The organism is Rhodocaloribacter sp., assembly GCF_056451265.1.
Genome location: NZ_JBWOPL010000019.1, coordinates 1 through 57,671 on the forward strand (window position 1 = coordinate 1; position 57,671 = coordinate 57,671).

The 57,671-nt window shown below is 65.2% G+C and carries 47 protein-coding genes and 1 tRNA gene; 16 read left to right on the top strand and 32 right to left on the bottom strand.

Annotated elements, in window-relative coordinates:
• From AC1HIY_RS02065 to AC1HIY_RS02080, 4 genes are all read left to right on the top strand, one after another.
• The coding region (locus AC1HIY_RS02065; protein ID WP_479575039.1) for an integrase core domain-containing protein at positions 1–185 on the top strand (185 nt) is incomplete at its 5' end.
• Between the two features lie 440 nt (positions 186–625).
• Positions 626–784 carry a hypothetical protein gene (locus tag AC1HIY_RS02070; RefSeq protein ID WP_479575040.1) on the top strand — a complete coding sequence of 53 codons (159 nt, stop codon included), beginning with the start codon at positions 626–628 and terminating at the stop codon, positions 782–784.
• A 9-nt stretch (positions 785–793) separates the two neighbouring features.
• A complete protein-coding gene (locus tag AC1HIY_RS02075; RefSeq protein WP_479575041.1) occupies positions 794–2,143 on the top strand; it encodes a ThiF family adenylyltransferase in 1,350 nt (449 codons plus the stop codon).
• A gap of 232 nt (positions 2,144–2,375) precedes the next feature.
• Positions 2,376–3,143 (top strand): tyrosine-type recombinase/integrase, encoded by a 768-nt coding sequence (locus AC1HIY_RS02080; protein ID WP_479575042.1) that lies wholly within the window; start codon positions 2,376–2,378, stop codon positions 3,141–3,143.
• A gap of 70 nt (positions 3,144–3,213) precedes the next feature.
• Here AC1HIY_RS02080 and AC1HIY_RS02085 read toward each other — a convergent pair.
• Positions 3,214–3,290, bottom strand: a tRNA-Pro gene (locus AC1HIY_RS02085).
• A gap of 25 nt (positions 3,291–3,315) precedes the next feature.
• Entirely contained in the window at positions 3,316–3,657 is a 342-nt protein-coding gene (locus tag AC1HIY_RS02090; protein WP_479575043.1) for a MerR family transcriptional regulator, read from the bottom strand.
• 161 nt (positions 3,658–3,818) lie between these two features.
• Between AC1HIY_RS02090 and AC1HIY_RS02095 the strand changes: the two genes are divergently transcribed.
• Positions 3,819–4,742, top strand: a complete 924-nt coding sequence (locus AC1HIY_RS02095) for a DMT family transporter (protein WP_479575044.1) — start codon at positions 3,819–3,821, stop codon at positions 4,740–4,742.
• Positions 4,743–4,819: 77 nt separating this feature from the next.
• The gene (locus AC1HIY_RS02100) at positions 4,820–5,647 is read left to right on the top strand and encodes a hypothetical protein (RefSeq protein WP_479575045.1); all 828 of its coding nucleotides are present in this window, start codon (positions 4,820–4,822) and stop codon (positions 5,645–5,647) included.
• 13 nt (positions 5,648–5,660) lie between these two features.
• On the opposite strand, the gene AC1HIY_RS02105 is transcribed toward AC1HIY_RS02100, so the two are convergent.
• Positions 5,661–8,720 (bottom strand): AAA family ATPase, encoded by a 3,060-nt coding sequence (locus AC1HIY_RS02105; RefSeq protein WP_479575046.1) that lies wholly within the window; start codon positions 8,718–8,720, stop codon positions 5,661–5,663.
• Between the two features lie 161 nt (positions 8,721–8,881).
• Between AC1HIY_RS02105 and AC1HIY_RS02110 the strand changes: the two genes are divergently transcribed.
• From AC1HIY_RS02110 to AC1HIY_RS02120, 3 genes are all read left to right on the top strand, one after another.
• Entirely contained in the window at positions 8,882–10,036 is a 1,155-nt protein-coding gene (locus tag AC1HIY_RS02110; protein WP_479575047.1) for a PP2C family protein-serine/threonine phosphatase, read from the top strand.
• Positions 10,037–10,099: 63 nt separating this feature from the next.
• Positions 10,100–11,650, top strand: coding sequence for a serine hydrolase (locus tag AC1HIY_RS02115; RefSeq protein WP_479575048.1), 1,551 nt, complete (start codon positions 10,100–10,102; stop codon positions 11,648–11,650).
• An 86-nt stretch (positions 11,651–11,736) separates the two neighbouring features.
• Positions 11,737–12,132 (top strand): hypothetical protein, encoded by a 396-nt coding sequence (locus AC1HIY_RS02120; RefSeq protein WP_479575049.1) that lies wholly within the window; start codon positions 11,737–11,739, stop codon positions 12,130–12,132.
• Positions 12,133–12,136: 4 nt separating this feature from the next.
• Here AC1HIY_RS02120 and AC1HIY_RS02125 read toward each other — a convergent pair whose 3' ends face one another.
• The 5 genes from AC1HIY_RS02125 to AC1HIY_RS02145 all read right to left on the bottom strand — a co-directional run bounded on the left by AC1HIY_RS02125 (position 12,137) and on the right by AC1HIY_RS02145 (position 16,106).
• Positions 12,137–13,375: a bifunctional alpha/beta hydrolase/OsmC family protein gene (locus tag AC1HIY_RS02125; RefSeq protein ID WP_479575050.1), complete on the bottom strand. Its 1,239-nt coding sequence runs from the start codon at positions 13,373–13,375 to the stop codon at positions 12,137–12,139.
• Between the two features lie 167 nt (positions 13,376–13,542).
• Complete coding sequence (locus AC1HIY_RS02130; protein ID WP_479575192.1) at positions 13,543–14,310, bottom strand: NRDE family protein; 768 nt, start codon at positions 14,308–14,310, stop codon at positions 13,543–13,545.
• Between the two features lie 19 nt (positions 14,311–14,329).
• Positions 14,330–14,755 (bottom strand): hypothetical protein, encoded by a 426-nt coding sequence (locus AC1HIY_RS02135; RefSeq protein ID WP_479575051.1) that lies wholly within the window; start codon positions 14,753–14,755, stop codon positions 14,330–14,332.
• An 89-nt stretch (positions 14,756–14,844) separates the two neighbouring features.
• Positions 14,845–15,420, bottom strand: coding sequence for a tRNA 5-(aminomethyl)-2-thiouridylate-methyltransferase MnmM (mnmM, locus tag AC1HIY_RS02140; RefSeq protein WP_479575052.1), 576 nt, complete (start codon positions 15,418–15,420; stop codon positions 14,845–14,847).
• A gap of 14 nt (positions 15,421–15,434) precedes the next feature.
• Entirely contained in the window at positions 15,435–16,106 is a 672-nt protein-coding gene (locus AC1HIY_RS02145) for a class II aldolase/adducin family protein (RefSeq protein ID WP_479575053.1), read from the bottom strand.
• A 199-nt stretch (positions 16,107–16,305) separates the two neighbouring features.
• On the opposite strand from AC1HIY_RS02145, the gene AC1HIY_RS02150 reads away from it, so the two are divergent.
• Complete coding sequence (locus AC1HIY_RS02150; protein ID WP_479575054.1) at positions 16,306–17,628, top strand: cyclic 2,3-diphosphoglycerate synthase; 1,323 nt, start codon at positions 16,306–16,308, stop codon at positions 17,626–17,628.
• A gap of 25 nt (positions 17,629–17,653) precedes the next feature.
• On the opposite strand, the gene AC1HIY_RS02155 is transcribed toward AC1HIY_RS02150, so the two are convergent.
• The 16 genes from AC1HIY_RS02155 to AC1HIY_RS02230 all read right to left on the bottom strand — a co-directional run bounded on the left by AC1HIY_RS02155 (position 17,654) and on the right by AC1HIY_RS02230 (position 38,070).
• The gene (locus AC1HIY_RS02155; RefSeq protein WP_479575055.1) at positions 17,654–18,379 is read right to left on the bottom strand and encodes an esterase family protein; all 726 of its coding nucleotides are present in this window, start codon (positions 18,377–18,379) and stop codon (positions 17,654–17,656) included.
• Positions 18,380–18,541: 162 nt separating this feature from the next.
• The gene (locus AC1HIY_RS02160; protein ID WP_479575056.1) at positions 18,542–19,423 is read right to left on the bottom strand and encodes a hypothetical protein; all 882 of its coding nucleotides are present in this window, start codon (positions 19,421–19,423) and stop codon (positions 18,542–18,544) included.
• Positions 19,424–19,546: 123 nt separating this feature from the next.
• Entirely contained in the window at positions 19,547–20,473 is a 927-nt protein-coding gene (locus AC1HIY_RS02165; RefSeq protein ID WP_479575057.1) for a DUF6263 family protein, read from the bottom strand.
• Between the two features lie 224 nt (positions 20,474–20,697).
• Positions 20,698–24,174: a methylmalonyl-CoA mutase family protein gene (locus tag AC1HIY_RS02170; protein ID WP_479575058.1), complete on the bottom strand. Its 3,477-nt coding sequence runs from the start codon at positions 24,172–24,174 to the stop codon at positions 20,698–20,700.
• A gap of 44 nt (positions 24,175–24,218) precedes the next feature.
• Positions 24,219–24,824, bottom strand: a complete 606-nt coding sequence (locus AC1HIY_RS02175) for a hypothetical protein (RefSeq protein ID WP_479575059.1) — start codon at positions 24,822–24,824, stop codon at positions 24,219–24,221.
• A gap of 225 nt (positions 24,825–25,049) precedes the next feature.
• A complete protein-coding gene (locus AC1HIY_RS02180) occupies positions 25,050–25,679 on the bottom strand; it encodes a superoxide dismutase (protein WP_479575060.1) in 630 nt (209 codons plus the stop codon).
• A 175-nt stretch (positions 25,680–25,854) separates the two neighbouring features.
• Positions 25,855–26,454, bottom strand: coding sequence for a hypothetical protein (locus AC1HIY_RS02185; RefSeq protein ID WP_479575061.1), 600 nt, complete (start codon positions 26,452–26,454; stop codon positions 25,855–25,857).
• A gap of 78 nt (positions 26,455–26,532) precedes the next feature.
• Positions 26,533–28,026: an NADH-quinone oxidoreductase subunit N gene (locus AC1HIY_RS02190; protein ID WP_479575062.1), complete on the bottom strand. Its 1,494-nt coding sequence runs from the start codon at positions 28,024–28,026 to the stop codon at positions 26,533–26,535.
• Between the two features lie 19 nt (positions 28,027–28,045).
• A complete protein-coding gene (locus tag AC1HIY_RS02195) occupies positions 28,046–28,336 on the bottom strand; it encodes a 4a-hydroxytetrahydrobiopterin dehydratase (protein WP_479575063.1) in 291 nt (96 codons plus the stop codon).
• Between the two features lie 26 nt (positions 28,337–28,362).
• Positions 28,363–30,057: a sodium:proton antiporter gene (locus AC1HIY_RS02200; RefSeq protein ID WP_479575064.1), complete on the bottom strand. Its 1,695-nt coding sequence runs from the start codon at positions 30,055–30,057 to the stop codon at positions 28,363–28,365.
• Between the two features lie 51 nt (positions 30,058–30,108).
• Positions 30,109–31,731: a complex I subunit 4 family protein gene (locus AC1HIY_RS02205; RefSeq protein ID WP_479575065.1), complete on the bottom strand. Its 1,623-nt coding sequence runs from the start codon at positions 31,729–31,731 to the stop codon at positions 30,109–30,111.
• An 89-nt stretch (positions 31,732–31,820) separates the two neighbouring features.
• A complete protein-coding gene (gene nuoL / locus AC1HIY_RS02210; RefSeq protein ID WP_479575066.1) occupies positions 31,821–33,803 on the bottom strand; it encodes an NADH-quinone oxidoreductase subunit L in 1,983 nt (660 codons plus the stop codon).
• A 67-nt stretch (positions 33,804–33,870) separates the two neighbouring features.
• A complete protein-coding gene (gene nuoK / locus AC1HIY_RS02215; protein ID WP_479575067.1) occupies positions 33,871–34,170 on the bottom strand; it encodes an NADH-quinone oxidoreductase subunit NuoK in 300 nt (99 codons plus the stop codon).
• An 84-nt stretch (positions 34,171–34,254) separates the two neighbouring features.
• Positions 34,255–34,761, bottom strand: a complete 507-nt coding sequence (locus AC1HIY_RS02220) for an NADH-quinone oxidoreductase subunit J family protein (protein WP_479575068.1) — start codon at positions 34,759–34,761, stop codon at positions 34,255–34,257.
• Positions 34,762–34,952: 191 nt separating this feature from the next.
• Complete coding sequence (locus AC1HIY_RS02225) at positions 34,953–36,557, bottom strand: Ppx/GppA phosphatase family protein (RefSeq protein ID WP_479575069.1); 1,605 nt, start codon at positions 36,555–36,557, stop codon at positions 34,953–34,955.
• 181 nt (positions 36,558–36,738) lie between these two features.
• Positions 36,739–38,070 (bottom strand): DUF58 domain-containing protein, encoded by a 1,332-nt coding sequence (locus tag AC1HIY_RS02230; RefSeq protein WP_479575070.1) that lies wholly within the window; start codon positions 38,068–38,070, stop codon positions 36,739–36,741.
• A 566-nt stretch (positions 38,071–38,636) separates the two neighbouring features.
• On the opposite strand from AC1HIY_RS02230, the gene AC1HIY_RS02235 reads away from it, so the two are divergent.
• Positions 38,637–40,061, top strand: coding sequence for an MATE family efflux transporter (locus tag AC1HIY_RS02235; protein WP_479575071.1), 1,425 nt, complete (start codon positions 38,637–38,639; stop codon positions 40,059–40,061).
• Between the two features lie 34 nt (positions 40,062–40,095).
• On the opposite strand, the gene AC1HIY_RS02240 is transcribed toward AC1HIY_RS02235, so the two are convergent.
• From AC1HIY_RS02240 to AC1HIY_RS02255, 4 genes are read right to left on the bottom strand one after another with little or no spacing between them, the layout of a single operon-like run.
• Entirely contained in the window at positions 40,096–40,398 is a 303-nt protein-coding gene (locus AC1HIY_RS02240; RefSeq protein ID WP_479575072.1) for a ferredoxin family protein, read from the bottom strand.
• A gap of 42 nt (positions 40,399–40,440) precedes the next feature.
• On the bottom strand, positions 40,441–41,766 hold the full coding sequence (locus AC1HIY_RS02245; protein ID WP_479575073.1) for an FAD-dependent oxidoreductase: 1,326 nt from the start codon (positions 41,764–41,766) through the stop codon (positions 40,441–40,443).
• Between the two features lie 40 nt (positions 41,767–41,806).
• Entirely contained in the window at positions 41,807–42,787 is a 981-nt protein-coding gene (locus AC1HIY_RS02250; RefSeq protein ID WP_479575074.1) for an electron transfer flavoprotein subunit alpha/FixB family protein, read from the bottom strand.
• A 32-nt stretch (positions 42,788–42,819) separates the two neighbouring features.
• Complete coding sequence (locus AC1HIY_RS02255) at positions 42,820–43,557, bottom strand: electron transfer flavoprotein subunit beta/FixA family protein (protein WP_479575075.1); 738 nt, start codon at positions 43,555–43,557, stop codon at positions 42,820–42,822.
• Between the two features lie 238 nt (positions 43,558–43,795).
• On the opposite strand from AC1HIY_RS02255, the gene AC1HIY_RS02260 reads away from it, so the two are divergent.
• On the top strand, positions 43,796–44,317 hold the full coding sequence (locus tag AC1HIY_RS02260) for a hypothetical protein (protein ID WP_479575076.1): 522 nt from the start codon (positions 43,796–43,798) through the stop codon (positions 44,315–44,317).
• A 32-nt stretch (positions 44,318–44,349) separates the two neighbouring features.
• On the opposite strand, the gene AC1HIY_RS02265 is transcribed toward AC1HIY_RS02260, so the two are convergent.
• Positions 44,350–44,946 carry a hypothetical protein gene (locus tag AC1HIY_RS02265; protein WP_479575077.1) on the bottom strand — a complete coding sequence of 199 codons (597 nt, stop codon included), beginning with the start codon at positions 44,944–44,946 and terminating at the stop codon, positions 44,350–44,352.
• A gap of 272 nt (positions 44,947–45,218) precedes the next feature.
• On the opposite strand from AC1HIY_RS02265, the gene AC1HIY_RS02270 reads away from it, so the two are divergent.
• The gene (locus tag AC1HIY_RS02270) at positions 45,219–46,022 is read left to right on the top strand and encodes a VOC family protein (RefSeq protein ID WP_479575078.1); all 804 of its coding nucleotides are present in this window, start codon (positions 45,219–45,221) and stop codon (positions 46,020–46,022) included.
• Between the two features lie 150 nt (positions 46,023–46,172).
• On the opposite strand, the gene AC1HIY_RS02275 is transcribed toward AC1HIY_RS02270, so the two are convergent.
• The 3 genes from AC1HIY_RS02275 to AC1HIY_RS02285 form a co-directional block, all read right to left on the bottom strand.
• Positions 46,173–47,330, bottom strand: coding sequence for a DNA double-strand break repair nuclease NurA (locus tag AC1HIY_RS02275; RefSeq protein ID WP_479575079.1), 1,158 nt, complete (start codon positions 47,328–47,330; stop codon positions 46,173–46,175).
• Positions 47,331–47,419: 89 nt separating this feature from the next.
• Complete coding sequence (locus AC1HIY_RS02280) at positions 47,420–49,723, bottom strand: NADP-dependent malic enzyme (RefSeq protein ID WP_479575080.1); 2,304 nt, start codon at positions 49,721–49,723, stop codon at positions 47,420–47,422.
• 160 nt (positions 49,724–49,883) lie between these two features.
• Positions 49,884–52,100, bottom strand: coding sequence for an APC family permease (locus AC1HIY_RS02285; protein ID WP_479575081.1), 2,217 nt, complete (start codon positions 52,098–52,100; stop codon positions 49,884–49,886).
• Between the two features lie 211 nt (positions 52,101–52,311).
• Here AC1HIY_RS02285 and AC1HIY_RS02290 point away from each other — a divergent pair, with 211 nt between their 5' ends.
• Genes AC1HIY_RS02290 through AC1HIY_RS02300 form a run of 3 tightly spaced genes read left to right on the top strand, consistent with a single transcriptional unit; the run spans position 52,312 to position 57,469 of the window.
• Positions 52,312–53,769 carry a peptidase dimerization domain-containing protein gene (locus AC1HIY_RS02290; protein ID WP_479575082.1) on the top strand — a complete coding sequence of 486 codons (1,458 nt, stop codon included), beginning with the start codon at positions 52,312–52,314 and terminating at the stop codon, positions 53,767–53,769.
• 29 nt (positions 53,770–53,798) lie between these two features.
• Positions 53,799–55,922: a tetratricopeptide repeat protein gene (locus AC1HIY_RS02295; RefSeq protein ID WP_479575083.1), complete on the top strand. Its 2,124-nt coding sequence runs from the start codon at positions 53,799–53,801 to the stop codon at positions 55,920–55,922.
• A 29-nt stretch (positions 55,923–55,951) separates the two neighbouring features.
• Positions 55,952–57,469, top strand: a complete 1,518-nt coding sequence (locus AC1HIY_RS02300; protein WP_479575084.1) for a M24 family metallopeptidase — start codon at positions 55,952–55,954, stop codon at positions 57,467–57,469.
• Positions 57,470–57,671 lie beyond the last annotated feature (202 nt).

A 57,671-nucleotide genomic window follows, 5' to 3' on the forward strand; every position in this document is an offset into this window, starting at 1 on the left:
TGGATAACATCTTCATAGAGCGTCTGTGGCGGGCGGTCAAATACGAAGACATCTACCTCAAGGCATACGAGCATGTGCCGAGCTTGGATCGAGGGATGAAGACGTACTTTGGGTATTACAAAGAGGAACGCCCGCACCAGTTATTGGGCTACAAGACCCCGGCCGAGGTGCACTTTCGCCGATAGAGCTTCGGCGGGTTGGACTAGATTCTATCTTATTTTTGCCGGGGAATGGTCTTGACTTGGGAGGCCACCTTAACCTCCTTCAACAATGCGTTTCGTGGCTCAGAATAATAGCATGATCGTGGTGCTTACAGTTCGTCGTACTCGAGTCTGGATGCCTGATCTATAATAAAATTATCCACACGCTTGCCATTGTACCCGGATCCAATTTCTTTAAAGGTGTCTGTTCGAAGGAGGGGAGATGGATGGCCGATGGTCGAAATGCAAACACGCATTTGAACGGCCATCCTTTCAGAGAAGCTCTTTATTCACAAGTATAACCCGAAGGCAAGATGATCGAAACGAAGCCGACCGTAAAACCAGATCGTTTCCCTGCAGGGACGCCTGCGAGACGGAGGAAGCCTCAGAATTCCCGTCTGGAAGCACACCGACCCCTGGTACAAATGCTTGAAGAACTGGAGGCGGAAGCCGACCGACGCCAGAAAGTTGAAATGCGCCAGCACTTCGAACGGGAGAAGGCGCGTCAGGCATTCCTGGAGGAGAAGCGAAAAAAAGAAGAAACCGCCCGCAAAAGAAGAGCGCACCGTCGGTTGTTTGATTGATGAAAGCCTGTGGTAGAACTTGAGGTCCCGGTTTCCTGGTGGTGCGAACGCATAAGGGAAGGGTTACAACAACTCCGCCGCCAACTCGGGCAGCATCGGATCGTTCTGGAAGAGGCGCTTGCGTGGACACCAGTGCGTCATGGGCGGATTCGGGGAGTTGTCTACCGTCCGATTTTCGGAGGTTCACCGGAGAGGAAAGGGAGTCTGCACATCACACTTTGTTCCGATTCCCTGACCTTCTTCGAGGAGTTGGAGGCGCTGCGCGAAGGGCGACGAGATCTGCGAGTCGGGTCGGCATATCTGGTCATCGGCCTGCGTGCATTGAAGGGGCATCTAGAGGGCTACGCCTGTCCCTATGACGGTTTCAAAGCAGCAATAGACCGCGTCGTACTCACCGGGCCCGGAATGGAACGAATGGAGAAGGAGGCGCAGACGGAGCGCGTGAACCCCTGGCAGGTCGATGCTGAGGTGCTCTTCAGTCGGAGCCGGGGCGCGCTCGGTGACGATGCCTGGCAACGCTTGACGAGTGATACCTTCTGCATCGTTGGATGTGGGCGGCACGGCTCGCTGATGGCCGACAACCTGGCCAATATGGGCGTCAGGGCCCTCACCCTGGTCGATCCGGATGTGGTGGATGTGCACTCTATTGATGGAATGGGGCTGGTGGCTTTAGAACAGGTGGACCACCCGAAAGCCAGGGCGGTGGCCGATGCCCTGGAGCAGCGCTATCCATGGTGCCGTGTAACCCCCGTCGTTGCGGATGTGGCGACGTTGGAAGGGATTCAGGCCATCCGTGAAGCCGACGTGGTGATCTCTTGCGTGGATAACGCAGCGGCGCTCCTGACCCTGAATGGGCTGGTAGCCGTCTATGGTCGCCCGGTCCTGGTGATTCTGGGAAGCCGAATCGCAGAGGACGCAGCGGGACGGGACGTCGGGTGCGAGGTGCAGTTGTTGTATCCCCACCAGTATGCGTGCTGTGTGTGTTTCGGGGGAGTGCCCGATCTGCACCGGGTACGGCATCAGATACACGTGCCGGTGCCCGTGGGTCATCGCCCCGAGGCCCCTGAAGATTTTCGTCAACAGCGACTGGGTAGTTTACGCGCCGTAGCCAGCCTCACCGTAGGGCTGGCAGGGGCAATGATCGGAAACGTGTACCGGGGGGACGGCCCCGGAGTGTCCCACTGGACCCGCATGACGTTCGAGGAGGGAATACCGCGTATCGAGACCACCCTTGCAACGTCAAACGCCTCTTTCTCCCTGGGCGATTGTCTCTGTCCCCTTCATGGTTGTAATGACCTGGCTCCATTTCAGCGCTGGCTCCGACGGTCTCGGATTTCGTTCTCGCGACGGTTTCAGTAATGAAAAAGGCCTGGCAGTCCTTATCGGAAAAGACGGTCCATCCGGTAAGTGCTCTGAGCCGGCTTCTCGCTCAGGTGCCACCCGAGATTCCGGGGGAGGTGCCGGCAAAGGTTGACTTGTGTCTGTCCCCCGGTGAAGGAGAGTAGATAGCGTCCAGGTGTCAGCGAGGGTCTCTCTGGTCCGGATGGGTGACAGCTTGGCTTATCAGTGATGGTCAGGGGAGTGGCAGGGCATGATCGAGCAGTCCCCGCTTGATGACGCAAAGAAACCCCGAGCCAGAAAGGGCGTGCCCGCGTTTTTCACCCCTCAGCAGCTTGACAGATTGCTTCAATATGTCGAGCATCACCTGAATGAGAAGCGCCCCTTCCTCGTTGGTCGATCATCGCAGGTACTCTGCCTGCCCGACATGATCCGCGTGGCAGTATCCACCGGACTGCGCCGTGGAGAACTGCTTCACATGCGATGGGCCGATGTGGATTTGCACACGGGTTCCATCCAAGTCCGAAGCTACCACGACGCCGAAACCGGGATACGCTTCGAGGTCAAGGACAGGGAGTCTCGGGTTGTGCCCATCAACGAGGGTGTCAAGGGGATTCTTCTCGCCCGGCAGCCGGAGGAATCCGAGAGCATTCTCGTCTTCCCCGGACATGGCGGCAGGCCTCGTGACGGTCGAAGGCTCAGCCGCACCTTCCGACAATACGTGTTGCAATCAGGGCTCCCAGGCAGCCTGCACTGGCACAGCCTTCGCCACACATTCGCCTCGTGGCTGGCATCGGCGGGCGTCCCCGTCGTTACGATACAGCGCTGGATGGGTCACGCCTCGGTCGAACAGACGATGGTCTACGCTGACCTGCTCCCGAGCGCCCTACGCTGGCAGACCAGCACTCACCATGAAGACCTCTTCAGGCCGTCCGGGGACAATATGGGGACACGCACATACGATTGCACACACCCTTGGGGACAATATGGGGACACAAAAATGGATGATAATGGGCGCTAATGGATGATCCGGGTACAAAGAGAAAGCCCCGAAAACGAGCTTGAATTGCCGTTTTCGGGGCTTTTTGCGTTGGTCGGGACGGCGGGATTCGAACCCACGACCCCTTGCACCCCATGCAAGTGCGCTACCGGACTGCGCCACGTCCCGTCATCTCCGGAAAGCAACGAAAAACTCAGAGGCTTTCCAAGAGCTTCTCTAAAAATACGCGCAGTTCCAAAAGTTCCCGGCGGAGGTCCGGACCGGCGGGTTTCGCTCCGCTTTTTTTACCGCGTTCGGCTTCGAGAACCCGGCGCGCGCCGGCGATGGTGTACTGCTCGTCTCGCAGGAGCGATTGGATGCGCCGAACGACGGCGAGGTCCTCTTCCGTATAGACGCGTTTGCCCGCCCGGCTTTTGCGGGGACTGAGCGCCTCGAACTCGGTCTCCCAGTACCGAAGCACGTGCGGCTTCTCGCCGATGAGGTCGGCCACCTCGCGGATGGAATAGTACAGCCGGGGAATGCTCTCGTCCGCCATCGTCGCGTCAGCCGGTCGGGTCGTGAGGGAAAAGGGCCGGGCGCGGCACGATGCCGCGCGCCTCGCGGGAATCCGCGTGAAATCGATGGGAAGGTACAAAACACGGGCGGCGAAAGTACAGACCTTGCCTCTATATTGCGGGCACTTTTCCTCCACCGCCGATGACCCAGCCGCACGCCCGAGATTGGAAAGCCGACGCCGCACTCGTCTTCGTGGTGCTGGTGTGGGGCTTCAATTTTCCCATCATCAAGGCGGTCCTCGAAGTGATGCCGCCGCATGCGATGAACTTTTTCCGGCTGCTTTGCTCGGCGCTTCTGCTCGGCGGCTTCTACGCGGCGCGCCAGCGGAAACGGGGACGCCCCTTCTTCGCGCCGCTCCGGGCCTACACCGGCCCCGTGGTCGCGCTCGGGCTGCTCGGGTATCTGGTGTATCAGGTCACATTCATCATCGGGATCAACCATACGGCGGCGGGCAGCGCGGCGCTCATCATGGCGAGCGTGCCGCTGTGGTCGGCGCTCCTCGGGCATTTCTTCCGCTTCGAACGGCTGCGGGGGCTCGCGTGGTTCGGGCTCTTCGTCACGCTCTCGGGCACTTTTGCCATCGTGCTCCTCGGAGCAAAGAAGGTGGACTTCGGCGGGGCCGTGCTCTTCGGCAATCTGGTGATGCTGGCGGCGGCGGTTCTGTGGGGCGCGTACACCGCGTTCAACCGTCCGGTGCTCCGCCACGTGTCGCCCCTCGAACTGTCGTTCCTCGGCCTGCTCGTCGCGATGCCCTTCCTGTTCGTCGTGGCCCTGCCCGAGTTCGGGGCGGTGGCATGGCATCGGGTGAACGGGTGGATCTGGCTGGCCCTGCTCTATTCCGGCGGCCTCTCGACGGGTCTCGCGCCGGTGCTCTGGAGCGCTTCCGTGCAGAGCGTCGGAGCGGCCCACACGGCGGCGTTCGGGAACCTCGTGCCCTTCATCGCCCTCTTCAGCAGCCACTTCCTCCTCGGCGAGCCTATCCTTCCGGCGCAGATCTTCGGCGGACTGCTCATCATCGGCGGCATCGTGCTGATGCGACGGGCGCGGCAGCCCGCCCTCTCCTGAAGCCTTGCTTTTGCCCGCGAGCCTGCGTATGCTCGCATGCCCCGCATCTCCCGGATCATCCCACCAACCGACCCGACGTGCGCCCTCTCCCGCTCTCCGCACCCCTGATCCTGCGAACGCTCGGACTCGCCTTCGCCGCTTCCCTTCTCGGGACAACCGGCGCGGCGCACGCACAGAGCATGACCGGCACGGCTCCGCAGATGATCGGCCTCCGCGTCGACCTCTTCCCGGACGCCGACGCGAACCAGGTCCTCCTTCTCGCCTCGCGACGCGTGCCCGTCTCGATGCTCCTGCCGCAAGTCTCGACCGACAGCTATTTCGACATCCTCTTCGGCGCGGCGGGCGTGCGCTTCGGCAAAGGCCAAGACACCGACTTCCGGTGGCGCGCCGGGCTCATCCGCTTCAACCTCTTCCGCCCGCCTTTCGGCATCGGCGCTACGCTGATCGACTTCGATCGGTCGGGCGTCCCCGACATGCATGGTCGGTGGCTCGCCCTCCGCCTCGGCCCCTCCCTCCGGCTCGGCGGCGGCGCCCTCTTCCTCGAACCGCGTCTCCTCGGCAAGGGCGCCCTGAGCAGCCTCAACCTCGGAAGCGTCAACTATGCCGCCTTCGGCACGAAAGCCATGAAGACCTGGACCGCTTTCGAGGCCGGATATACGGCGAAGGTGCTCGTGCAACTCGGCGCGAGCCTCTCTGCCTCAGGCTTCTTCGAACAAGAAGTGCGTTCCGGCGGCCCCGACTTCCGCTTTACCCGGCGCGGCTTCGAAGCGGAGTACAGCCCCCGCCCGGCGCTCCAGGTCTTCGCGCGCTTCGTTTCCGAAGACGCCTCCCTCGACGCAATCGAGATCAAGCTCGAAACCTACTTCTTCGGGCTTCGCGTGACCCCTTCGGCGGGTGGATTGTGACGCGGCGCGAGGCTCAGACGCCGATGATCTCGAAACGTGAACCCACCACGGGATCCTTCTCCACCTCGATCCGGACGGGAAAGACCTCCTTGAGTTCGTCGAGGTGGGTGATGACGAGGATCTTGTCGAAGTCGTCCTGGATGGTCTGGATGGCCTGAACGAGGTTTTCGATGCCCTGAGCGTCCTGCGTCCCGAAGCCTTCGTCGATGACGAGGGTGCGCACGCGGACGCCGCTCCGTTCGGCGAGCAACTGCGCCAGCGCGATGCGGAGCGCGAAGTTGACGCGGAACGCCTCGCCGCCGGAGAAGGTCTCGTACGGTCGGGGCGCCCCCTGTTCGTCGGTGATGATGATGTCGAGCGTCTCTTTCGTGCCGCCGGTCTTCTTGTCCTTCAACGTGTTGAGGCGGACGTGCATCTTGCCTTCGGTGAGGCGGTCGAGCAGTTCGTTGGCGCGATCCTCGATCTCGGGCAGCGTCTGTTCGATGATGAGCGAGGGGATGCCGTGCTTGCCGAAAGCGGTGCGGAGGTGCTTGTACACGGCGTGTTCGGCCCGCGCCTCGGCCTCCTCCTTCCGTCGCGCCTTGAGGGCTTTGCGGTCGCGGCGGGCCTGTTCGAGCCGCGTGTTCAGCGTGCCGATCTGCACCTGGAGACGGTTGAGTGCTTCTTCCGTCTCGGCGCTCTCGCGGGCGACGGCGCGTTGTTTTTCGGCCAGCGCCTCGCGCCCTTCGAGCTCGGCCTCGATCTCCGCGATCCGCCGCACGAGGCCTTCGCGCTCCTCCGCCGTCATCCGAAGGCGTTCCGTCACCTGATCGAGGCTCTCGATCCACGCCTCGCGGTTGTCCCGGGCATGCATCAGCCCCTTCATCCGCTCGCCCGCCTCGCCGAGCGCGCGAAGCGCCTGCCGCACGGCTTCGAGACGCTCCCCGTCGAAGCCGACCTCCCGATGCTGTCTCTCGAGCGCCTGAAGCTGTTTCCGGATCTCGGCAAACGCGGAGCCGTCGTCGAGGATCTTCCGGAGGCGTTCCAGCTCGGACGCTTTGCGCGCGATGCTTTTCTCGAGTTGCCGTTTTCGCCCGGCCACCTCTTCGAGGCGCTTCATCGAATCCTCGTACCGGTCTACCTGCGCCGCCTGCTTCTTCAGCGCCTCATACGCCGCCTCGTCGAAGGGAAGCGCGTCGAGGGCTTTGCGCAGCCCGGCGATCCGCGCGCGCGTCTCCTCAGCGAAGCGTTCCTCCGCAAGCGAGGCCCGAAGCCGTTCGAGCGCTTTGCGCTTGGTCTCGAGCGCGTCCCGCTGTTCCTCCGCATCCCGGATCTTCTCCCGCACCACGCTCAGCCGCTGCGGGACCGAGGCGAGCGCCTTGACCTGCTCGTTCGTCTCGGCGTACACCGCGCGGAGCTCCCTCCGCCGGCGCTCCTCCTCTGCCACACGCGCGCGCGCCTCGGCAATGGCCCGGCGCTTCGCGGCGATGTCCTCCCGGAAGCGCGTCTCCACCCGCGCGCGGTGCTCGGGCGTCAGCGCCGTGCCGCACGTGGGGCAGGACTCCTCTTCGAGCGAAGTGATCCGCGCGAGCTTCTCTTCCAATTCCTCGATGGCCCTCTCATGCGCCTTGATCTGACCCTCGCGTTCCTTGATCCGCTCGGCAATCTCCTGACCTTTCTCGCGCACCTGGTCGAGCTTTTCTTTAAGAGAAAGGAGCTTTTCTTCTGCCTCCCTGAGCTCCGCCTCTTCCTTGCGAAGGGCATCGAGCGTCGCCGCCCGTTCCGCCGTCGCCGCCGCGTCGGCCTCCAGCGCACGGATCCTCCCGACGAGCGCCTCTTTCTCGCGGATCAACTCCCGCTCGGCTTTCTCGAGTTCCGTCTGTAGTTCCCTCCGCCGTTCCCGGACGGCAGTCCTCTCCACCAGCTTCTCCGCCGCCGCCCTCGCCCGTTCGAGAAGCTTTCGCGTCGGCCCCTCTTTCACGAGCTCCGCCTCGCACTGTCTGAGGCTTTCCTGGTCGGCCTTCAATTGCACCTCCAGTTTCTGAATCTGCTTTTCAAGCTCGTTCTTCCGCTCCTGGAGTTCATGCTTTTTCTGCAGGATCTGCCGTTCGATGCCCATGGCCAGGTTCTGCTTATCCGTGAGCGCCTCCCGTTCCTTATTGAGCGCCACGTACCGTTCGTAATCTCGCTTGATCTCTTCCCGCATGGCCAGCAGCCGTTCCGCCTCGGCGATCCTCTTGCGCAGCTTGTGCACCTCCTCCTCGTCGGCCCGGTGTCGGGCATCGAGGCGCTCGAGAGACTCCCGGGCGGTTTCTGCGGCGCGCGCCTGCGCCTCCATCGCCGCGAGGCGTTCGGTGAGCGTTTTCTCCCGGGCGCGCAGGCCTTCGAGCGTCTTCCGGGCCTGCGCGACGGCTTCCGAGACACGCGCGTGCTCCGCCTTCCATTCCGGCTCCCCTTCGAGCGCCCCCGTCAGCCGCTCGATCTCCACGCGCGCCAGCCGCATGGCCTCCTCCGCTTTGCGCACACGCTCCCGCGCCAGGTCCGCCAGTCGCTCGTACCGGCTCAGGTTGAGGATCCGGGCGAGGATCTGCTTCCGCTCCGTGGGCTTCTTCTTCGTGAACTCGTCCGAGCGCCCCTGAAGGAGAAAGGCGGAGTTGATGAACGTATCGTAGTCGAGCCCGAGAATATTCTGGAGGATCTTCTGCGTCTCCCGCATCGACGCGCCCGTGAGCGGCCGGTATTCACCGGCGGCCGGGTCGAAAACATGCGCTTCGAGACCGGATTTGTGCGTCTTCCCCGTCTTCGTCTTCTCGAACCATCGCAGCACGCGGTACCGCTCCCCTTCGAGGTCGAAGGCGAGTTCGACCACCATGCGCCGCGCGCCGATGCGGAGGAGCATCTCGTCCGGCTTCCGGCTGTCGCTCGACTTGCGCGCCTCGCCCCAGAGCGCCCACGTGATCGCGTCGAGGAGGGCCGACTTGCCCTGCCCGTTTCGCCCCGAAAGACAGGCCACGTGGAACTGTTCGAAGTCGAGGGTCGGAGCGGCCGTGCCGTAGCTGAGGAAATTTTCGAGGCGAAGCGAGACGGGGACCATGCGCGAGAATCGAAGAGACGATGCGGGAGAAAGGATCAGGATTCGCAACGAAGATACGGCGTCGAGGATCCCCCCGCGCCTCCGGCTTGCCATCGACGAAAAAAATCGTGACCTTTCGACGGATCCCCCGCCTTCTCCTCTTCTCCGAGCCTCTCTTTTTCGTGAAAATACTGGTCGTGGACGACGAGCCGGACCTCTCCTGGCTCATCCGTCAGAAATTTCGCAAGCGCATCCGTTCGAAAGAGATCCTCTTCTCTTTCGCCGGAGACGGCATCGAGGCGCTCGAATGCCTCGAAGCCGACCCCACGATCGACATCGTGGTGACGGACATCAACATGCCGCGCATGGACGGGCTGACCCTCCTCGACCGGCTGAGCGACTGGAGCCACCCGCTCAAGGTCGTCATCGTCTCCGCCTACGGCGACATGTCGAACATCCGGACGGCCATGAACCGCGGCGCATTCGACTTCATCACGAAGCCCATCGACTTTTCCGACCTCGAAGTGACCATCGAGAAGACGCACCGCGAGCTGGAAACGCACCGACGCGCCGAGGCTCTCGAACGCCGCGTCATGTCGTTCGAACGCGAGCTCGACGTCGCGCGGAAGATTCAGACCTCCTCGCTTCCGACCACGTTCCCCCCCTTCCCCGACCGCTCCGACTTCGACCTCCACGCCGTCATGCGCCCCGCCCGCGAGGTCGGCGGCGACTTCTATGACTTCTTCCTTCTCGACGAGCACCGCCTCGGCTTCGTCCTCGGCGACGTGTCGGGCAAGGGACTGGCGGCGGCGCTCTTCATGGCGAACACGCGGACGCTGCTCCGCGCCACGGCGCTTCAGGGGATGTCTCCCGAAGCATGCCTCCGCCGCGTCAACCGGGTGCTCCACGAAGAACGGGTCAAGGGGATGTTCGTCACGCTCGTCTACGGCATCCTCGACACGCGGACGGGCGAGGTCGTCTATTGCAATGCCGGGCACAACCTGCCTTTCCTCCTCCGCCACGACGGGGACGTGGAGATGCTTCCGCGCGCCCGCAGCCTGGCCGTCTGCCTGCTCTCGGACTTCGACTTCCCCGCGCACGCGCTCCGTCTGGCGCCCGGCGACCTGCTCCTGCTGTACACCGACGGCGTCACCGAGGCCGCCGACACCCGCCGGGATCAGTTCGAAGACGAGCGTTTGCACGAGTGTCTCCGCGCCGCCAACGGCGCCGGACCCGAAGCCGTCATCCAACAGGTGCTCGATGCCGTCGCCGCCTTCACCGACGGCGCCCCGCAGGCCGACGACATCACCATGCTCGCGCTTCGATACCGGGCCTGACCCGCTTTTTTGATGCGTCCCTCCCGGCTCGATGCTTCCCTCCCAATGCCAGCCCTTCCAATGATGCGCTCTCGTTTCCTCCTTCTCCTTGGCTCTCTCTTCCTCGCCCCCCTCCTCCTTCATGCCCAGCCCGCCGACTTTGACGCGTACGTCGAGGAGGTGCTCGAAACGTTCGAGGTCCCCGGCGTCGCGGTCGCCATCGTCCGGGACGGCCGCGTGGTGATGGCGCGGGGTTACGGCGTACGCACGCTCGGAGAGCCCGACCCGGTGGACGCGCACACGCTCTTCGGCATTGCCTCGAACACGAAAGCCTTCACCGCCACGGCGCTCGGGCTGCTCGTCGAGGAAGGCAAGATCGAATGGGACGGGCGGGTGATCGACTATCTGCCGTGGTTCCGGATGGAGGACCCGTACGTCACGCGCGAGATGACCGTGCGCGACCTGCTCGTGCACCGAAGCGGCCTTCCCCTCGGCGCGGGCGACCTTCTGTGGTGGCCCCCCTCGACGTATGACCGGAAGGAGATCACCCGGCGGCTCCGATACGTGCCGATCGAGAAGAGCTTCCGGAGCGCCTATGCCTACGACAACGTCCTCTACCTCGTCGCGGGCGAGGTGATCGAGGCGGTGAGCGGGCAGACGTGGGAGGACTTCGTCCGCACACGCATCCTCGACGTGGTGGGGATGACGGAGAGCAACGTCTCACACGCCGCCGCGACGCACGGAGGCAACGTGGCCACGCCGCACGCCCGCATCGACGGCGTGGTCCGGCCCGTCCGGCCATTCGACAGCGACAACACGAACCCCGCCGGCGGCATCAACAGCAATGCCGTAGACATCGCGAAGTGGCTCGTGACGCAGCTCGACTCCGGGCGCGTGGCGATGGACCGGCGGCTCTTCGCCCCCGCCCTCACACGCGAGCTGTGGACGCTCGTCACGCCCATGCCCATCGGCGATCCGCCGCCGTCGCTCGCCCCGCTCCGGACCCCCTTCCGGGGCTATGCGCTCGGCTTCGAGGTGCGCGCGTACCGGGGCCGGAAGCTCGTCACCCATACGGGCGGGCTGCCGGGCTACGTCTCCCGCATCGCGATGCTTCCGGAGCTCAAGGCAGGCGTGGCGGTGTTCACCAACCAGGAGTCGGGCGCGGCGTTCAATGCCCTCGTCTATCGCGTCCTCGACGACTTCCTCGGCGTCGCGCCGAACGACTGGCTCGGGGCGTACCGGGCACTCGTGGAAGCCTCGCGGGAGCACCTCGCGCGCGTGGAAGCGCAGACCGTCGCCGCCCGCGCCGCCGACGTCGGTCCGTCGCTCCCGCTCGACGCCTACGCCGGCACATACACCGACGCCTGGTACGGCGACATTGAAATCGAGCGGAAGGGCGAGGGCCTCGTCATCCGCTTCGGCCACACCCCGTCGCTCGTCGGCGCCCTCGAACACTGGCAGTACGACACGTTTGTCGCGCGGTGGTTCGACCGCGAGCTGCGCGCCGACGCCTTCGTCACCTTTGCCCTCACCCCCGAGGGTCGCATCCGCGAAGCGAGTATGCGCGCCGTCTCCCCCGCCACCGACTTCAGCTTCGACTTTCACCACCTCCGCCTCGTCCCGAAACCCCGGTGAGCAATCCTGGAAACCGGTCGCGGCGGAGGCGGTTTTCATGGTGCGTCACCCTCGCCGGCACACCCCTCGCCGGCACACGCCTTCCCATGCGCCCGTTCCTCTCGCCCCTCGTCGCCCTCGCCGTCGTGCTCGGAAGCTCCGGGTGCGAGGAGAGCCTGCCCGGGGCAAACTTCGACCTCGAGCCGTTCATCGAGATGGCGAAGAAGGCCGGGTGCGCCGATCAGGCGAACCGGCTCTTTCTCATCGACGGGCGCCTGGTGTTCTGGGATCGCCGGGGATCGTGCGCCGACGCAACCTTCACGTACACCCTCTTCGGCGAGACGCCTGCGGACGTGCTGTGCACGAGCTTCGACTCCTTCGCCGGACCGATGACCTCGTGCCCGGAGGCCTTCACCGACCTTTTCGAGACGATCATCACCCACCTCGACGCCGAAGACCTCGGCCTCGGCGCGGCCCACACCGTCGAGCCCATCCCCTTTTAGCGCATCACGCCTCCGGCGCGTGTTTCCGGAGCGAGGTCTTCACCTCCACCTGCCCGTCGGTGAGCGTGCGATGGACCGGACACCGGTTCGCGATCTGAAGCAGCCGTTCGATCTGCCGCTCGTCGAGGTCGCCCGTAAACTCGAGTTCACGCCCGATGAGATCGATTTTCCGCGTGATCCTCGCCTCACAGTCGCAGTCCTCCGCGTGGACCTTCTTGTGGCTGAGGTGGGCCGTGATGGTCTCTACCGGCCATTGCTTGCGGTCGGCGTACATCCGGAGCGTGATCACGGTGCACGCGCCGAGGGCGGCGGCGAGAAGGTCGTACGGCGATGGTCCCATGTTCGTCCCGCCCGCCGAAAGCGGTTCGTCGGCCACGAGCGGATGTCCGTTGGCCAGAATCTCGGTGCGATAGTGCGAGCGATTGATGTGCGCGATGATGTGGCTGTCGCCATGGTCGCGCTTCTTCCGCTCCTCCTGCGGCGCGCCGATGTATTTCCGCGCCCACGTCGCGATCATCGCGCCGACATACCGGGAATCCTCCGGATTGGTCAACAGGTGATCAGCCTTGTCGAGCGAGATGAAGCTCTTCGGGTGCTGCGCCGCGCGGAAGAGGAGCGAGGCGTTCTCGATGCCGACGATCTCGTCCACGGGCGAATGGAGGATGAGCAGCGCCCGCCCGAGGTTCCGGAGCACACCTTCGACGTTCTGAGCCTCGAGGTCGTCGATGAAGTGCTTTTTGATGGTGAACGGACGCCCGCCGATGGACACCCGCGCTTCCCCCACGTACTCGATCTCGTCGAGGGCGTCCTCGAAGATGTGCCGCACGTGCTCCGGATCGTAGGGCGCTCCGATGGTGGCCACGGCCCGCGCGCTTTCGACGTGCGCCGCCGCCTGAATCACCGCCGCCCCCCCGAGCGAATGCCCGATGAGGATCTTTGGCGCTTCGTATTCCCGCGTCAGAAACGCCGCCGCATCGACGAGATCCTCGACGTTCGAAGAGAAATTGGTTTCGGCAAAGTCCCCCTCGCTCTCGCCGAGCCCCGTGAAGTCGAACCGCAAGACGGCGACGCCCTCCTCGTTGAGCGCCGTGCTGATGTTCTGAACGGCGCTCAGGTTCTTATTGCACGTGAAACAGTGCGCGAAAAGCGCATACGCGATGGGTTCGCTATCGACGGGGAAATCGAGGCGTGCAGACAGTTTCTGCCCTTCCCGGTTCTCGAAAGTAAGGCGTTTATAGTTCATGGCGCTCGTCTGCGGATGACGGTTCGAGGTCGTGCGATGCGGCGGCAGGATGCGGGGAAGTTAGCCCAAATCGGCGAATGATCGATGCATTCATGAAAAATACCCCGACAGGGCCCCGGGGCCGCCTGTCCGTGCGTCCCGTAGGTGGCGGCCGATCCGAAAACGTTTCACGGCGTCCCGGTCGGGAGGCGGAAGCGCCGGGTGAAGGGCGCGGAGCCGTCGGTGGGGAAGGTGCGCTCGTAGACGGTCGTCTCGCCCCGGCCGTTGGTGAGGACGACCGTGGAGGCGCGCGTGCCGTACTTCGGGCTTCGGATGAAGATCGATGAGAGGAGCCGCTCCCATTCGAGGCCGACGCCGGTGTCCGGAAGTTCGTCGTCGGGGGCTTTCGTCTCGTCGGCGAGGAGGGCGAAGAGCGCTTCGGGCTCGATCCGGTCTGTTTCGAGGATCGCCCGGAGGCCGGCCTTTGCGCGGACGACCTTCGGCCACGGGGTGTCGAGGAGGTGGTTGCTCAGACCGTACAGCCCCGACGCGAGGGTCCGGCGCGCGCCCCGGTTCGAGAAGTAATGGAGCGCTCCGCCCGCGCCGACGAGAAGGTTGAAGCCATGGTACCGGTCGGCTTCGGGCGCGAGGCGGTCGAGGAAGGCGGCCGGGGGGTCGTCGCCGAGGAGGAAGCGCACCGGCAGGCGTCCGCGCGAGGGCGCCTCGGGCTGCTCACGCCCCGCCTCACGGTAGTTCGTCACCGTGGCGAAACGCCCGGTGCGCGTGAGGCCGAGCCACGTGCCGCCGCCCCGAAGGTCGCGCCCGGCGAGGAGATCCGGCGCATCTTCCCAGAAATCCATCGGGGCCGTCGGGCGGTCGAGGAACTCGTCCCGGTTCGAGAGGAAGACGAACGGGTACGCGCTGCTCTGGCGAAAACTGAAGGCGATGAGACACATCGGCGACACACCCCTTCGGTCAGGAGCCGCCCGGAGCGGACGATCTGCGCGTGGCCGTGAGCGGGAAAGAGCCGAAGCCCGGCACCTCGATGCGTCCCGTCATCGCGTCGCCCTCGACGGTGACCTCGGCGGTCGTGCGCGACTTCTGCCCGTCGAGGTCGAGCAGGGCGGCGAAGGAGAAGGTCTTGCCGTCGAAAGAAGCGTCTTCGATGGGCACGGTTTGAAACAGCACGTCCACCTTGAGCCGGCCGGTGTACGTCCCGTCGGCGTAGTGCACCGTGAGCGTGCCCGGCGCATTGCCCTGCGGTGTGTTTTTCACCACATAGTCCCACGTTCCCACGACGGCCGGCGTCTTCGGCGTCGAGCGGAGCAGCCCGCACCCGGCAGTGAAGAACAGGAGTGGAAGGACGACGAGGGCAAGCCGGCGGAGAGAGACGCTTTTCATCGGGTTGATCTTCAAAGGAAAGGAAGGTGAGACGGGTTGGAACGGGGCACAAGTTCCGGTTTTCGCGTGCGGAAATCAACCGCCGGCGCTCAACCGAATTTCTCGACGGCGAGCAGCCACGGGGGCGCGTTTCGCTGGTTGACGAAGCGGTACGTCAAGGCCTGGAAGCGACGCTGGTCGAGTGTTTCGGCCCACGCCGCTACGGCGTCGGACTCCTCCGCCCCGCCCGGATGTCCGGCGTACACGACGACCGTGAGCACGCCGCCCGGCGCGAGGACGTCGAGGGCGGCGGAGAGGGCCGGGATCGTCGTTTCGGGCCGGGTGATGCGGCGGTGGTCGCCCCCCGGCAGATAGCCGAGGTTGAACGTGACGGCCCGCACCCGCCCGACGGCCTCCGGCGGCAGCGCCGCGCGCATGGCCTCGTGGCCTCTTTCGAAGAGCGTCACACGTCCGGCGAGCCCGGCCGCCTCGAGCCGGCGACGGGTGCGTCGGAGCGCCTCGGACTGCACGTCGAAGCCAAAGACCCGTCCCGTTTCACCGACGCGCTCGGCCAGGAAACACGTGTCGCGCCCGTTCCCGACCGTCGCGTCCACAGCGAGGGCCCCGGCTTCGAGCGCCGCCCCCGCCAGACCCTTTGCGAAGTCGAGCGGTTTTTCGAGAATCATCGCGGCGCGGGTGTTCAGGCCTGAAGGACGAAGTCGCAGAGGGTGAGACGGCACGCGCCGGCGTGATACCGTTCCAGGGTGCGCCCGGCCTCCTCCGCCGTACGGCCGAAGACGACGAGGCCGTCCTCGTGCCCGCCCATGACGAAGATGCCGAGCCTGCGCGCCTCGCTTTCCCGGAAGAGCCGTCGCACCTCCGCGGCCATCTCGGGCGTGCCGTAAGCCACCGAGGCGCGGGTCTCGGGCAAGCCGAGGGTGCGGGCGTTGTGCCAGATCTCCGGGCTGTGCACGTGCATCACGAAGCGCACCGCCTCGTCGAGGGCATAGATCGTCCCGTGCGTCATCGACTCCGAAGAAGGGCGGATCGGCCCCTCGGACACGACGAGGTTCTCCTCCGGGAAACAGGCCTCGACGACGGCATAATGGCGCCCGTCGAGGACGGGAAGGCCGCCCGTCTGCGTGCCGGTGATGACGAAGCGGCGGCGATGCGGCGGGCGCAGAAGCGGGCCGATGCGGGCGCTGACGTTGCCGTAGGCCTCGCCGCCGTACCGGTTCGGATCCTTCCCGATCAGCCGGGCCGCATACAGCTTCTGCCGCCACAGGTTGAGCCTCCGGATCTGCGCGTAGACCAGCGGCGGCCCCTTCCGGTGCCGGAGTCGAAACTTGATGACGCCTTCCTGCCGGTCCATGCCTTCGCTCCGCTTCGTGGGATGCCCGCGCTCCCAGTATAGAAAAAAGAGCGGGGCCGTAAAACCCCGGAGCGTCGATTCCAGGCCCGCCGGGGCGCCGCGGAGCGAAAAAGTGAACGCATCGGGGCGCGCGCATTGCGTGGGCGGACGCGGCGTGTTAGGTTTCGAGGCCCTTCCCACTCATGAACGGTGCGTGCTCATGAAACAGCGTGTCCTCATCCTCGGCGCCGCCGGCCGGGACTTCCACACCTTCAACGTCTTCTTCCGCGACGACGACCGGTACGAGGTCGTCGCCTTCACAGCCACGCAGATCCCGAACATCGAGGGGCGGCGGTATCCCATCGAGCTTGCCGGGCCGCGCTATCCCGAAGGCATCCCCATCGTGCCGGAGGACGACCTCGAAGCGCTCATCCGGGCGCACGACATCGACCTCGCCGTCTTCGCCTACAGCGACGTCTCGCACGAGCACGTGATGCACCTCGGCGCGCGCGCGACGGCCGCCGGAGCGAGCTATCTCCTCCTCGGGCCGCGCCAGACGATGCTCACCTCCGCAAGGCCCGTGGTGGCGGTGTGCGCCACGCGGACGGGCTCGGGCAAGAGCCAGACGAGCCGCCGCGTGGCCGCGCTGCTCACCGAACACGGCCGACGCGTCGCCGTCGTGCGCCACCCGATGCCCTACGGCGACCTCGCGCGGCAGGCCGTCCAGCGCTTCGCCACCTACGAGGACCTCGACCGCCACGAAACGACCATCGAAGAGCGCGAAGAGTACGAACCCCACCTCGACGCCGGACGCATCGTCTACGCCGGGGTGGACTACGAGGCCATCCTTCGACGCGCCGAAGAGGAGGTCGACATCATCGTGTGGGACGGCGGAAACAACGACTTCAGCTTCTTCCGCCCGGACCTCCTCTTCGTCGTGATGGACCCGCACCGCCCGGACCACGCCCTCCACTACCACCCCGGCGAAACCAACGCCCGCATGGCCGACGTGATCGTGATCAACAAGGTGGACACGGCTTCCTTCGAAGATGTGCTGACCACCCGCCGCGTAGCCGCCGAACTCAACCCCGAGGCGACCCTCATCGAAGCGGCGAGCCCGATCTTCGTCGAGGACGGCGCGCAGATTCGGGGCAAACGGGTGCTCGTCGTCGAAGACGGCCCCACGCTCACCCACGGCGGGATGGCTTTCGGCGCGGGATGGATCGCCGCCCGGCGGTACGGCGCCGCCGAGATCGTGGACCCGCGTCCGTTTGCCGTCGGCTCCATCGGAGAGACGTACGCCCGGTATCCGACCACCGGCCCCGTGCTTCCCGCAATGGGCTACGGGAAAACGCAGATGGAGGAACTCGCGGCCACCATCACCCGCGCCGAAGCCGACCTCGTCCTCGTCGCCACCCCCATCGACCTCCGCCGCGTCATCTCCTTCGACAAGCCCGCGCTCCGGGCGCGATACGAGCTTCAGGAAATCGGCGAACCCACGCTCCGGGACATCCTCGACGACTTCGTGGAAGCACTACCGTGAGTGTCCGGCCTTCCCGCGTCCGAGCCTAAATCTTGCTCAGGAAATACGGGAGCATTTTCCGCCAGGTGGGCCAGTCGTGCGGCATGTCGTAGCCCCAGAGGTCCAGCTCGTGCGGGATCCCTTTCGTGTGAAGGATCCACGAGAAGTGTTTCGCGGCCTCGGGGCTCTCATAGGCTCCCTGGCCCGAAGCGATGATGATCCGTTTCTGCCGGAGTTGCTCCAGGAGGTGCTCGTCGTTCAGGTTCGGCACATAGTCGGCAGGGGAGTTGAAATACACGTCCTCGTCCCAGTAGCCTTTCGTGTAGGTTTTGAGGTCATAGACGCCGCTCATGGCAACCGTGCCCGCGAAGAGGTCGGGACGCCGGAAAAGCGTGTTGAGCGCGTGCAGGGCGCCGAGCGACGCCCCGGACGTGATGATCGGGACCTGGCCCTTGCAATCGTTGAAGATGAACGGGACCACTTCCTCGGACACGTAGCCGTTGTACTGTTGATGCCGGATCGCCTTGTGGCGCGGGTGCATCTCGTCGTTGAGCCAGCTCTCCCGGTTGATGCTGTTGATCGAGTACACCTTGCACGTTCCGCTTTCGATGAGCGGCGCGAGCGCGTCGATCATCTGGAAACGTTCGTATTCGAGAAAATCGGCGGCAGCGGTCGGAAAAAGGAGCACGGCAAACCCGTAGTGCCCGTAGGCCACAATCTCCATTTCCTTGTTGAGGCGGGGACTCCACCAGCTTTGTATCTCCCTTCGCATGGACAATCTATCGTTTAGAAATCTTTTCAGGACACAAGAAAACGCGCGGCGGGCGCCCAGGACGGGGACGCTCACCACGCGTGCGACCAAAGTACGAAACCCCGAACCGGCAGATTCCGCTCAAATATTAGACTTTTGAGAATTTGCTTCGTGCATCCTCGCTCATCTCCCCACGCGCTTCATCGCGTCGAGGTCGTCATAGTCGATGGCTTCCCGGAGGTCGTCGAGGTCGCTCTCGTCGAGGTCGCGGCCTTTCGCCTCGACGGTCACCACGAAGCGCTCTCCGACGACGATCTCCATCTCGTACGTTCTCCATGACCCTTCGCGCTCGAACCGTTCGTGGGCGGGGAACCCCTGATAGGTGAGCGTGCGCTCGAAGCCCCAATCCCCCTCCCGGTCGATGTCCAGGTCGAGCCAGTCCAGCCCGGTCATGGCGGCGCGGCGAAGCGATCCGAGGTCGACGATGGTCAGTTCCATTTCGCGGTCGTCGTCTTCATACTCGGCGGTGACCTTCGAGAGGTGGATGCCGAGCGCGCCGACCCGTTCCCCTTCCACATCCACGCGCTTCATGCCGGCCACACGGCGAGGCAACAGGTCTTCAAGCTTTCGCCAGTCGACGGGCTTCACGCCGCCCTCGTCCCGGAACGCATCGCCGAGCCGACGCATCTTTTCGCCGAAGCCGCGCAGGACGTCGCCGAAGGGGCGGTCGAAGACATCGGCGGCTTCTTCCCACGCTTCGAGCGCTTCCTCCCGGGCCTCGCGCGCCTCTGCCCAGTCCTCATCCAGACGCCGCCGCTTGTTTTCGGCCAGATGTGCCCGGGCCTCCTGCGCGCGCTCCCAGGCTTCCTCGGCGCGTTCGCGCGCTTCCTCCGCCTTGATCCACGTGTCCTCGGAGCCTTCCTCCACGGCCTTTTCCGCCCACTCCTCCGCTTCCTCATACCGTTCTTCCGCCCGCTCGATCAGCGCGCGTTCCTCGCGCACCTCGTCCGCGCACCCGACCCCAAAAAACAGGAGGGCGGCCAGGGGAATGATTCGTTTCCACATGATGGTCTCCGGTAGGATGGCTCAAGAAAGTCAATGCCGGCGCTCAAAAACCAGCGCCTCTCCCGGCTCTACGGAAAAGGCGCTGATTTTGTGTCAACCGGCGGAACCCGTATGGGCGCACGCCTATTGTTCGAGTTGGAGCGAGGTTTTCGTCTTCATGTCGAGCGGCCACGTCATCGCGCCGTCGTTGACGAGCATGTCGCCCGAGACGTGCTGTTCCATCTCCGACGCCACGACCATGCCGCTGCCGACCTCCATGGTGGCCGTGCCTTTCTGCGTGCCCGAGAGGTCGAGTACGATCTCCATCCCCCCCATGTTCATCGGCTCATCGCTCGCCGCCGTGATGTTGCTCCGGACGGAGAGCTCTGCCCGGCCGCCTTCGATCGTCTCCACCCGGTACGTGGTGGCGATTTTCAGCGGGAGTCCGGTGTTGAGCACGATGTCTTTCGACCACGTGTCTCCGACGCCGACCGGCTCCTCGGGGTAGATGGCGAACATCGTTTCCATCTGTGACTTGATCGCCTCGGCTCCGAACTGCCGCCGCAACCCCTGTTCCACCTGCGCTTTCATGGTGGGGTCAATCTCCTCGAACTGTTTCATGACGTTCGCCAGCATCTCATCCACGCCGGCAACGTCTTGCACGAGTCCCATCTCGTTGAACGTCAGCGTCAGGCTCTGGCCCTGAAGCCCGGCAAACCCCTTCGCCTGCATCGGCAGCGTCTCCGGCGGGTTCTCCGAATCGTAAAGGATGTCGCCCATCGGACCGGACTGTTCGAAATAGATCCGGTAATAGGTGACTTTCACCCGGTAGACGCCGTCGTCGGCGCTGAGCACGTCGTACCGGTAGCCCATCCCGATTTTCTGTTTGACGGCCTGCTCCTGCCCCATGACCACCTGGTTGATGTCCTGATCGATGAGGTTGTAGAGCCGGTAGGAGTCGCCGGCCTTCAGGTGGAGGCGGAGCGAGACTTTGTCGTTGTGGAAGGCCGTCGATGCCGCCAGCACGATGAAAAGCAGCAACAACCCGACGGTTTTCTTGAAAGGGTTCATAAGTTTGATTTCCCGTTGATGGTAAGGATAAAAAAGGGAGCGCATCGAGGCGGTCCATCGTAGGCCGGAAGCTGACCGGCGCTCCGGTTGCTCCGTACGCCCCGAGAGTCCGGAGGATGCACACGCGTGGGGGCCATGCCCCGCAAAGGTGCGAGACGCCGATCATTCCCGCCGGAAACACGGCGTCTCGCCTCCGAGCGGATCACGGCGTTTCGGTGCGCGCGTCACATGTTGCGCCGGTACTGCCCGCCGACCTCGAAGAGCGCCTGCGTGATCTGGCCGAGCGAGCACACTTTGACGGTCTCCATGAGCGCCTCGAAGACGTTGCCGCCGGAGCGGGCCGTTTCCTTGAGCGTCTCGAGCGCCGCCGTCGCCCGCCCGGCGTTTCGTCGCTGGAAGGCGCGAAGCATCTCGATCTGACGGCGCTTCTCCTCTTCCGTCGAGCGCATCAGCGCCACCGGCCCCTTGTCTTCCCCGCTCTGGCCGTTCTTCGGAAGAAACGTGTTGACGCCGATGACGGGAAGCTTGCCGGAGTGCTTCAAACGCTCGTAATGGAGCGACTCTTCCTGAATCTTGCCCCGTTGATACATCGTCTCCATCGCCCCGAGCACGCCGCCCCGGTCGTTGAGGCGCTCGAATTCGCGGAGCACCGCTTCCTCGACGAGGTCCGTCAGCTCCTCGATGATGAAAGCGCCCTGAAGCGGGTTCTCGTTCTTCGCCATGCCGAACTCCCGGTTGATGATGAGCTGGATGGCGATGGCTCGCCGCACGCTCTCCTCCGTCGGGGTAGTGATGGCTTCGTCGTAGGCGTTCGTGTGGAGGGAGTTGCAATTGTCGTAGATCGCCAGCAGAGCCTGGAGCGTGGTGCGGATGTCGTTGAACTGGATCTCCTTCGCGTGCAGGCTTCGGCCCGACGTCTGGATGTGGTACTTTAGCTTCTGGCTGCGTTCGTTCGCGCCATACTTCTCCCGCATCGCCACGGACCAGATGCGCCGCGCCACGCGCCCGATGACGCTGTATTCCGGGTCCATGCCGTTCGAGAAGAAGAACGACAGGTTCCGCGCGAAGGCGTCCACGTCCATCCCGCGCGAGCGATAGTATTCGACGTACGTGAAACCGTTCGAGAGCGTGAAGGCGAGCTGCGTGATCGGATTCGCGCCGGCCTCGGCGATGTGATAGCCGGAGATAGAGACCGAGTAGAAATTCCGAACGTCGTGGTCGATGAAATACTGTTGCATGTCTCCCATGGCGCGGAGGGAGAACTCGGTCGAGAAGATGCACGTGTTCTGCGCCTGATCTTCCTTCAGGATGTCCGCCTGCACGGTCCCGCGCACGACGCGAAGCGCCCGTTCGCGGATCGCTTCATACTCCTCCGCCGAGAGCACGCCCCAGTCGACGAGGTCGGAGCCGGTGCATCCGAGCAGTCCGAGACCGGAGCCGTCGTGCGTCTCGGGCAGGCCCTCTTCCGGACCGCCCGGACCATAGGGGACGTATGCGGGCCGTTGCGGGCCGAGCTTTTCGGTGATGACGCGATCAGCCGCTTCCCATCGCCCCTGCTCCCGGAGGTAGTACTCGACCTGCTGATCGATGGCCGTGTTGAGAAACATCGCGAGCATCATCGGAGCGGGGCCGTTGATGGTCATCGAGACGCTCGTCTTCGGGTCGCACAGGTTGAAGCCGGAATAGAGCTTCTTCACGTCGTCGAGGGTGCAGATGGAGACGCCCGAGTTGCCGACCTTCCCGTAGATGTCGGGCCGTTCGTCGGGGTCGAAGCCGTAGAGCGTCACCGAGTCGAATGCGGTGGAGAGGCGTTTGGCGGGCATGCCGGCGGAGACGAGGTGGAAGCGCCGGTTCGTGCGTTCCGGACTTCCCTCGCCCGCGAACATGCGGGTCGGGTCCTCGTCGCCGGTGCGCTTGAAGGGGAAGACGCCGGCGGTAAAGGGGAAGTATCCGGGCAGGTTTTCGAGGAGCGCGAAGCGCAGCCGCTCGCCGGGGTCCTCGGTGCGCGGAAGCGCCACGCGCGGGATCTTCGTCCCGGAGAGCGACTCGTGAAAGAGCGGCGCCGTAATCTCCCGGTTTCGCACCTGGTACGTGAAGGTATCCTGCCGGTAGGCCTCGGCGAGTTCATCCCAGTTTTCGAGGATGCTTTTCGAACGGGCGTCGAGCTTGTTCCACCAGTGCCGCGCCATCGCGTCCAGGCGGTCGATGAGCGCGTCGCGGTCTTCCGGGGCCCAGGCTTCGACCTGCCTTCGCGCGCCGACGGCCTCGCCCCACTTCCGGGCAAAGGCGACCTGCGCCTCGGCGTGCGCCCGGTACGTCCGGCACGTCTCGGCGATCTCTCCGAGGTAGCGCTGTTGCCGGGGCGGGATGACGGCCAGTTCGGACGGATCGATCTCCGGAAGCGCTTCCTTCCGGTACACACGAGATACGCGCCCGAAATCGAACGTCTCATTGAGATGATCGAGGAGGGCAAGGTACAGACGGGTCACGCCGGGATCGTCGAAATGGGAGGCCATCGTCGGGAAAACGGGCATCTCCTCGGGGGATCGGTCGAAAAGTCCCCGGTTGCGCTGCACCTGTTTGCGCACGTCGCGGAGCGCGTCCTCGCTGCCCCTTTTCTCGAACTTGTTGAGCGCCACGAAGTCGGCCACGTCGAGCATGCCGATCTTTTCGAGCTGGGTGGGCGCGCCGAAATCCTGCGTCATCACGTAGAGGGAGACGTCGGTCAGATCGGCGACCTCGGTGTCGCTCTGCCCGATGCCGGCCGTCTCGACGAGGATGAGGTCGAAGCCGGCGGCGCGGCACACGTCGATGCTTTCGCGGAGGGCTCTGGAGGTAGCCCGGTTGGCCCGACGGGTGGCAAAGCTGCGCATGTAGACCCGGTCGGCGTGCGGCCCGTAGATGGCGTTCATGCGGATGCGATCGCCCAGAAGCGCCCCGCCGGTGCGCCGTTTCGTCGGATCGACGGAGAGCAGGGCAATGTGGAGATCCTCGAAGTCATTGAGGAAGCGCCGGACGAGTTCGTCGGTGAGGGTGGACTTGCCCGCGCCGCCGGTCCCGGTGACGCCGAGCGTGGGGGCGTGGGGGATCTCCGGCACGAGGTCTCGGATCCAGGCTTCGATCTCCACCGGCGCGCTTCCGCCGTCCCCCGCCGCCACGAGCGCGCCGGTGGACTCCCGGTGCTCGATGGCCGTGAGCACCCGCGCCAGCGCCATCGGATCGCGCCGCCGCACGGCTTCCCGCTCGCCGTTGAGTTGCCGGACCGTCGGGAAGTCGCACTGTTCGAGCATGTAATTGATCATCCCCTGAAGCCCCATCCGAAGGCCGTCGTCGGGCGAGAACACTTTACAGATGCCGTACGCTTCGAGCTCGGCGATCTCTTCCGGCACGATCACCCCGCCGCCGCCGCCGAAAATCCTGACGTGCCCGGCCCCGCGCTCCTGGAGGAGATCATACATATATTTGAAAAACTCCATGTGCCCGCCCTGATACGACGAGACGGCGATGCCCTGCACGTCCTCTTCGATGGCGGTATCGACGATCTCCTGCACCGAGCGGTTGTGGCCCAGATGGATCACCTCCGCCCCGCTCGCCTGCAGGATGCGGCGCATGATGTTGATCGCCGCGTCGTGCCCGTCGAAGAGGCTCGCGGCGGTGACGAAACGGATGGTGTGCCTGGGTTTATAGATCGTTGCTTCCATGGGGCCGCGACGCTTCGTTCGAAAAAGTGAATCCGACGGAATGGTTATTCGGTCGCATTGAGGTAGGAGACGTACTGCACCGCCGACTCTTGCTCCAGCGCTTCGACGGCGGCTCCTTCTGCCCCCGGCGCGACGGCGATGACGAGTTCGTTCGGCGTCTTCGAGATCATGTGGATCCGGAGGTGCGGGACCCGTTCCGCCGTCATGCGCGCCCGGGCTTTCGTCGCCGTTTCGGAGAAGGTAAGGGTCACCTGATACCGATCAAAGCCTTCGGTGTGGAGCAACCGTTGCGCCGAGAGGGTGGAATCCTCCCGCACCGCCTCCCGAAGACCGGCTTCCATGTCCGCCACCTCCACGTCCACGACGAGCGGAGCCGTCTCGAGCCGGGCGCGCTCTTCGGGGGTCAGGGGCCGGGCCGAGGCCGCCCACACGCGCACCGGGTTGTAGTACGACTCGACGACCGCGAAGCCGTGCGCCCGCACGAGCGCGCGCGCGTCCGCCTCCGAGACCTCCGGGCCGAACGTCACCGCCAACCGACCCGCGACGAGGTGGTATTCCTCCGGGATTTCGTATTCGACGGTCTGAGCCGTCCCCGGATGAACCGGGAGGCTGAACAGGAAAGCGCAAAGCAGAAGCGGGTATTTTCTCATAAAAACCGGGGTTCGGGTAAAACCGGGGTTCGGGCGCTCGGGAATCGCGCGGTGCGCCGCATGGCTTCCGGACGGCCTACGCCCTCCATAACGCCTTGCCGCCCTCCGGGTTTTGCGGAGCCTGCGCCCGGCCCGTCCGGGGGGCCGACGGGCGAGACTTCGCACGCGAAAGGGCAGCGGAGCCGCTCCCCCACTGCCCTTCGCAAACGTCGTGCGTCGGTCGCCTCACCCGGCGACGAGCGCCTGTTTGGCCGCCTCATAGTTGGCCGCGACCTGCTCCCAGTTTACCACGTTCCACCATTGCGCGATGTACTGGGGCCGGCGGTTCTGATAGTGGAGGTAATAAGCGTGCTCCCACACGTCGAGGCCGAGAATCGGAACGTGTCCGAACATGTAGGGGCTGTCCTGGTTCGCCGTCGATCCGACGTGGAGCTTGCCTTCGGCGTCGAAGCCGAACCAGGCCCAGCCACTGCCGAAACGGTTGGCGGCCTGGCTGGAGAACTGCTCTTTGAACGACTCGAACGAACCAAACACCTCGTCGATGGCGTCGGCCAGTTCCCCCGTGGGCGCGCCGCCTCCGTCGGGCGACATCACCGGCCAGAAGAGGCTGTGGTTGGCATGGCCTCCGCCGTTGTTGCGCACGGCCGTGCGGATCTTCTCCGGCACGCGCTCGATGTCGCGAAGCAGATCCTCGATGGACTTGCTCTGAAGCTCGGGATAACCTTCGAGTGCGGCGTTGAGTTTGTTGACGTAGCCCTGATGATGCTTCGTGTGATGGATCTCCATCGTCATCGCATCGATATAGGGTTCCAGGGCGTCGTAAGCATAGGGCAAAGCGGGAAGGGAATGTGCCATGGTTCCTCCAGTTTGGGTGGTTGAAAAGCCTCTCGGGATCCTTCGATGAGTGCTCGACATGAACGTCGCGAGCGGCGAAAATGTTTTCTCGCGCCCGTCCTCCACCGCTTCACGCTTCCCCGGGGAAAACCTCTTTTCGGCCCGCACACGGCTTCGATCCCGGCGCGGCGCGCGTTCATTCCAGCCCCACGGCGCGGCGCATCTTGTGCCAGTCTTCGGCGGAGAGCAGTTCCTGTTCGTGCAGTTCATCGAGGGCGGCGCGGACGGCTTCGAGGTCGGTCTCGACGCCCGGGCGCGGAAACGGCGGCTCGTCGTTGCTCTCCGGCTCCCCCGCATGTCGGGCTTCCATCTCCGCTTCGGCCCCGCGAATCATGGCCTCATGGAGAAACCGCGCCACGTACTCGGCGGCCTCCGGTTTGCCCGAAAAATCGAGCTCCATCGTGACGGTCGCCCGGCCCCGGTTCACGTCGATCTCGACCTTCTTTCCACTGATGAACTTCTTCTTCGTATGCACGCGGACGAGATCGGCGTACCGGATTTCCTGCGGCTCTTCGAGGTCGTTGTTCTGAAAGACGAACCGTTGTTCTCCGAAGACCGCCCCGTCTTTGGCGCTTCCCATCAGTGTGGCGTCGTAGAGCGCGACGACCTCCTCGGCCTTCATCGAGGCGGCATAGTCCTTGAGCGCGTTACGGAGCTTGTGCTCGGGGATGTACGGGGTCACGTACAGCCCGATCTTCGGCGCGTGCGGGATCAGTTCGAGAATGAGATCCTTCATGACTTGACTTTCAGACGAGGGTTGGCTGCATCTCGTCGTGAGCGCCGTCGGAGCGCGAGACAGGCGTGAAGGGCAGGCTCAGGGCAACGGCAGCGCGGCCAACCCGCCGATCGCGTCGAAGAAACTCTGCGTCAGTCCGAGCAACTGCGGCGTGACGCCGAGCACGAGCAGCAGCGCCGCACACACGACGAGCACCACTGCCGAGGCACGCGGCACAACGAACGCCGCCCGGCGCACGTCCTCCGGCTCCTCGTCGGGCGACTTCATCCAGAGCACGAAGAGCACACGCAAATAGTAATAGCCGGAGATGACGCTCGTCAGCACGGCCACGATGACGAGCCACGTCAGCCCCGCATCGACGGCGGGCGCAAAGACGGCATACTTGCCGAGGAAGCCGCCCAGGGGCGGGAAACCGGTGAGGCTGAACATGAAGAAGCCCATCGTCACGCCGAGGAGGGGGCGGCGATAGCCCATGCCGGCGAGCGAGTCGATGGTCTGCACCCGGCCCTCCTTGCCGTCCCATTCGAGCAACGCCACCACGCCGAAGGCGCCGATGTTCATCACGGTGTAGACGAGCAGGTAGAAGAGCGCGCCGCTGTAGCCTGCCGTCGTGCCGGCGGCAAGGCCCACCAGCACGTATCCCGCATGGGCAATCGACGAATAGGCCAGCATCCGTTTGAGGTTCGACTGCGCCAGCGCCACCACATTGCCGATGACGACCGTGAAGAGTGCGATCACGGCCAGCACCATGCCCCAGCGCTCCGGCGGCAAGGCATAGAAAAGCACGAGGATCAGCGCCGAAAACGCCGCCGTCTTCGAAGCCGTAGACATATAGCCGGTGAGGGTCGTCGGAGCGCCCTGATACACGTCCGGCGTCCACATGTGGAACGGCGCGGCGCTGACCTTGAAGAGGAAGCCGATGAACAGCAGGGAAACGCCGGCCCAGAACATGATCTCCCGTCCCGACGCCTCGAAGCCCGCGCGCATCTCAGGAAGGTACATCGTGCCCGTGGCGCCGTAGAGCAACGCGATGCCGTAGAGGAAAAAGCCCGTCGAGAACGCGCCCAGGAGGAAATACTTGAGCGCGCTTTCCACCGCCCCGTCATCCTCCCGCACCAGCCCGGTGAGCACGTACAGGCTGATCGACATCGTCTCCAGCCCGACGAAGATGGCGATGAGGTTGTTCGCCGAACCGAGCACCATCATCCCGGCGGTGGCAAAGAGGAGGATGGCGTACACCTCGCCGTAATTGTGACGGATCTGCTTGAGATAAGGGATCGACAGGATGACGGTCAGGAGCGCGGCCCCGAGGACGACGATGTTCACGAACGAGGCAAAACCGCCCGTGCGGATCATGCCGAGGTAGGCCGTGCCCGTCTCGCCGGTCAGACCGAAGGCCTCCCACACGATGCCCACGCCCAGCGTCGCCACGCTCAGCCACGGGATCGACGGATGGTTGTTTCGAAACGCGTCGATGACGACCGCGGCAAGACCCGCCAGCACCATCAGCACCAGCGGAAGCGTCCGGCCCATATCGGACCACATGGAGGCGTATGCCTGAGAAAGTTCCATATGCTTGCAAGACAGGGGTTTAGACCCAACTAAAATTCTCGAGGGCGAGGGCGAGATCCACATCGCGCGAGGTCACCCGATCGCCGGCGTCGTGGGTCGTCAGCGCCACGGTGACGCGGTTGTACACATTGGTCAGCTCCGGATGGTGATCGCGCTCCTCCGCCTCGAACGCGATGCGAACGATGAAGCTGACCGCCTCCCGGAAGCTCGACAGCACGAACGTTTTCCTCAGGCTGCGCCCGTCGTACGCCCAGCCCGGCAATCCGGTCAGGGCGGCTTCGATCTCCGTATCGGTCAGGGGTTCACGCATAACGCACGCTCATGATGCCGGATAGCCTACAAAATCCAGCCGCTGTAGAAAACGGCGTAGATGATGAAGTAGATGGGAAGCAGGATCGGAATGGAGTACCGGAGCACGTATCCCATGAACGAAGGCGTCTCGACGCCGTTCGCCTCGGCGATGGCCTTCACCATGAAGTTCGGCGCATTCCCGATGTAGGTCATCGCTCCGAAGAAGACGGCCGCCACGGAGATCGCCTGCAGGAAGTACCACGATTCCGGATGCGCCATCTCAGGCAAGGCCATATCTTTAACCTGCGCCGGCACGTTCACGTCCAGGCCGAACTTGCCCATCGCGGCAGCCACGAAGTTGAGGTACGTCGGCGCGTTGTCGAGGATGCCCGAGAGCGCGCCCGTGCTCCAGTAGAACATCCCGACCGTCAGCGACTCGTGATGCGCGTGCGCGAACTCGCTGATGAGCTCGAGCGCCGGCTGCATCGTCGCGAAGATGCCGAGGAACAGCCAGCCCACCTCGCGAATGGGCTCGAAGTTGAATTCGTTCAACGCCATCGCCTCCTTGTCCGCCGTCTTGAAGGCCAGGTAGGCGACGAGGAACATGCCGGCCTCCCGGATGCCAAAAGGCAAATGGAAGCCGAAGGGCAGGTGCAGGTTTTTCGGGCTCGGCACCCACGAGAAAACGTTCGGGTCGACGAAAACGAGCACGATGATCAGGAAGACCCATGCGAAGCTCTTGCTGCCCCGCACCCCGAGCATCGGCTTGCTCGGATCCGGCTCCGGACCGGCTTCCCTGTTCCGGCGGTCGAAGAAGTAGAAGACCGCCAGGATCATGATGGTCGTCGGCAGCCAGATGTACCAGACGTGCGTGAACGTCCAGAAGAAGGGCACGCCGCGCAGGAAACCGAGGAAGAGCGGCGGGTCGCCGATGGGGGTGAGCGCGCCGCCCACGTTGGCGACGAGGAAGATGAAGAAGACGATGTGGTACGGCTTCAGCCGTCCCTTGTTGAGCCGCATGTACGAGCGGATGAACAGCATCGCCGAGCCGGTGGTGGCGATCAGGTTGGCGATGATCGAGGCCACCAGCAGCAGGATGATGTTGTTGCGCGGATTGCCCCGCGCGTTGATGCTCACGAAGATCCCGCTCGCAGCAATGAACAGGGACGCCACCAGCGCGATGAAGGACAGGTATTCGTCGACGGCGTGCTGCACCGGCGTGACCGTCCCCATCCCGAAGATGTAGTAGAAAATGACGACCAGCCCCAGCCCGATGGCGTACTTCGGATAGTGGTGATGCCAGTGATGGGCGTAGAAAAGCGGCCCCGTAGCGATCATCAACAGGATGATGACAAAGGGCAACACGAGCCATACCGGCGGCGACGGACCGTGTTCTTCACCTTCCGCTTCCTGACCCTCTCCTTCCGACGCCGCCTCACCGGCATGGGCTTCTTGAGCCGCCTCATCGGGGGCGTCCGAGACTTCCTGCGCCGCCGCCTCCTGCGCCGCCGCCTCCTGCGCCGCCGCCTCGGCTTCCGCCTCCTGCGGCAAGGCGGCATACGCCCGGGCGAGCGGGCCGGACGTCGCGGCGACGTTGCTGATCGACGTGACGAGGTTTTCGGCCCGAGCCGGGAGCGGGGTCAACGCCGAGCCCGTGCACAGAACCCCCAACACGATCAGCAGGATAACGCGCGCGGATGCACGCCGAAACACACCGGGTCTCAGGTTCAATCTATCCATGCTATTGGAGTGGTTGTGCGTCTAAGAACAAAAGGTATTTCCGGGATCGACCTATTCCGACACTTCTTTACCCTCCGCCGTCTCACCGGACGAATGATCCTGCAGGACCTCGAATCGCGCTCCATCGAAAGCCGCAGCCGCCATGTCCGCACGCTCGGCCTCGAGGAGTACGGCGGCCCGTTTCGCTTCCATGGACTCAAGCAGAAACCGCGTCATCGGCTCGCTGACCTGAAGGAAAGGATTGGGCGCCAGGCCGAGCACCGCCATGAGCACGACGAGCGGGACCAGGAGCGCGACTTCCCGGAAGTTCAGGTCTTTCATCGTCCGGTTCTCCTCGTGCGTGATCGCGCCCCAGAACACCCGGTAGATCATCCACAGAAGATACACCGCCGCGAAGATGACGCCCGTGGTGGCCACCGCGATGAGGGCCGGGCTTCCGATGACGGCGCTCTTGAACGAGCCGACCAGGATCATGAACTCGCCCACGAAGCCGTTCAGCCCCGGCAGCCCCGCCGAGGCGAGCACGGAGAAAATCATGAAGAACGCGAGCACCGGCGTCACCCGCGCGAGGCCCCCGTAGTCGGCCATCAGCCGGGTGTGGCGGCGTTCGTAAAGCATGCCCACGATGAGGAAGAGCGCGCCCGTCGAAAGGCCATGGTTGATCATCTGAATGAGCGCCCCCTGCATCGACTCGACGGTGAAGGCGAAGATGCCGAGCACGACGAAGCCGAGGTGACTCACCGACGAGTAGGCGACGAGCTTCTTCGCATCCGGCTGCGCGCGGGAGACGAGCGCCCCGTAGACGATGCCGATGACGGCGAGCACGGCGAAGAGCATGGCGTATTCCTGCGCCGCGTTCGGGAAAAACGGAAGACAGAAGCGCACGAGACCGTACGTGCCCATCTTCAGAAGCACGCCCGCCAGGATGACCGAGCCGCCCGTGGGCGCCTGCACGTGCGCGTCGGGGAGCCATGTGTGCAGCGGGAAAAGCGGCACCTTGATGGCGAAGGCAAGCGCGAAAAGGAAGAAAAGCCACGTCTGCTCCGCCACCGGGATGTTGTATTCGAGCAGCTTGTACCAGTCCGTCGTGAAGACCCCCGCATTCACCGCATCACCCGCCTGATAGCCGAGATACAGGATGGCGACGAGCAACAGCAGCGAGCCGACCATCGTGTAGAGCACGAACTTGATGGCGGCATAGATCCGGTTCTCCCCCCCCCAGATCCCGATGATGAAGTACATCGGAATGAGGGTCACCTCAAAGAAAATGTAGAAGAGAAAGACGTCGTACGAGGTGAAGACGCCGGTGACGCCCGTCTGCAAAATCAGGAGCAAGACGTAATACGCCTTCAGATGCTTGCTGATGTACGTCCACGAGGAGAGTACGACGATGGGGCCGAGGAGCGTCGTCAGGAGCACGAGCAGGAGGCTGAGCCCGTCAACCCCGACGAAGTATTTGACGTCGAAGCCGGCCGGAAACCAGGCCGCCGACCGGTCGACGAACTGCGCCGTGGTCGCCGACGGATCGAAGCCCATCCACAGCCCGAGCGAGACGACGAACGTGACCGTGGTCGTGACGAGCGCCGTCCACCGGATCGCGTTGGCGCTGCGGAGCGCCAGCGTCAGCGCCGCCCCGACGAGCGGCAGAAAGATGACAATGGAAGTAAGCCCCATGTTGTTTTCGATCTTCGTTCTCCGTAGCCGGCCCTTCCCTCGGCCCGGCGCAACCGGCGCGGCGAAAGAGGCCCGGCGCGGAAAGCGCATTACCCAAAGAGCATCAGCGCGATGATCAGCACCACGCCGAAAACGATGGCGACGGCATACGACTGTACGATGCCGGTTTGCAGCAGACGCAGGCCCCGGCTGACCCCGGCGGTCAGCTTCGCCACGCCGTTGACGATCCCGTCGACCACGCGCCGGTCGAACGGCGCAAGCCCTTCTTCCGCCCCCTCGACGACCGCCCGGACGAACGTGGCGCGGTAGAACTCGTCCACGTGATAGCGTTCGGAGGCCCACTGATAGAGCTTGCCGAAGGTGCTCCGGAGGCGGGCGTCAAAGGCGAGCGCGTGCTGCTGGTACCACTGCCAGGCCAGCCCCACGCCGACGAGCGCGATCAGCGAGCCGAGGGCGATCAGCCCCCATTCGAGCGCGAGCGGCACGTGCGTGTGCACCTCCGCTTCGAGCACCGGGCCGTGTTCCCCGGCCAGCCAGTGATGGATCCAGTTCAACTCCCCATGCGCGATCACAGCCGGCAGCCCGACGAACCCGCCCACGACCGAGAGCACGCCGAGCACCCACAGCGGCAACGTCATCGTCCACGGCGACTCGTGCGGGTGCACCTTGTCGGCCATCGGCCAGCGTTCCTTGCCCTCGAACGTGAGCACGTAGCACCGCGTCATGTAAATGGCCGTCAAAATCGCCGTCAGGATGCCGATGCCCCACGCGAACCACGCATAGGGATGGCCGTCATAGCCGTATTCGAAGGCTTTGAAGAGGATCTCGTCCTTCGAGAAGAAGCCCGAGAAGAGCGGAATGCCCGCGATGGCGAGCGTCGAGAGCAGAAACGTCATGCGCGTCGTGGGCATGTATTTCTTCAGCCCGCCCATCGTGCGCATGTCCTGAGGATCGAGCGACCCCTTGCCGTGATGCGCCACTTCGTGTTCGACGTGATGCATCCCGTGAATCACACTCCCGGAGCCGAGGAAGAGGCAGCCTTTGAAGAACGCATGCGTCATCACGTGGAAGATGGCGACGTAGAACGCGCCCACGCCCGAGGCCAGGAACATGTATCCGAGCTGCGAGACCGTCGAATACGCGAGCACCTTCTTGATGTCGTTCTGCGTGATGGCGATGGTGGCCGCCACGAGCGCCGTCAGCGCCCCGACGACGGCGATGACCGTCATGACGGCGGGAGCCGAAAGCACCACGGGTGAGAGCCGCGCCAGGAGGTAGAGCCCGCTCGTGACCATCGTCGCGGCATGGATCAGCGCGGAAACGGGCGTCGGGCCGGCCATGGCGTCGGGGAGCCACGTATAGAGGGGAATCTGCGCGCTCTTGCCCGTTGCCCCGAAGAAGAACAGAAAGACCACCCAGTTGATCGTCGCCTGCGACATCGTCGGTCCCTCGGTGAGCACCACGTCGAAGTCGAGGCTGCCCAGCTCCTTGAAGAGGATGAACATCGCCAGGAGGAAGGCGAAGTCACCGACGCGGTTCATGATGAACGCCTTGTTCGCCGCCGCGCTGTTTTTGAGGTCGGTGTACCAGAAGCCGATGAGCAGATACGAGCACAGCCCCACCCCTTCCCAGCCGAGGAACAGCACCGGGAGGTTGTTGCCGAGCACGAGGTTGAGCATGGCGAAGATGAAGAGGTTCAGATAGGCGAAGAAGCGCCAGAACCCCGGATCCTCGTGCATGTAGCCGATCGAATAGAGGTGGATCAGCCCGCCGACCCCCGTGACGATGAGCGTCATGAGGAGCGAAAGTTGATCGATCCGGTACGCGAAAGACAGATCCAGCTCGCCCGAGGCCATCCACGTGTACATCGTCGCGACGATCGGCTCGCCCTCGAAGGACAGAAAGAGATAGAGCGCGAGCAGGAAGGGGATCGCCACCACGGCCGTCCCGACGCTCCCGATGAGCCCCTCACGGCGCCGGAGCGCGGGGACGAAGAGCGGGACGATGCCGTTGAAAACCGCGCCCGCCAGCGGAAGCAGAAGGATCAGCCGTACGAGAAAGTCTGGTTCCATAGATCGTTTCGGGTTTGGAGGTCGGGGGCCGCCCGCCCGTGCGCGCCGCCCGTCGTCCCGCTGCGATTCAGTATTTGAACAGGTGAATCTGCGTCACGTCCAGCGTGAGCTTGCGCCGGAAGAGCGCGATGATGATCGCCAGCCCGATGGCCGCCTCCGCCGCCGCCACGGACATCGAGAAGAACACGAGCACCTGCCCCGTCACATCTCCCATCGACTGGCTCAGCGTCACCAACGTCAGGTTGACGGCGTTGAGCATGATCTCGATCGACATCAGGATCACGATGGCGTTGCGCCGCAGAAGCACGCCGAGCACGCCGATGGTGAAGAGGATCGCGCTGAGCGCCAGATACCAGGAAATATCCATGATTCAGAGGTTCAAAGTCGACCGTCTCCGGCGCGACGTCCGGCGCAGCCTTTCTGCCGGAGCCGGGCGCGCGCACCGCATCGGCTAGACAAAGCGTCGTTTGGCGTACATGACCGCGCCGATGGTCGCCACCAGCAGCAAGACCCCCACCATCTCCAGCGGCAGCGCGTAGCGCGTAAAGAGCACCTTCGCGATCTCCACCGCCGAGCCCGTCTGCACGGCCGTCTCCGGCAACGGCTCCGGCAAGACGTCCGCCGCCATGGCCACGATGTAGGCCATCTCCGCCAGCAACCCCATTACGAGGATGAATGCGAGCCCCCGCCGCACGTCGATCAGGCGCAGGGGCGGAAGCGCCGCCAGGTTCAGCAGCATGATGACGAAGAGGAACAGCACCATGATCGCCCCGGCATAGACCAGCACCTGTACGACGGCGATGAACTGTGCGTTGAGCGTCAGATACAACCCGGCAATGCAGAAGAGATTCAGAATCAGCCACAGCGCACTGTTGACCGGATTGCGCGCGAGCAGCGTTCCGAGCGCCGCCGCCACCGCAACGATCGCCAACAGGAAAAACAGGTATTGCGCGACCATGAAAAGGCTCGGTGGATCAAGAGGGTGGGGTGCGGAGCTCCAGACGAAACGCCGCGGAAAACACACGGCGCGCAAATTAGCCAAATCGCATCGTATCGGCAAGAAAAGATCCGGTAAAGACGCGGCGCCCTCGATTTTCAGCCAGAGACGAGCCGGCGTCTCCGTAGACGCGCCGGAGGGCCGCGCCGCGTTCAGGCCGCCTCCACTTCCAGCCGGAGCCCGTACGTATCCTCAAACATATCACGGGCATGAAGCGCGCCCCATACCTCCAGTTCGGGATCCCCCTTCGTGGCCAGCGTGAGGTAAAGCGCCTCGTCGGTCAGCCGCGTGCGCATCCCCGAGACGTTCTGATAATGGCTGCGGTCGAGCCCTTCGGCGATGCGAAGGAAAGAGGCCAGTTGTCGGACGAGCCGTCGATGCTCCGCCGAAAGCGCGACGAACGCCTCGTGTGACTTCTTCGGAAGGCTCCGCCGATGATACCGCGCCACGTTGGCGAGCACGTCGATTTCGTCGATGCGGAAGCCTCTGAGGTCGGCGTTCCGGATAAGATAAAGGGCGTGTTTGTGGTGGCTTCGGTGGCTGATGTGATAGCCGATGTCGTGGAGGAGCGCGGCGTATTCGAGCAGCTCCCGCGCCCGTTCGCCCAGACCGTGAAGCGGGCGGCAGGCGTCGAAGAGTTGAAGCGCGAGGGCCGTCACCTGACGCGCGTGCTCCTGCTCCCACCGGAAACGGAAGCCGAGTTCATACACGCTCCGGCGCCGCGCGTGCGTGAAGGGCGCCACGCAGCGCAGCCGCTCGTCGTTCCGTTCGATGAAGTGCACCACCATGCCCTCGCGCAGGGCGTTCGGCGAGATGCGCAGGCCCGCAACGGGCAGGTCCTTGAGGAGCACGTCGAGGAGCATCGCGCCGGCCACCACCTGATCGATCCGCTTCGCGTCGATGACGCCCAGGGCAAGGCGCTCGGCCCGCGTCGAGCGCATGATCCGCTTCGTGGCGGCGCGGAACGCTTTCGCATCGAAGCGCTCGTGGTAGATCGAACGCCCCTCCTCCCGAAGCTTGAGGAAGACGGCCGCCAGGTTCTCCATCGTCCCCGAGGAGCCGACGATCTCCCGCACCCCGTGCGCACGCGCCGCCGCGAAGACCGGCTCGAGCGCTTCCCGGTAATGCGCCCGAAGCGCCTTGAACTCCTTCTTCTCCACCGGGTCCGAGTGCACGAACCGCTCCGTCATGCGCGCCGCGCCGAGCTTCAGACTCTCGGCGTAGAACACCTCGCGACTCGTGCCCACGATGAACTCGGTCGAGCCGCCGCCGACGTCCACGAGGAGCGCGGGCTCGGGCAGGTCCATCGCCCGGCGGACGCCCTTATAGATCAGCTCCGCTTCGAACTTCCCGCTGATGGGCCGAATGTGGATGCCCACCTCCTCCTTGACCCGCGTGATGAAGTCGCCTCCGTTCTCGGCTTCACGGATGGCGCTCGTGGCGTAGGCCATGTATTCCGTCACCCCCCACCCCTCGGCCAGCAGCCGGATGCGCTTGAGCGCCTGCACGCCCCGCTCCATCGCCGCGTCGGTGAGACGGTGCGCCGTCAACCCCCGCTCGCCCAGACGCACCATGTCCTTCATCCGGTCGATCACGTTGAAAACGCCGTTCGGGAACGCGTCGACGATGATCGTATGGAACGAGTTCGTCCCCAGGTCGATGACACATACCCGCACGGGATGAAGCTCCCCCATCCCCTCCTCCCGGGGCGACGGAAGCATGACGGCGGACGTCCGAAGTTCAATCGCTTTCGACATGGCAGGGTCCGGTTTTCGGCGTGGATGGGCCGGTTCGGCAGCGCATTGCGGCAGCGCGCGGTTTTCAAAATACGCCCTGCGAACATTCGCTACCGCACCCTTTCGAACTCCGACCCGGATCTAGCGGTCGGGGCCCTTTTCCTTGCAGGCAAGCCGTTTGAAAAACACCCGACACCGTCCGTCAAACCACCCCTCGCGCCTTCAGTTCGAGGTATTTGTTGATCGTGTGGACGGAGAGCATCTCGGGCGGGGTGAGGATCGCGTGGATGCCGTGCCGGGTCAGCTCTTTGACGATCTCGCGCTTCTCGAAGGCAAACTTCTCCGCGATGGTTTTCACGTATACGCCTTCCACGTCGACCGGCTTCGAGGCGAGCACCTGCCGGAGTTCGGTATTCTCGAAGAAGACGGCGACGACGACGTGGCTCCGGGCCATCGCGCGGAGGTACGGCAACTGTCGCCGCATGCCGGAGCGCGTCTCGAAGTTGGTGAAGAGCAAAAGCAGGCTCCGACGACGCACGTTTCGGCGGAGGTGCGTGAGGAGGAGGGCATAGTCGGATTCGAGAAAGTCCGTGTCCAGGTTATAGAGGACCTCCTGAAACTTGTAGATCTGCCCGTGCTTCCGGCGCGCCGGGAGCATGGGACCGAGTTCATGAGAAAAGGTGATCAGCCCGGCGCGGTCCTCTTTGAGCAAGGCAATGTTCGCGAGCACGAGCGCGGCGTTGACGGCATAGTCGAGCAGGCTCATCCCCTCGAACGGCATCTTCATGACGCGTCCCACGTCGAGCACGCAGTATACGGGCTGTGCGCGCTCCTCCCGGTGCTGGTTGACCATCAGCCCGCCCCGCCGCGCCGTAGCCCGCCAGTTGACCGCCCGCACGTCGTCGCCCACGACGTACTCGCGAATGTGATCGAATTCCATGGTGTGTCCGAGTCGGCGGACCTTCTTCACACCCGCCTGCTCGAGCCGATTGCTGACGGCGAGCAGTTCGTATTTCCGCATCTGGAGGAACGACGGGTACACGCGTGCCTCGCGCGCCTCGTCAAAGCGATAGCGCCGCACGGCCATGCGGAGCGGGCTCGCCGCCATCACGATGACCGCGCCGAACCCGTACGCGCCGCGCCGGACGGGCCGAACGGTGTACCGGAGCCGCCGCTCCTCTCCCGGCGGGACCCGCACGACGTGCCGGGCATCACGGATCTGAAACTGAAAGGGCAACTCGTCGAGGACCCCGGCGTGGAGCGGGAAGCCATAGCCGTTTTCCACGAAAAGGTGGATGACGTTGAGGTCGCCGTTCGAGAGGCGGTCCGGCATTTCTCGCCGCGCCCGAACCCCATCCCGCACGCGATAGAGCAGGAGCACGTCGAGCGCGAACAGGGCGATCACGACGACGAGCGCCACCCGCCCGAGCATCGCGAAGACGGGCGCGAAGTGCCCCGCCACGAACAGCAGCACGACAACGACGAGCGCGAAATAAAGCCGGCGACCGGCAAAGAGGGAGCGGAGGAAGGACACGCTTCGAAAGGGATGCGAACGAAGAACGACGTCGGAGTATACGACGTCGAAGTATACGACGTCTGCCCCACGGTTGCACGGAGAACGGGACTTCCGGCGTTCGCCGTCACGGCCCTGTCCTTCGGCTTGCGTCACGCTCCCCCGCCCATACAGAACCTGCGTTCATTTGTGATCGGCCCCGAAATGGTCTATTTTTCGAGACGCGCTTCTTTTCGAGGCGCAACTTCTCCCGGAGGTCTCCGTCAGGGAAGCCTCTCTATGCACGACAACCGCTAAGGAGCGAATCATGCGCACGTATAGCCACGATCAAATCCTCGTTCAGGCCCCGGCTTTCGCCGGGTAGCGGTCCTTTTCACGCGGCCGCTCTCGGGTTCGAAAACACGAACCGGCGGTTGCGTTGCTTCTCCTCCAGCCCTTCTTTTCGGGCGCCCCCGTTCCGGGAGTGATGGACCGCCGCCGGGCTTCGGACAGATCCCCGATCCCCCTCGTGTTCTCGGTCCGGACGACCTCCTTCCCTCTTCGACGCCGGTGGGCTTTCAGGCGTCCCCTTTCCCGAACCTTCTCCCATGTCAGAGGCTCCTTTTTCCCGGTCCCCCGTCGAGCGCCCGCGAAGCCTGTGGCGCGACCTTCGCGCGTCGATGGCGGGCGAGCGATACGACTTCACCGCCGGAGGGCTTGGGCGCGCCATCTTCCTTCTCTCCGTGCCGATGGTGCTCGAAATGTTCATGCAGGCGATCTTCGAGGTCGCCGACATCTTTTTCGTGGGCAGGCTCGGGGCGGACGCCGTGGCCGCCGTCGGTCTTTCGGCCTCGCTCATCATCCTCGTCTTCGCCGTCGGCATCGGGCTGAGCATGGCCGCCGCCGCGATGGTGGCGCGTCGCATCGGTGAGGGAGACGAGGAGGGCGCGGCGGTGGCGGCCGTGCAGGCGCTGGCCGTCGCCCTCGTCATCGCCGTGCCGGTGGCGGTCGTCGGCATCGTCTTCGCTCCGGACCTGCTCCGGCTGATGGGCGCGACGGAGGAGGTCGTCGCCGTCGGGCGCGGGTATTGCGCGTGGCTCTTCGGGGGGAACGTCACGATCCTGTTCCTCTTCCTCACGAACGCGCTCTTCCGGGGAGCCGGCGACGCGCCGCTGGCGATGCGCGCCCTGTGGATCGCGAACCTTCTCAACATCGCGCTCGACCCGCTGTTCATCTTCGGATGGGGAGCCTTTCCCGCCCTCGGCGTCACCGGCGCGGCCATCGCGACGACGCTCGGACGCGGCATCGGCGTGAGCTATCAGCTCGTCGCGTTGCTCCGGGGCCGGAGCCGCATCCACCTGCGTCCCCGCCACTTCCGCCTCGACGTCCCCGTGATGCGGCGACTGCTCAAGGTCTCGGGCACGGGCATCCTTCAGTACCTCATCGGCACGGCCAGCTGGATGGGCATCATGCGGATCGTGGCCGTCTTCGGCAGCGGCGCGATGGCGGGCTACACCATCGCCGTGCGCGTGATCGTCTTCGCCCTGCTGCCCTCGTGGGGCCTCGGCAACGCGGCGGCCACGCTCGTCGGGCAAAACCTCGGGGCTCGGCAGCCGGATCGCGCCGAACGCTCGGTATGGATCACCGGGCTGGTGAACATGGTCTTCCTCGGCCTTGCAGCGGTGCTCCTTCAGTTCATCGCCGAGCCGGTCGTGGGCCTCTTCTCGCCGGACCCCGAGGTGATCCGGTACGGGGCGACGTGCCTGCGCATCGTGAGCCTGAGCTATGTCTTCTGGGCGTACGGGATGGTCGTCGTGCAGGCTTTCAACGGCGCGGGAGACACCGTCACGCCCTCGTGGATCAACTTCGTGTGCTTCTGGATCCTCCAGATCCCGCTGGCCTATGCGCTCGCGCTCCCGCTCGGTCTGGGTCCGAGCGGCATCTTCATCGCCATCGCCGTGGCCCAGTCCACGCTGGCCGTCGTGAGCGTGCTCGCCTTTCGCAGGGGCCGCTGGAAGCGGCAGGTGATCTGACCGGCGGGCAGGGCCCTCCCGATCCCGCCGCGTTTCAACCGAGGCTCCAGTTCACGCCGCGCCCCTCCTCGGGGTCGGGGAATCGCCACGTGACCGCGCCCTGATCGCAGGCATAGAGACACGTGCCGCATTCGATGCAATCCTCGAACTGAAAATGCACGTGCCCCGCTTCGTCGAGCGTATAGCACTTGGCCGGGCACACATACGTGGTGCACTTGTGCGGACAGGTCGTATTACAGATCGACGTGTCGACGAGGATGTGCGCTCGGGCCTCCCGCCGCCCCTGATTGCGGTAGTTGACCAGTCCGAGCCGTTCCGAGATGCTGAGCTTTTTCATACGTTCCCTCGCCGGGACCACCGGCCTTCCCCGGATCTGTGATTACATGGCGCGCGCCGCTTTGACGCCGAGCTTGACGAGTTCCCAGTAGGAGGCATGACGCTTGACGGCCGCCCGCAGCATCTTGCCCGCCTTCTCCGTCGGGGCGCTGTCGACCGTGAAGAAGCTACGCCCGAAGTCGCAGATGAGGTTCGGGATCGGGCCGAACATTTGAGGACTGTGGAGCAGATGGACGGCGTCCTGGAAGGCGCGCATGTCTTTGAGCACGTAGCTGTTTTCGAGCGCCGTGCGGTAGTTCTTGAGCATCGCCGCGCTGAAGTCGCTCCGTTTCGAGGCCTCCACCACCGTCTCGGCGGCAAGGATGCCCGAGCGCATCGCGTAGTCCATCCCCTGAATCGCCTTGCCCGCGTTCAACAGCAACCCCGCCGCCTCGCCCGCCACGAGCACACCGTCGGCATAGATCTCGCGCGGCATCCCCCGGATGTCGCCGACGGAGACGACGTGCGCCGAGTATTCGAGCACCTCTCCGTCCCGGATCATGTCGGCCACGACGGGATGGGCCTTGAAGTCGTTGAGCAAATCGTACGGCGTCCGTTTCTTCGCGCAGAGGTCTTTCATCCCGAGGACGAGCCCGAGGGACACCGAGTCCCGGTTCGTATACAGAAAACCGCCCCCTTCCACGCCGCCGCTCGCGAAACCGACGAACTCATTCGTCACGCCGGAGCGTCCGCGGAGTTGAAACCGATCTTCGATCACCTTCTCCCCCAGTCGGATCACTTCTTTCACGCCCACGGCCACGTAGTCCGGCGGGACGTAGGCTTTCTGAAGCCCGACCTGCCGCGTGAGGAGGTTGTTCACGCCCTCGGCCAGGATCACGCAGTCGGCATAAAACGCCTCCTCGCCCGCCCGGATGCCGACGACCTTGCCGTCTTCCATCAGCACCTCCTCGACGAGCACGTTCGGCGCGAGGAACGATTCGTCCGGGACCGCGCTTGCCTCGATGGCCTCCTGCACTTTCGCCGAGAGCCAGTCGTCGAACTTCGCGCGGAGCACCGTCACGCCGGAATACGGCGGTTCGTCGAAGTGGGTGGACTTGAAGTCGAGCGAGAAGGCGGACTGCTCGTCCATGAACGTCAGCCGCCGGTGGTTGACGAAGCGGTCGAAGCCCGCCTCTTCCTCCTCCCAGTAGTTCGGCACGAGGCGAGCCAGGTCGCGGCCCCAGAGCACGCCGCCGGAGACGTTCTTCGCGCCGCAGAACTCCCCGCGTTCGATGAGGAGAAAACGCTTGTCGGCCCGCGCGAGCGTGAGGGCTGCGCTCAGCCCCGCGATGCCGCCGCCGACGATGATGCAGTCGAATTTCTCTTCCATGAGGGCGTCTCGCGTGAAATTCGTTTCGGGGCGGAGGCGTTCAGGCCTTCGCTTTCGCCGCGCGGAGTTCTTCGATGAGGGGCGGGAGCACCTTGTACAGATCGCCGACGAGGCCGTACGTCGCGTATTTGAAGATCGGGGCGTCGGGGTCCTTGTTGATGGCGACGATGACGCGGCTGTTGGCCATGCCCGCCACGTGCTGAATGGCTCCGGAGATCCCGACGGCCACATACAGATCCGGCGAGACGACCTTGCCCGTCTGCCCGACCTGCACGGTGGCGGGGAACTGCCCGGTCTCGACGACCGCGCGCGTGGCGCCGATGGCCGCGTCGAGGAGCGAGGCAAGTTCTTCGACGAGCCGTTTGCCTTCGTCGTCGCGCACGCCGCGCCCGGCGGCCACCACCACGCGCGCCTCGGTCAGGTCGACCGTGCCGCCGCCGGTGGTCACCACCTCACGGAGCGTCTGACGGAGCGCGCCGGCATCGAACGAGAACGGGATCGCTTCGACCTCGGCCTCGGCGGGCGCTTCGACGGCGTCGTAGGAGCCGCTTCGGACGGAGACGAGCACGCGGTCGGCCCGAGCCTGCGTGCGCGCCAGCATCTTCGCCGCCATCACCGGGCGCAGCGCCTCCACACCTCCCTCGATGAGATCGAACGACGACACGTCGGAAAGCGCGGCGGCGTTCGTTCGCACCGCGAGCGCGCCGAGGACGTCCTTCACCGCCTCCGTCGAGGCAAACGCCGTGAGCAACGGCCCGACGTGCTCGATGACCGCACTCAGCGCATCGAGCATCGGCGTGTTCAGCGGGCGCTCGAAGATCGGGTCCGTGATCGTATAGATCTTTGCCGGCCCGTACCGTCGGACGGCGTCCACGTGCGCCGGAGCGTCGGGGTGGATGAGGACGGCTTCGAGCGTGTGCCCGCCGGCTTCGGCCAGCGCCCGGCACCGCGTCAGCACTTCGAGCGACGACCGCTTGAGCTTGCCGTCCTGTACGGCGACGTACGTAAGGATTTTTCCCATGAGTTTGCGTGGTGTGGCGCGGAGCGACGACTTTATAAAACTTTCGCTTCGTGGACGAGCTTCTCGACGAGGACGTGGGCCATCTCTTCCGGTTCACCTTCGAGGACCTGCCCCGGCTCCCGCTCCGGCGGCGGCTCGATGCCGACGACGACCGTCACGGGCAACCCTTCCGGCAGCGCGTCGACCTCCCGCGTGTCGATGGGTTTGCGTTTGGCTCCCATGATGCCCTTGAGCGTGGGGATGCGCGGGTCGTTCATGTCGTTCGAGCACGTGACCAGGCACGGCATCGGCAAGGCGATGATCTCCTGCCCCACGTCGCCCTGCCGCGTGACGACGAGCGTGCGCGCTTCCGGCTCTAGCTCCAGCCCCACCGCGTTCGACGCATACGGCAGGCCCAGACGCTCGGCGAGCATGCTCCCGGCCAGCCCCGCGTCGGTGTCCTGCGACTGCTTCCCCGTGGCGATGACGTCGTAGTCCGAGCCCGCGAGGTGATCGGCGAGCAACTTCGCGACGACCATCGAGTCGAGCCGCTCGTCATCGCCGGTGACGAGGTGCGTGGCGCGCGTGGCGCCCATCGCCAGGGCTTTCCGGATGGTCTCCTTCGCAGACGCCGGCCCGATGAGCACGAGGTCGATCTCACCTCCGTACTTCTCGGTGAGGACCAATGCTTCTTCGACCGCGGAAGCATCGTACGCATTGAGCACCATGCGCCCGGTGTGGATCGGGGCCGTCACGTCGGGGACCTGCTTGATGCAAACGCAGAATTTCATAAGCCATCAGATGAGTTGACGCCCTTTTTCAGACGATATACACGTTTTTCGGCGTTTCGAATGGGGCAACTTACAAAATGTCCTTCTCGCAAGATTCGAAATTTGCGTAAAGGGGCCGCGCCTCGGAGCCCGCCGTCGCCCGCCGCCGGTATAAATTCTGCAAAGGGCTTTTATCACGGCTTCCGTTTCCCGATTTTCGGAAGGCCTCTTCGCTCCCTTCGACTCTCTTCTCGAATCTATGAAGCGTTTTTTCCGTCGCGTCCGCTTGCTCCCCGGCGCGCTTCTGCCGACCGCCGTCCTTCTGCTCTTCGCCAACGGGGCCACGGCGCAGGATCTCGCCCCGCGCGTCGGGCTCGGCTTCAACACGGTCCTGAGCACGGAGGACGGCCTCGGACTCGGCTTCCGGGGACGCGCCTCCGCCCCGGTCAACGCCGACCTCTCCTTCGCCGTGGACGTCGGCTTCGTCGGTTTCATCCTCGAAGGCCGTGACGACGCCACGTACATCTTCGACCCACAGGTCTCGGCCATCGTGACGCTGCCGGGCGTGACGAGCGCGCCCTACCTCCTCGGCGGCGTCGGCGGCTACATTCCCCTCAACGACCGCGACCGCACCAACTCCGGCCCCACCATCCACCTCGGCATCGGATGGGTGCGCGCCCTGAGCGAGACGACGCTTTTTTATGAGGTGAACCCCGCGCTCATCATCGGGGAGAAGAACGTTCAGTTCGCCCTCCCCTTCCGCATCGGGCTGATTTTTTAGACGACTTTGCGGCCGCGAGCGGAAAGCACCCCTTACGCCACCACGCGCCGCAGGATGGAGTGCAGGCGCTCGTGATCGTCGTCGAGGAGACGGCTGAGGGCGCGACCGGCGGCGATGAGTTCGCGCTCTCCGTCGGGTCCGCCGCCGAAGGCCGCATGGCGCTGCCGGAGCACGGCCACGACGAGGTCGTCCACCGGCACGGCGCCGTCGGGATGGCGGACGAGCGTGCGGAGGAAGTCGAAGGGCGGGCCGAGCGCGCGGACCTCCTCCGCCGTGCACGGCTCGACGAATCCGTGCACGGGCGCCGGGTGCGGGGGGAGCGTCTGCCGAAGCGCGCCGCCGACTTCGCGGTAGGCGAGCACCTGCACGCGGAACGTCGTGCGGAGCAGTTCCATCACCTGCGGCATCTCCCGGCGGAGCTCCTCCGGCGTCATCCCGAACGCCACGGCCCGCCGGTTCGGCTCATAGCTTCCGATTTCGACGAGACTCACCGCGCCGAAGAGCACGGCGCCGTCGGGATGCGCAGCCTTCACCCACGTCCCGAACGCCGGCGCTTCCGCCGTGCGGTACACTTCCGCCACCCACTGCCGGGTGCCGGACTCGATCACTTCGCCTATCTTGCCGGTCACGTCGCCTCGCATGCGCGCCTGGATTTTTTCCGCCCGTCTCCGGAAGCTAATCTAACCACGGCGGCGCGGAGGTCACAGCCCCCCGCAAGTTTTTTTCGGGCCGGAGCCGGAAATCCTCCCGCCGCCGCCCGCACCCCATGTTTTTCGACGCGCCTCCTTCGGAGGTGACACGGGGGTGTCGGGTCGCATGTGTAGGTTCCCTCATCGCGACGCCCGGCATGCGTCGGATGTCGCTCCACCGTACACCTCATTCAGATTGGGAGGAAAATGACATGAGCGAAACCCCAACCCCGGCCGCCGTCAAACACGCGCCCGGCACGTTCTGCTGGTGGGAACTGGCCACGACCGACCTCGAGCGCAGCAAAGCCTTCTACGGAGCGCTCTTCGGCTGGACGCACAACGAAATGCCCGTCGACGAGACGCAGGTATACGTCATGTTTCAGAGTGACGGCAAGGACGTCGCCGCGGCGTACCGGTTGACCCCGGAGATGCAGGCGCAGGGCGTGCCGCGTCACTGGGGCGTCTACCTCGCCACGGACGACGCCGACGCTGCGGCGGAGCGCGCCCGGAGCCTCGGCGGCACGGTCGTCGTCGAGCCGTGCGACGTGTTCGATGCGGGACGGCTGGCCGTGCTTCAGGATCCCACCGGAGGCGCCTTCTCCGTATGGCAGCCGAAGGCGCATCCCGGCGCGGCGAAGGTCAATGAACACAACGCCGTGTGCTGGAACGAACTGGCCACCGACGACCCCGCGGCGGCCGCGAGCTTTTATGCCGGGCTCTTCGGCTATGCGACGGAGACGCACGACATGGGCCACGGCCCCTACACCGTCTTCATGCGCGAGGGCGCGCTGAAAGGCGGCCTCTTCCGCAAAGACGCTTCCATGGGCCAGGTCCCCACCCACTGGATGACGTATTTCAGCGTGGCGGACTGCGACGCCTGCGCCGAGGAGGCCAAAGCGCTCGGAGCCCAGGTGATCGTCCCGCCGGCCGACCTCCCGACGGTGGGCCGGTTCGCCGTGCTCCAGGACCCCACGGGCGCGGTCTTCTCCATCATCACGATGACGGCGCAAGACTGATCGTGTGCGGGAGAACGGGGCAGACGGGAAGACGGACGGGGAATCGCCGCGGGGGTCGGCGCGGACAAATGGGGTCTGATGAAGGCTCGTTTCGCGCCGGCTCGCGCGCCCGTCCCCTTCCCCCGCACTCCGGCGTCCGGGTTCGCCCGGCTAAACCACCGGCCTTCGCTTCGAGGCTTCCTTCCGCGAGCCCGCGAACGGCAGTCCCCGTCTCCGCATCTCCCGTTCGATCATCTCATAGAAGAGCGCCTTCTCATGCGCCCGGATGACGGCGCGTTCGTGCGCTTCGGAGAGGATCATCGGATAGCCGTCGCCCTTCTCGCACTCGCTGAGCACGACGGCGTGCACGAGGTCCACGAGGTCCGCGTCGTCGGCCACCCATAGCGGCATCTCCACCCGCCCGATCTCCCCGCGCCCCTGCCGCGACGGGACGTGGAGGTAAAAATAACAGATCCGGTTTTCCCCGTACTCCCGCTGAATGTGCGAGGCCGACTCGAACGTCGCCGACCGTTCTCCGGGCGCGAGGATCGCTTCGAAGAGCGTCCGGTCGGGCAACCCTTCGAGGGTCGTCTCGGGGTCGGGGACGTCGCTCTCGCCGAGCGAGACGCGCAGCAGGTTGACCACTTCCGTATTGCCCGGCATGCTGATGTACGAGCACAACGGAAGCGCCTCGGCGCGGAAGCCGTCGAGGATCTCGGTGTACCGCGCGATGAGCCGACTTTCGAGCGCGGGATTCTGCATGCGACGGATCATCCACCGGATGAGCGTGCCGTCGGCGAGGGCCACGAGCGGGCGTCCCGGCAGGCGCGACTCCCGGGCCGTGCGAAGCAGTTCGCGCAACTCGATCTCGTCCCGAAGCGCAGAGATGACGTCGGTCGAGGTGGTGTCGAGCAGGGGGTCGATGAGGTCTTCGAAGGCGGAACGGCGATAGCGGAACTCGGGCACGGCCTCCATGAGGGGCTGTTCGAGCGTGCCGTACTGGAAGGCGATGCGGCTGACGTTGAGCAGATAGCACGTCGGTTCCACGTGGCGGTCGGGATAGATCTGCGAGCCGTCCGTGGCGACGACGGTGACGGGCGTCGGTCGGGGTCCGCACCGGCGCTGCTCGGCGGGCGCGCTCCGCAAGCCGGCCACGAGCCATTTCGCCCGCGCGCGCTCGGCCTCCTCCCGCAACGCCTCCCACGCCGGGTTGCACGCTTCGAGCGCCGCCAGCGCCCGCCGCAGCTTCGACGCCGTGAGCGCCTGCTCCCGCGCCTGATAATCACTGAAATCGGGAAACTGTTCGCGGAGACGCTGAAAGTCGAGCATGAGCCGGCCGGGGTGAGCGGAAAAGACGCTCCAAAAATACGGCCCTTCCGCTCCGGAAGCGAGCGTTTCCGTCCCGCCCGCGCGCGCCGTCAGCCGACCGGTTCGAGCCGCGCCCCGGCGTGTGCGATGTCCTGCGCATCCACGGCGGCGATGGCGGTCAGGTTCACGATGGCGCTCACCTCGCTCCCCCTCGCCAGCAGATGGATCGGCTTCGCCATTCCGATGATGATCGGGCCGATGGTGTGCGCCGTGCTGAGCTTGTTCAACAATTTCAGGCTGATGTTGCCCGCGTCGAGGTTGGGGAAGATGAGCAGGTTCGGCCGTTTTTTCAGGTCGGCGAACGGGAAATGCTCCTCCAGGGCCTTCGCGTCGAGCGCCACGTTCGCCTGCACGGGTCCGTCCACGTGCAGATCGGGACGCATCGCCTTGATGCGCCGCACCGCCTCGGCCACCTTCTCCGTTTCGGGCGAGCGGACCGAACCGAAGTTCGAGAACGACAACAGCGCCAGGCGCGGCTCGATGTGGAGCCGTTCGACCTCGGAGGCGGCCATGAGCGCGATCTCGACGAGGTCCTCGGCGTCCGGGTCGATGTTCACCGCGCAGTCGGCCAGGAAATACTGCTGGTTGTCCTCGTGCAGCATGTACATCCCGGCGGCGATACGACCGCCTTCGCGCGGGCCGATGATCCGGAGCGCGGGCCGAAGCACCTCGGGATAGTTCACCGAGACGCCCGCCACCAGAGCGTCCGCGTGCCCCTGATGAACCATCATCGTGCCGAAGTAGAAATAGTTGCGCATGTCGAGCGCGGCGCGGCTCTGCGTGACGCCTTTGCGTTGCCGCAGGCGATAGTAGGCCTGCACGTATGCGTCGAAATGCGGCCACCGTTTCGGCTCGACGATCTCGATGCCCTTCAGGCTGTGATGATGCGCCTCGAACTGCGCCACGATGTCGGCTTTTTTGCCGAGGAGGATGGGCCGGGCGATGCCTTCGTGCGCCACCTCACTGGCGGCCCAGATGATCTTCGGGTCCGTCCCCTCCGGAAAGACGATCCGCCGGGGATCCCGCTTCGCGCGGATGAACGTCTTGCGCATCACCTCGCGCGACCAGTCGATCCGGTCCATGAGTTGCTCCCGATATGCGGCGAGGTCGACGGGGCGACGGGCCACGCCGGTGCGCATGGCGGCCTCGGCCACGGCGGCGGCTTCCCACACGAGCACGCGCGGGTCGAAAGGCTTCGGGATGATGTATTCGGGGCCGAAGACGAGGTCCTCGCCGTCATACGCCCGTTTGACCGACTCCGGCACGTCTTCCCGCGCCAGCCGCGCCAGCGCGTGCGCCGCCGCGCGCTTCATCTCCTCATTGATCGCCGAGGCCTCGACGTCGAGTGCGCCGCGGAAGATGAACGGGAAGCCGAGCACGTTGTTGACCTGGTTCGGGTAGTCGCTCCGCCCCGTCGCCACGATGCAGTCGGGGCGGGCGGCGCGCGCCGCTTCGTAGGTGATCTCGGGATCGGGGTTGGCCATCGCGAAGATGATGGGCCGCTCGGCCATCGTCCTGACCATCTCGGGCGTGAGCACGCCCTTGACCGAGACGCCGCAAAAAACGTCGGCCCCGCGGACGGCGTCGGCGAGGGTGCGGGCTTCGGTCTCGCGGAAGAACCGGTCCTTGTACGGGTTCCGGCCTTCGTCCCCGCGACCTTTCCAGAGGATGCCCTTGCTGTCGGCCATGAGCACGTTTTCGGGGCGCACGCCGAGGGCTACGTAAAAGTTGGCGCACGCGATGCCCGCCGCGCCCGCGCCGCTGAAGACCACCGTCACTTCGTCGATCTTCTTCCCCACCAGTTCGAGCGCGTTGATCAGCGCCGCGCCCGAGATGATGGCCGTGCCGTGCTGATCGTCGTGAAAGACGGGAATGTTCATCGTCTCCTTGAGGCGTTCCTCGATGTAGAAGCACTCGGGCGCTTTGATGTCTTCGAGGTTGACGCCGCCGAAGGTCGGCTCCATGAGTTGGACGGCTCGGATGAGTTCGTCCGGGTCCTCGGTGTCGAGTTCGATGTCGAACACGTCGATGTCGGCGAAGCGTTTGAAGAGCACGCCTTTGCCCTCCATGACGGGTTTGCCCGCCAGCGCGCCGATGTTGCCGAGGCCGAGCACGGCGGTGCCGTTGCTCACGACGGCGACGAGGTTGCCTTTGGCCGTGTAGGTACGCGCGAGCGAGGGGTCGCGCTTGATCTCCAGACAGGGCGCGGCCACCCCGGGCGTATAGGCCAGCGACAGGTCGCGCTGCGTATAACACGGCTTCGTCGCCACGACCTCGATCTTGCCTCTGCGTCCGCGCGCGTGATAGTCGAGGGCGGCCCGCCGGAGGGCGTCGGATTCGCCGTTCGTGTTCATGACCCACCTCCTCACATTCGTCGAATGAAGCGCCCCGGGCGTTCCCGGGCGGAAGCTCCGGGGTTTTCGTCAAGGTGCGAAGGCGGGAGGTGCGGCGCTGACGTGCAAGCAGACGTCTTTGATGTAAGGGAAAGGCGGAAAAGACGTGTAAGGCTCCGCCCTACGTTTCGTCGGCGGCCTCCTGTGGGAGCAGCACCTCGCCGAAGGCCAGATCCTCGGCGGCCAGGACGAAGACCGTCGTCGGCAGGCCCGCGACGCGGCGCTGGAGCTGCTCATAGTACGCCTCGAAGTCGTCTTGCGGCTCGGCCATGCCGAGGAAGACGAGGTCGGCATCGCGCGAGGAAGCGTGGAGGATCTCATCGAAGGTCCTCCCACCGCCGACGAGCACGTCCGGGATGGCGCCCGTGCGCAGCTCGCTCATCACCCGTTCGAGGTTGCGATGCGCCACCACCGCCGCCTCTGCCGTCGGCGTAACCATCTTGATACGCACCTCCGCGCCGCGCCAGTGAAGGCTCGTGCGGAGGAGGTAGGCGAGGATCATCATGAGGCTGCCGTTCTTTTTCATCCCGCCCCACCACACGTCGATGCGGCGGCGACGCCCGAAACCGCGCCGTTCGTCGTGTCGGATGATGAGGGTATTGCGGCGCGCCCCGTAAAAATGCGCGATCATCTCGCAAAAAGCCGCGCGATGCTCCGGGTTCTCGCTGTCGCCGAGGAGGATCGTGTTCGGCACGAGCGCACCGAGGCCGTAGAGTTCGACGAGCCGTTCCGCGCCCACGAACGGGCTCGGCGCGGCAACCACGCGCACGAGGGCCTGCACCCCTTGTTTGAGCAGATACTCCCGGATCGTCGATTCCATCGCCGCCGCCCGCTCCGTGGTGATGCGCGCGCGCGGGAGGACGGTCGAGACGGTCAGAATGGCGCGGTTGTGCGAGAGCGACGAGGCGAAGTCGATCAGATGCCACCGGCGGGTGGGCGCGCCGGAGAGCACGAGCAGATGGGGCCGCCAGTTTTTGGCGTCCGGCCGGGCGTCGAGGCGGAGGAGCCCGGCCCGCGTGAGGTTCATCCATATGCCCCGCCGCACGTCGCCCCAGGCGCTGTGCAACTCCTGCCGTTCGAGCCAGAGAAAGATCGCCACCACGATGAGCGTCGCCGCCACGGTCGCGGCCGGATTGATGAGGAACATCACGCTGACACAGCCGAGTGCGCCGAGCAGCGACCATCCCCAGTGCACCTTGAGTTCGGGCCGGAAGGAAGGGTTGCCGAGGAAGCGTTCGAGGCCTGCCGCCACGTTGAGCACGCCGTACGTGGTGAGGAAGAACATTGTGAGCACCGGCGCGATGAAGTTGAGGTCGCCCAGGAGGACGGCCGTGAGCGCCACGCCGAAGGTCACCGCCGTGCCGATGCGGGGCTCGTCGTCGGGGCCGCTGCCTTTGCCGAGGAAGCGGAACGCCGCCGGCAGGACGCCGTCACGGGCGAGCGCCTGGAGCACGCGGGGCGCTCCGAGGATGCTCCCGACGGCGCTCGAGAGGGTCGCACCCCAGACGCCCAGGAGGATGGCGTCGCCCCAGAAGGCCATCCGCCGCATGATGAGCGGGTCGGCGATGAGCTGCCCGGGCGTGGCCCAGCGATCGAGAAAGAAGGGGATGATCATGTAGACGAGGTACCCCGCCCCGATGGCCAGAAGCGTTCCGCGCGGGATCGACCGGCCGGGGTCGCGGAGGTCGCCGGAGAGGTTGACGCCCGCCATGATGCCCGTCACGGCCGGGAAGAAGACGGCAAAGACCACCCAGAAACTCGACCGCGTGGAGAGGTCCGCTTCCGGCCCGCCCTCGACCGGCCCGCCGAGAAAGAGCGAGAGGAGCGACAGAGCGATGGCCGCCATGATGAAGTACTGCACGCGGATGGCCGCCTTCGCCGACTTGAGCGCGAGCAGCGCCACGCCGACGGTGGTCAGGATGCCGACGAACTTCAGGTCGAGCGAAGGGAAAACGTCGACCACGCTCTCGGCAAAGCCGATGGTATAGAGCGCCACCGAGAGGGCCTGTGCGAAGTACAGGGGGATGCCCACCGCGCCCCCCGCCTCGATGCCGAGCGAGCGGCTGATCATGTAATAAGCCCCCCCTACCCGCACGCGCTGCGCCGTGGCGATGGCCGAGATCGAGAGGCCCGTCAGAAAAGTGATCGCGGTCGAGAGCGTCACGATCAGGAGCGTGCCCCACAGACCGACGTTGCCGACGACCCATCCAAAACGGAGGTACATGATCACGCCGAGGATCGTCAGGATCGAGGGCGTGAAGACCCCGTCGAACGTCCCGAGACCGCCGCCGGACACAGGGTTCGGAACGGAGGCGTTCCCGGCTTTCGTATGCGACATAGTCCTCCTTCGCGGACACGTGGGGAGAAAAGATCGACCGGGAAACTACAAATCCCGGAGACAAGCTACCCGCCGACGCCGCACAATTCACGATCCCCTTCTTTTTCGCGTCGGGAAGCCCTGCCCGCGACCGCTTGTTTTTCTTCGGACAAGTCTTAGATTACGGGATCATGAACCCCCGCCGCCCCTCCCTCACCCGCCTCACGGAGCCATGCGTCTTTCCTTTCCGATCCTCGCCTTCCTCACGGCGTGGAGCACGGTCGTTCATGCCCAGACCACGCCCACCGAGCGCGCCGCCGCCGCCGAGATCCTCCGGCAGATCGACGCCCTCGAAGCCCGCCTTGCCCCGACCGAACGCGCCCGCGCGATGGCCGCCACGGACGACCCCGAGCGCGACCGCATCCTCGCCCGCGTCGAGACGTTGTGGTCCGACGGTCTCCGCGACCTGAGCGACCACATCGGGCTGAACCCCGAGGTCGGCTGGCAGGAATACGAGACCGTCGATACGCTCAGCGCCGTTCTCGACGCACTCGGCTTCGTCGTCGAACGCGGTCAGGCGGGGCTCGAGACGGCGTTCGTCGGGCGATGGGACAGCCCCGCCGGCACGGACGGCCCGACGCTCGGCATCATCGTCGAGTACGATGCCCTGCGCGGCGTCGATGAACCGTTCCACGGATGCCAGCACAACGCCCAGAGCCCGGTCGGCTTCGCCGTGGCCGCCGCGCTCGCCGAGCACATGACCCGCACCGGCACGCCGGGCCGTCTCCGCGTCTACGGCACGCCTGCCGAGGAGGTGGGCCCTCCCGCGAAAACGATCCTGTGGCAGGCCGGCGTCTTCGATGAGGCCGACGTGCTCCTCCGAAGCCACGGCACGGATGAGACGAGCCGGGGACGCGCCGGCTTCGGCGTGTGCTGCCTGAACATCAACGAGGTCAAGTATACCTTCAAGGGACGGCCCGCGCACCAGAGGAGTTCGTGGAACGGACGCAATGCGCTCGCGGCGGCCGTGCAGTTCTACACCTCCGTCGATCATCTCCGCCCCACCTTCCGGCCCGAGGCTTCCATCCAGGGCGTCATCCCCGAGGGCGGCGTCGCGCCGAACGTGGTGCCGGACCGCGCCGTGGTGGATTATTACATCCGATATCCCGATGAGGTCTACCTCGCGCACATGCAGCGTATGATCGACAACGCCGCCCGCGCCGCCGCGCTCGCCACCGGCACGGAGGTAGAGATCGACCGGTACGGCGAGTACCGCGACGGCATCAGCGTGGGCACACTCGAAGAGCTCTCGTTCGCCTTCGCCGAGCGGCTCGGAGCGCCGAGGCTCGTCGCGGAACCGCAACGCCCCGCCGGATACGAGGAGACCGGCTTCGTCACACGCGACATCCCCGGCCTCGGCGTGAGTGTCTTCAGCTCCCCCGCCCCCGCGCATTCGTATGAACGGTGGAAAGATTCCCTCACCCCCGTCGGCCACACCGGCTTCCTCCTCGACGCAAAGATCATGGCCGCCGTGCTGTACCATTTCCTGATCGACGAGGACTTTCGCGAGACGGTCAAGGAAGAGCACCGCATCCTCTCCGGACTCTTCGACCAGTATCTCGAACGCCTCCACGAAGCCTATGCGCCAGAGATCGAAGAACCCACCGCCGCGCCTTCGGGCGGAAAATGAAAGCATCCGAGCGAAGCGCTCGTATTGACGTGAAACCCATTCTTCCATCCGTTCTCGCTGCCTCGTTCGCGCTTTTCGTCTTCGGATGCGCGAAGCCGTCCGAGCCGCCGCGCGGGGCCGAGCCGGTCGTTCGCACCGCCGCCGCGCCCCTCGTCGCCAACGCCGACGCGGCGTACGTGGGCGACGAGGCGTGCGCGTCGTGCCACGAGGACATCGCCGAGACGTACCGGCAGACGAACATGGCGCGCGCGATCTCGCGGTTCGACCCGGCGACCGCGCCCGAGCGCTTCGACGACACCGTCGTGCACAACGCGCGCACGAACCTCTCCTACGAGGTCTTCGTCCGGAACGACACGCTTTTTCAGCGCGAGTTCCGCACCGACGCCGGGGGCAACGTGATCCACGAGCGCATCCACCACGCCGACTTCGTGATTGGCTCCGGGAACGCCACGCGGTCGTATCTCATGCAGGTGAACGGGTACCTCACCGAGATGCCGGTGACGTGGTACGTGCATCGCGAGGCGTGGGACATGAGCCCCGGCTATGAGGAGGCGAACGACCGCTTCGAGCGACAGATCAACCTCGCGTGCGTCACGTGCCACGACGGCCCGGTCGAGCATACGCCGTTCACGCAGAACCACTATACGGAGGTGCCGCTCGGCATCACGTGCGAGCGGTGCCACGGTCCGGCGAGCGCGCACGTGGCGAAGTGGCAGGCGGCTCCGGACGAAGCCAACCCGGAGGAAGCCGACCCGGAGGAAGCCGACCCGACCATCGTCAACCCCGCGCGTCTGAGCCGGGGCCGCCGGCTCTCCGTGTGCCAGCAATGCCACCTCGCGGGCGTGCTCGTCTTCAAGCCGGGCGAGGACCCGACCACATTCCGCCCCGGCATGCCCCTGGCCGCACACCACACCGTCTTCGTCCCCGACCTCGAACTGACCGATGCCGAGGCCGTCGGCATCGACTCGCACCCCGTCCGCCTTGCCCGGAGCCGGTGTTATCAGCAGAGCGACATGACCTGCGGCTCCTGCCACGACCCCCACACCCCGAAGGCGCTCCTCGACCCGAACCACTATAACAACGCCTGCCTGACGTGCCACGACGCCGGGCACGAGGCCGTGTGCGCGCGTCCCGAGGCCTCGTCCACCGCCGAAGCCGTCACCGGCGACTGCGTCTCGTGCCACATGGCGCAGGGCGGCACCACGAACGTGCCGCACGTCATCTTCACCGACCACTGGATCCGCCGCCGTCCCGGCCCGCCCCGCGACCCCGACGCGGGCCGCCCCGCCTTCGACAGCCCCCTGCCGATGCATCTGATCGCGCTTCAGGAGAAGGGCCGGAGCGCCCACATCATCGCCCCGCGCACCTCGCATACCGCCGAAGACGACCTCGAAGCAGCCATCGCCTACCTCGACTTTTACGAGACGATGCACCGCGTCCCGGCGTACGTCGACTCGGTCCTTTTTTACGCGCGGCGCGGCTTCGCACGGGGCGCGGATCACGTAGAGGCCCGCATCGCATGGGCGCGGGCGCTCGGCGAGAAAGACTCGCTCGCGGCGGCGGTGACGGTGCTTTCCGAGGCTGCGAGCGCCTATCCCGAACACGCCTGGGTGCAGTTCTGGCTCGGCTCTTTCCACGACGCGCTCGGCCACACCGACGAAGCCCTGGCCGCGCTCCGCCGCGCCGTCGCCCTGGCGCCGAAGCTCATCGAGGCGCAGGTCAAGCTCGGCGAGACGCTCCTCCGGGCCGGGCTGACGGCAGAAGCCACGACGCAGTTCGAGAAGGTTGTCGCGCTCGACCCTGCCCATCGCCCGAAGGCATGGCACAACCTCGGCCTGCTCTACCTTCAGGCGCAGCGACCCGACGACGCCGCCCACGCCTTCACCGAAGCCCTCCGCCTCGACCCCGACCTCGTCGACGCCTATGTTCAACTCGGCACCGTGTACCTGACGCAAAAAAAGCTCGACGCGGCGGCCCGGCAGTTTTACCGGGCGATCCTCACGGCGCCGGACAACCCCGCCGGCTACGGCAGCCTCGGGCTCGTGTACCTCCAGGCCGGGCGCAAGGCGGAAGCCCGTCGGCTCTTTGAGAAAGTGCTCGAACTCGATCCGGGCAACGCCCATGCGCGGACGTTGCTCGAACGCTTGCGATAAGCCCTCCCCCCATCCCTCCCCACACGACCATGACGTACAACCGACGCGACTTCATGATGATGGCGGGCCTTGGCCTCGGCGGCTCCGTCGTCACCGGGCCGAAGGCCGTATGGCCGGACGAAAGCGCCATGGCCCGCGCCGAGCGAAACACCGACAGCTTCGCCTTGCTTCGCAAAGAGCAGAAGAAGCGACGCCATGAACTGCCCGCCGCCGCCGACTTCCACCGGCTGCCGCTCTCGTGGCATCAGGCGAAGGCTCGACAACTGAAGGAGGAGGCCCGCGCGCGCGGCGTCGACGGCGGGCTGCTCCTGACGAGCCGGTGGAACATCATCTACGCGACCGGCCTCTTCCATTCCACCACCGAGCGCCCCTTCGCGTGCTTCCTCCCGATGGATGACCCCGAAGGCCTCATCTGGCTCCACCCCGGCCTCGACCGCGAACTCGTCCATTCCTGGTGGAGCACCGAAGCTTTCGGCTATTTCGATTACCCCCACGCCGCCGGAGCCTTCCCGAACGAGGGCAAGGTCGTTCAGGGCGATACGGTGAACCTGTATCGATGGTGGGGCCAAACCCTCGCCGACCTCGGGTACGGCGACAAGACCATCGGCGCGGACATGAACGGCATGGCGGAGATCGGCGTGATGCCCGGACAGGCGGACAGCCCGCGTCGGAACATGACGGGCGAGACGGAGACGCCGAAAAAGACGCGTCCGAAGAGCGGCAAATGGGGCCACGTGGCCGCCGCCCTGCCCGAGGCACAGTTCGTCGACGTGTACGATATCCTGATGCGCCACCGCATCGTCAAGGACGAGATGGAGAACGCCCTGACCCAGCGCGCCATGGATTACTGGTCGGAGATCCACGCCTTCGCGCGCAACTACATCATGGAACGCGGCCTCGGCACGCTCGACTGGGAGATCCAGAACGCCGTCACGCTCTGGGGCATGCACCGCATCATGCAGGATATCCCGCAGACGGGCGAGCCGCACAACGCCGTCGGCATCTCCGTCGGCGTCGGATGCCGGACCGGGCGGAAGACGGCGTACCCCCACCCGAACCAGGTCTCATGGGCCCGCATCGAGCCGGGAGACGCGCTTCAGCTCGCGGGCGTCGTGCGCGTGGGCGGCTACGGCGGCGAACAGTATCGCTCCTTCCTCTTCGCCCCGTGGACGGACTGGCAGGAACACGTCTGGGACGTGCACACGCGCGCGTACGAGATTCAGGCCGAGCAATCTTTCGCCGGAAACACGTGCTCGAACGTCGCCAGGGACGTGCACGCCTATCAGGTCGCCCACGAATGCGCTCCGCTGATCTATCACCGCCCCGGCCACGGCGAAGGCATGGAGGGACACCAACCACCCTACCAGTCCCTCGGCGACTATACCGTGATGGAAGCCGGGATGCATTTCTCGAACGAACCGGGCCTGTACGACCCCGAGCACGGCTTCGGCTTCAACCATTCGAACAACATCCTCGTCGCCGAGAAAAAGGGCCTGCAGATGGGTACGGCGCCGGCAACGAAGGAGTGGTGCTTCCTGAAGCTCTGAACGCCTGTCCGAGTCTTCTGAGCAATCGTTCACCGGGCTTGCTTCGCCCCGGCATGCATGTCCGGAAAACGCATCCGCAAGGCCGCCGCTACATTTTTCACCGGGGTCCCTTTTATGAAAGGTATTCCCTTTTCAAGAACCCCCGGCCTTGTCTTTCACGCGCCCGGTCCTTCCCACGGAAGTGGAAATGGTCGCCGCATGC

Excerpts from the sequence above, each read along its gene's own strand:
- AC1HIY_RS02070 (WP_479575040.1), top strand. The coding sequence starts at position 626 with ATGCTTGAAGAACTGGAGGCGGAAGCCGACCGACGCCAGAAAGTTGAA.
- AC1HIY_RS02080 (WP_479575042.1), top strand. The coding sequence starts at position 2,376 with ATGATCGAGCAGTCCCCGCTTGATGACGCAAAGAAACCCCGAGCCAGA.
- AC1HIY_RS02090 (WP_479575043.1), bottom strand. The coding sequence starts at position 3,657 with ATGGCGGACGAGAGCATTCCCCGGCTGTACTATTCCATCCGCGAGGTG.
- AC1HIY_RS02095 (WP_479575044.1), top strand. The coding sequence starts at position 3,819 with ATGACCCAGCCGCACGCCCGAGATTGGAAAGCCGACGCCGCACTCGTC.
- AC1HIY_RS02105 (WP_479575046.1), bottom strand. The coding sequence starts at position 8,720 with ATGGTCCCCGTCTCGCTTCGCCTCGAAAATTTCCTCAGCTACGGCACG.
- AC1HIY_RS02115 (WP_479575048.1), top strand. The coding sequence starts at position 10,100 with ATGCGCTCTCGTTTCCTCCTTCTCCTTGGCTCTCTCTTCCTCGCCCCC.
- AC1HIY_RS02120 (WP_479575049.1), top strand. The coding sequence starts at position 11,737 with ATGCGCCCGTTCCTCTCGCCCCTCGTCGCCCTCGCCGTCGTGCTCGGA.
- AC1HIY_RS02125 (WP_479575050.1), bottom strand. The coding sequence starts at position 13,375 with ATGAACTATAAACGCCTTACTTTCGAGAACCGGGAAGGGCAGAAACTG.
- AC1HIY_RS02130 (WP_479575192.1), bottom strand. The coding sequence starts at position 14,310 with ATGTGTCTCATCGCCTTCAGTTTTCGCCAGAGCAGCGCGTACCCGTTC.
- AC1HIY_RS02135 (WP_479575051.1), bottom strand. The coding sequence starts at position 14,755 with ATGAAAAGCGTCTCTCTCCGCCGGCTTGCCCTCGTCGTCCTTCCACTC.
- mnmM (WP_479575052.1), bottom strand. The coding sequence starts at position 15,420 with ATGATTCTCGAAAAACCGCTCGACTTCGCAAAGGGTCTGGCGGGGGCG.
- AC1HIY_RS02145 (WP_479575053.1), bottom strand. The coding sequence starts at position 16,106 with ATGGACCGGCAGGAAGGCGTCATCAAGTTTCGACTCCGGCACCGGAAG.
- AC1HIY_RS02150 (WP_479575054.1), top strand. The coding sequence starts at position 16,306 with ATGAAACAGCGTGTCCTCATCCTCGGCGCCGCCGGCCGGGACTTCCAC.
- AC1HIY_RS02155 (WP_479575055.1), bottom strand. The coding sequence starts at position 18,379 with ATGCGAAGGGAGATACAAAGCTGGTGGAGTCCCCGCCTCAACAAGGAA.
- AC1HIY_RS02160 (WP_479575056.1), bottom strand. The coding sequence starts at position 19,423 with ATGTGGAAACGAATCATTCCCCTGGCCGCCCTCCTGTTTTTTGGGGTC.
- AC1HIY_RS02165 (WP_479575057.1), bottom strand. The coding sequence starts at position 20,473 with ATGAACCCTTTCAAGAAAACCGTCGGGTTGTTGCTGCTTTTCATCGTG.
- AC1HIY_RS02170 (WP_479575058.1), bottom strand. The coding sequence starts at position 24,174 with ATGGAAGCAACGATCTATAAACCCAGGCACACCATCCGTTTCGTCACC.
- AC1HIY_RS02175 (WP_479575059.1), bottom strand. The coding sequence starts at position 24,824 with ATGAGAAAATACCCGCTTCTGCTTTGCGCTTTCCTGTTCAGCCTCCCG.
- AC1HIY_RS02180 (WP_479575060.1), bottom strand. The coding sequence starts at position 25,679 with ATGGCACATTCCCTTCCCGCTTTGCCCTATGCTTACGACGCCCTGGAA.
- AC1HIY_RS02185 (WP_479575061.1), bottom strand. The coding sequence starts at position 26,454 with ATGAAGGATCTCATTCTCGAACTGATCCCGCACGCGCCGAAGATCGGG.
- AC1HIY_RS02190 (WP_479575062.1), bottom strand. The coding sequence starts at position 28,026 with ATGGAACTTTCTCAGGCATACGCCTCCATGTGGTCCGATATGGGCCGG.
- AC1HIY_RS02195 (WP_479575063.1), bottom strand. The coding sequence starts at position 28,336 with ATGCGTGAACCCCTGACCGATACGGAGATCGAAGCCGCCCTGACCGGA.
- AC1HIY_RS02200 (WP_479575064.1), bottom strand. The coding sequence starts at position 30,057 with ATGGATAGATTGAACCTGAGACCCGGTGTGTTTCGGCGTGCATCCGCG.
- AC1HIY_RS02205 (WP_479575065.1), bottom strand. The coding sequence starts at position 31,731 with ATGGGGCTTACTTCCATTGTCATCTTTCTGCCGCTCGTCGGGGCGGCG.
- nuoL (WP_479575066.1), bottom strand. The coding sequence starts at position 33,803 with ATGGAACCAGACTTTCTCGTACGGCTGATCCTTCTGCTTCCGCTGGCG.
- nuoK (WP_479575067.1), bottom strand. The coding sequence starts at position 34,170 with ATGGATATTTCCTGGTATCTGGCGCTCAGCGCGATCCTCTTCACCATC.
- AC1HIY_RS02220 (WP_479575068.1), bottom strand. The coding sequence starts at position 34,761 with ATGGTCGCGCAATACCTGTTTTTCCTGTTGGCGATCGTTGCGGTGGCG.
- AC1HIY_RS02225 (WP_479575069.1), bottom strand. The coding sequence starts at position 36,557 with ATGTCGAAAGCGATTGAACTTCGGACGTCCGCCGTCATGCTTCCGTCG.
- AC1HIY_RS02235 (WP_479575071.1), top strand. The coding sequence starts at position 38,637 with ATGTCAGAGGCTCCTTTTTCCCGGTCCCCCGTCGAGCGCCCGCGAAGC.
- AC1HIY_RS02240 (WP_479575072.1), bottom strand. The coding sequence starts at position 40,398 with ATGAAAAAGCTCAGCATCTCGGAACGGCTCGGACTGGTCAACTACCGC.
- AC1HIY_RS02245 (WP_479575073.1), bottom strand. The coding sequence starts at position 41,766 with ATGGAAGAGAAATTCGACTGCATCATCGTCGGCGGCGGCATCGCGGGG.
- AC1HIY_RS02250 (WP_479575074.1), bottom strand. The coding sequence starts at position 42,787 with ATGGGAAAAATCCTTACGTACGTCGCCGTACAGGACGGCAAGCTCAAG.
- AC1HIY_RS02255 (WP_479575075.1), bottom strand. The coding sequence starts at position 43,557 with ATGAAATTCTGCGTTTGCATCAAGCAGGTCCCCGACGTGACGGCCCCG.
- AC1HIY_RS02260 (WP_479575076.1), top strand. The coding sequence starts at position 43,796 with ATGAAGCGTTTTTTCCGTCGCGTCCGCTTGCTCCCCGGCGCGCTTCTG.
- AC1HIY_RS02270 (WP_479575078.1), top strand. The coding sequence starts at position 45,219 with ATGAGCGAAACCCCAACCCCGGCCGCCGTCAAACACGCGCCCGGCACG.
- AC1HIY_RS02275 (WP_479575079.1), bottom strand. The coding sequence starts at position 47,330 with ATGCTCGACTTTCAGCGTCTCCGCGAACAGTTTCCCGATTTCAGTGAT.
- AC1HIY_RS02280 (WP_479575080.1), bottom strand. The coding sequence starts at position 49,723 with ATGAACACGAACGGCGAATCCGACGCCCTCCGGCGGGCCGCCCTCGAC.
- AC1HIY_RS02285 (WP_479575081.1), bottom strand. The coding sequence starts at position 52,100 with ATGTCGCATACGAAAGCCGGGAACGCCTCCGTTCCGAACCCTGTGTCC.
- AC1HIY_RS02290 (WP_479575082.1), top strand. The coding sequence starts at position 52,312 with ATGCGTCTTTCCTTTCCGATCCTCGCCTTCCTCACGGCGTGGAGCACG.
- AC1HIY_RS02300 (WP_479575084.1), top strand. The coding sequence starts at position 55,952 with ATGACGTACAACCGACGCGACTTCATGATGATGGCGGGCCTTGGCCTC.